The organism is Limosilactobacillus sp., from assembly GCF_022651205.1.
Taxonomy (GTDB): Bacteria; Bacillota; Bacilli; order Lactobacillales; family Lactobacillaceae; genus Limosilactobacillus.
Genome location: NZ_JALCQI010000001.1, coordinates 173,015 through 222,257, shown reverse-complemented (window position 1 = coordinate 222,257; position 49,243 = coordinate 173,015). Strand labels below are relative to the sequence as shown.

29 protein-coding genes and 1 pseudogene (1 of these 30 only partly in view) are annotated in these 49,243 nt (G+C 42.3%); 9 read left to right on the top strand and 21 right to left on the bottom strand.

The window, feature by feature from the left end; genetic code table 11:
- Positions 1-204 precede the first annotated feature (204 nt).
- The 3 genes from LKJ51_RS00870 to gtfA all read left to right on the top strand — a co-directional run bounded on the left by LKJ51_RS00870 (position 205) and on the right by gtfA (position 4,019).
- On the top strand, positions 205-1,047 hold the full coding sequence (locus LKJ51_RS00870) for an aldo/keto reductase (protein WP_291979377.1): 843 nt from the start codon (positions 205-207) through the stop codon (positions 1,045-1,047).
- A 275-nt stretch (positions 1,048-1,322) separates the two neighbouring features.
- Positions 1,323-2,534: an MFS transporter gene (locus LKJ51_RS00865; protein WP_291979378.1), complete on the top strand. Its 1,212-nt coding sequence runs from the start codon at positions 1,323-1,325 to the stop codon at positions 2,532-2,534.
- 27 nt (positions 2,535-2,561) lie between these two features.
- Positions 2,562-4,019, top strand: a complete 1,458-nt coding sequence (gtfA, locus tag LKJ51_RS00860) for a sucrose phosphorylase (protein ID WP_291979379.1) — start codon at positions 2,562-2,564, stop codon at positions 4,017-4,019.
- 363 nt (positions 4,020-4,382) lie between these two features.
- On the opposite strand, the gene LKJ51_RS00855 is transcribed toward gtfA, so the two are convergent.
- Positions 4,383-6,785: a hypothetical protein gene (locus tag LKJ51_RS00855; RefSeq protein WP_291979380.1), complete on the bottom strand. Its 2,403-nt coding sequence runs from the start codon at positions 6,783-6,785 to the stop codon at positions 4,383-4,385.
- A gap of 376 nt (positions 6,786-7,161) precedes the next feature.
- Here LKJ51_RS00855 and LKJ51_RS00850 point away from each other — a divergent pair, with 376 nt between their 5' ends.
- On the top strand, positions 7,162-8,106 hold the full coding sequence (locus LKJ51_RS00850) for a Dyp-type peroxidase (protein WP_291979381.1): 945 nt from the start codon (positions 7,162-7,164) through the stop codon (positions 8,104-8,106).
- A gap of 511 nt (positions 8,107-8,617) precedes the next feature.
- Here the strand turns inward: LKJ51_RS00850 and LKJ51_RS00845 are convergent.
- Positions 8,618-9,328, bottom strand: coding sequence for an alpha/beta hydrolase (locus tag LKJ51_RS00845; protein WP_291980038.1), 711 nt, complete (start codon positions 9,326-9,328; stop codon positions 8,618-8,620).
- A gap of 175 nt (positions 9,329-9,503) precedes the next feature.
- Here LKJ51_RS00845 and LKJ51_RS00840 point away from each other — a divergent pair, with 175 nt between their 5' ends.
- On the top strand, positions 9,504-10,532 hold the full coding sequence (locus tag LKJ51_RS00840) for a YeiH family protein (RefSeq protein WP_291979564.1): 1,029 nt from the start codon (positions 9,504-9,506) through the stop codon (positions 10,530-10,532).
- Positions 10,533-10,863: 331 nt separating this feature from the next.
- Here LKJ51_RS00840 and LKJ51_RS00835 read toward each other — a convergent pair whose 3' ends face one another.
- The 16 genes and pseudogenes from LKJ51_RS00835 to LKJ51_RS00760 all read right to left on the bottom strand — a co-directional run bounded on the left by LKJ51_RS00835 (position 10,864) and on the right by LKJ51_RS00760 (position 25,979).
- Positions 10,864-11,457 (bottom strand): class I SAM-dependent methyltransferase, encoded by a 594-nt coding sequence (locus LKJ51_RS00835; RefSeq protein ID WP_291979565.1) that lies wholly within the window; start codon positions 11,455-11,457, stop codon positions 10,864-10,866.
- 18 nt (positions 11,458-11,475) lie between these two features.
- Complete coding sequence (locus tag LKJ51_RS00830; protein ID WP_291979566.1) at positions 11,476-12,144, bottom strand: potassium channel family protein; 669 nt, start codon at positions 12,142-12,144, stop codon at positions 11,476-11,478.
- Positions 12,137-13,480, bottom strand: a complete 1,344-nt coding sequence (locus LKJ51_RS00825) for a TrkH family potassium uptake protein (protein ID WP_291979567.1) — start codon at positions 13,478-13,480, stop codon at positions 12,137-12,139. Before LKJ51_RS00825 ends, LKJ51_RS00830 begins: the two co-directional genes overlap by 8 nt.
- Positions 13,481-13,706: 226 nt before the next feature.
- Complete coding sequence (locus LKJ51_RS00820; RefSeq protein ID WP_291979568.1) at positions 13,707-14,348, bottom strand: hypothetical protein; 642 nt, start codon at positions 14,346-14,348, stop codon at positions 13,707-13,709.
- A 2-nt stretch (positions 14,349-14,350) separates the two neighbouring features.
- Entirely contained in the window at positions 14,351-15,211 is an 861-nt protein-coding gene (locus LKJ51_RS00815; protein WP_291979582.1) for a DNA adenine methylase, read from the bottom strand.
- Positions 15,204-16,394, bottom strand: coding sequence for an ATP-binding protein (locus LKJ51_RS00810; protein WP_291979570.1), 1,191 nt, complete (start codon positions 16,392-16,394; stop codon positions 15,204-15,206). Before LKJ51_RS00810 ends, LKJ51_RS00815 begins: the two co-directional genes overlap by 8 nt.
- A gap of 50 nt (positions 16,395-16,444) precedes the next feature.
- Positions 16,445-17,464 (bottom strand): hypothetical protein, encoded by a 1,020-nt coding sequence (locus tag LKJ51_RS00805; RefSeq protein WP_291979571.1) that lies wholly within the window; start codon positions 17,462-17,464, stop codon positions 16,445-16,447.
- Positions 17,465-17,710: 246 nt separating this feature from the next.
- A complete protein-coding gene (gene efp / locus LKJ51_RS00800) occupies positions 17,711-18,268 on the bottom strand; it encodes an elongation factor P (protein WP_291979572.1) in 558 nt (185 codons plus the stop codon).
- A gap of 170 nt (positions 18,269-18,438) precedes the next feature.
- On the bottom strand, positions 18,439-20,355 hold the full coding sequence (locus LKJ51_RS00795; RefSeq protein ID WP_291979573.1) for a copper-translocating P-type ATPase: 1,917 nt from the start codon (positions 20,353-20,355) through the stop codon (positions 18,439-18,441).
- A complete protein-coding gene (locus LKJ51_RS00790; RefSeq protein ID WP_434737660.1) occupies positions 20,355-20,726 on the bottom strand; it encodes a cupredoxin domain-containing protein in 372 nt (123 codons plus the stop codon). Before LKJ51_RS00790 ends, LKJ51_RS00795 begins: the two co-directional genes overlap by 1 nt.
- Positions 20,727-20,807: 81 nt before the next feature.
- The gene (locus LKJ51_RS00785; protein ID WP_291979574.1) at positions 20,808-21,485 is read right to left on the bottom strand and encodes a M57 family metalloprotease; all 678 of its coding nucleotides are present in this window, start codon (positions 21,483-21,485) and stop codon (positions 20,808-20,810) included.
- Positions 21,486-21,593: 108 nt separating this feature from the next.
- Positions 21,594-22,634, bottom strand: coding sequence for a zinc-binding dehydrogenase (locus LKJ51_RS00780; protein WP_291979575.1), 1,041 nt, complete (start codon positions 22,632-22,634; stop codon positions 21,594-21,596).
- A gap of 102 nt (positions 22,635-22,736) precedes the next feature.
- Positions 22,737-23,416 (bottom strand): annotated as a pseudogene (locus LKJ51_RS00775) (DUF554 domain-containing protein).
- Between the two features lie 25 nt (positions 23,417-23,441).
- The gene (glyA, locus tag LKJ51_RS00770) at positions 23,442-24,680 is read right to left on the bottom strand and encodes a serine hydroxymethyltransferase (RefSeq protein WP_291979577.1); all 1,239 of its coding nucleotides are present in this window, start codon (positions 24,678-24,680) and stop codon (positions 23,442-23,444) included.
- A gap of 108 nt (positions 24,681-24,788) precedes the next feature.
- Positions 24,789-25,508 (bottom strand): B3/B4 domain-containing protein, encoded by a 720-nt coding sequence (locus LKJ51_RS00765; protein ID WP_291979579.1) that lies wholly within the window; start codon positions 25,506-25,508, stop codon positions 24,789-24,791.
- An 18-nt stretch (positions 25,509-25,526) separates the two neighbouring features.
- Positions 25,527-25,979 (bottom strand): MarR family winged helix-turn-helix transcriptional regulator, encoded by a 453-nt coding sequence (locus LKJ51_RS00760; RefSeq protein WP_291979580.1) that lies wholly within the window; start codon positions 25,977-25,979, stop codon positions 25,527-25,529.
- A gap of 483 nt (positions 25,980-26,462) precedes the next feature.
- On the opposite strand from LKJ51_RS00760, the gene LKJ51_RS00755 reads away from it, so the two are divergent.
- Both LKJ51_RS00755 and LKJ51_RS00750 read left to right on the top strand, forming a co-directional pair.
- Positions 26,463-27,665 (top strand): IS110 family transposase, encoded by a 1,203-nt coding sequence (locus LKJ51_RS00755; RefSeq protein WP_291980037.1) that lies wholly within the window; start codon positions 26,463-26,465, stop codon positions 27,663-27,665.
- 324 nt (positions 27,666-27,989) lie between these two features.
- Positions 27,990-28,913, top strand: a complete 924-nt coding sequence (locus tag LKJ51_RS00750; protein ID WP_291980036.1) for a magnesium transporter CorA family protein — start codon at positions 27,990-27,992, stop codon at positions 28,911-28,913.
- A 331-nt stretch (positions 28,914-29,244) separates the two neighbouring features.
- Here LKJ51_RS00750 and LKJ51_RS00745 read toward each other — a convergent pair whose 3' ends face one another.
- Positions 29,245-29,790: a GNAT family N-acetyltransferase gene (locus LKJ51_RS00745; protein ID WP_291980035.1), complete on the bottom strand. Its 546-nt coding sequence runs from the start codon at positions 29,788-29,790 to the stop codon at positions 29,245-29,247.
- Between the two features lie 464 nt (positions 29,791-30,254).
- Here LKJ51_RS00745 and LKJ51_RS00740 point away from each other — a divergent pair, with 464 nt between their 5' ends.
- Both LKJ51_RS00740 and LKJ51_RS00735 read left to right on the top strand, forming a co-directional pair.
- Complete coding sequence (locus tag LKJ51_RS00740; protein WP_291980034.1) at positions 30,255-31,676, top strand: Na+/H+ antiporter NhaC family protein; 1,422 nt, start codon at positions 30,255-30,257, stop codon at positions 31,674-31,676.
- Positions 31,677-31,754: 78 nt separating this feature from the next.
- A complete protein-coding gene (locus LKJ51_RS00735) occupies positions 31,755-32,138 on the top strand; it encodes a hypothetical protein (RefSeq protein ID WP_291980033.1) in 384 nt (127 codons plus the stop codon).
- Between the two features lie 76 nt (positions 32,139-32,214).
- Here the strand turns inward: LKJ51_RS00735 and LKJ51_RS00730 are convergent, their stop codons facing one another.
- Both LKJ51_RS00730 and LKJ51_RS00725 read right to left on the bottom strand, forming a co-directional pair.
- Positions 32,215-42,084 carry an MBG domain-containing protein gene (locus LKJ51_RS00730; protein WP_291980032.1) on the bottom strand — a complete coding sequence of 3,290 codons (9,870 nt, stop codon included), beginning with the start codon at positions 42,082-42,084 and terminating at the stop codon, positions 32,215-32,217.
- A gap of 211 nt (positions 42,085-42,295) precedes the next feature.
- Positions 42,296-49,243: the 3' portion of an MBG domain-containing protein gene (locus LKJ51_RS00725; RefSeq protein ID WP_291980031.1), read on the bottom strand. The gene runs 6,747 nt beyond the window's last position; the window shows 6,948 of its 13,695 coding nt (coding positions 6,748-13,695); its start codon lies off the right edge, out of view; the stop codon is at positions 42,296-42,298.

Here is a 49,243-nt window from a genome sequence, read left to right as displayed (position 1 = left end):
AGCTGGCTGGCAGTTCAAACGCTGATAAATCAGCATTTGACCAACCCCTAGTAGGCTAGCTTCGCGTCGTAGCCATCCTTGCGGAGGTGGGACAACGAACTAGGCAAGCTAGTTCTGTCCCACTCTCTTTCTTAAAGGTTAACTAAACCTGAACTATAATGGTGGTAGTAAGCTTTTGCTTAGTTAAAAGTAAGGAGTAATAATATGGATATTCAATCAAACATGCTAACACTTGCTGACGGAAATCAAATACCCCAAGAAGGCTTTGGACTTTATAAGATTACTGATCAGCAAACAATGGATTCTTCAATCAAAACAGCTTATGAGACTGGCTACCGACTGTTCGATACCGCTCAACTATATAAAAACGAGACCGAAGTTGGTCAAGCATTCAAAGATCTAAATATTTCCCGGGAAAACATTTTCGTTACGACAAAGGTTTCCGAAGCAAATCAGGGCTACCAAAGCACAATTGATTCTGTAAAAGAATCTCTCCGGAAACTTCAAATGGACTATGTTGACTTATTGCTAGTTCATTGGCCGATTCAACGAGCATTCTTTGACACTTGGCGTGCCTTTGAAGAATTAAAGAAAATGGGACTTACCAAATCAATCGGTGTCAGCAATTTTCAAATTATCCATCTCCAATATTTGGCAACTAAGGCTAACGAAATGCCAGTCGTTGACCAGGTTGAACTCCATCCTCGATTGACACAAAAGCCGTTGCTCAAGTATAACCAAGAACACAAAATCATTAGTCAGGCTTGGAGTCCACTTGGTCGAGGCACTGTCCTAAACATTCCTGAACTAAAAGCAATTGCTGACAAGTATGGCAAGTCCACCGCCCAGATCATCTTGCGGTGGCATCTTCAAAACGGGGTTTCGTTTATTCCTAAATCAGTTCACCCTGAACGGATTAAGCAAAATGCTGATATTTATGATTTTGAACTATCTCCAGCTGAAATGAAGCAAATTGATAATCTCAACCAATACAAGCGAACCGGACGCGAACCCGAACTAACTTACGAATACAACCACCAATACTAAAAGTGACTAATAATGGGCTTTCAAAGATGGAATGATTTTCCGTTTTGAAAGCCTTTAATAGTTTATTAACTTCTTCACTTTCTTATATTTAAGAGAGAAGACTTATAGCTACAAGTTTTCATTATCATTTTCATAATGTGCTGTTTCCATAGCGATGAAAATGATTACATTTTATTTGCTAAACGTTTGACATTTAAAAATAATCATTGTATATTATTTACACAAACTAAATGATAAGCGTTTATCAAAAATGATTTTGGAGAGTAATTTGTACTATGAATAATAAGAATTCAATGGTTACCAAACTCGCTTTCTTGTCTGTTTCCTTTATGGTTACTAGTGCATATGCGATTCAGGGTGCACTTCCTCAGTTAAAAGCTGCTTTAGGAATTACCCAAACGCAATCCGAATACCTAGTTACCACTCCTTCGTTTGCCGTAATGATTTTCGTGGTCCTATCTCCTTTAATTCAGGAATGGTTCCACATTTCAGATAAAAAAATCATCATGGCCGGGATTACTATTGTTGGGATTGCCGGTTTAGTACCTTTATTTGTAAGTAACTACGTCGTTATCCTCGTATCACGTCTTATTTTAGGTGCAGGGTACGGTTTATATAATTCACAAGCAATTTCCTTAATCTCAGTTTGGTATCAAGGTGAGACCCGAGCACAAATGCTTGGTTGGCGTGCTGCTGCCGAACAAATCGGTCAAGCTTGTACCCTAGCAATTGCCGGATTAATCTTAGGAATTGCAGGTTGGCATGGTGCCTTCCTAATTTATGCCTTAGCATTTGCAGTCCTTGTCTTCTTCGGTCTCCGTGTTCCCGAAGATAACCAATCTGAAGACGATGCGGTTAAAGCTGATGACATGCTTGATGATGATTCTGATAATAAGAAAATTACTAAAATTCATCCCGGTGTTTACGCCTTAGTTGTTTTTGCCTTTTTAATCAACATTGACTTTATCGGAATGGAAAACCGTTTCCCTGGACTGGCCGTTACGATTAACGGTGCTCATTACACTGGTGCCTCCATGTACCTTTCACTGATGCTCATTGGTGCAACACTTGGTGGTTTGTTCTATGGTGCAATTCAAAAACGTCTTGGCTTCGGTACGGTTTACTTTGGCCTCATCCTGATGGCCATTTCTAACTTCTTAATGGGCTTCTCCCATGACAATTACGTTATGTTGGTAACTGGTTTGCTCATCATGGGCTTCCCATTACAATTAGTTGCCCCATTAATTTTTAACCTCTTACCCGATTTAGCACCTGCTAATAGACAACCATTAGTTACTTCCCTATGCCTGATTGGTTTTAACTTTGGTGCCTTTTTCTCACCAACCGTCTGTGAATGGATTAACCATATAATGGGACAACCACTTTCTGGATTTGGCTTAGCTGCCCCATTCCCGGTATATGGAGTAATGCTTCTCTTAATCGGAGTAATCATCTTCTTTGCAACTCGTCACTCACAAAAAGCTTAATCAAAATTACCTAGGAGGATCTTAATTATGCCAATTCAAAACAAAGCAATGTTAATTACCTATTCTGACTCAATGGGAAAGAACATTAAGGAAACTCATGAAGTATTGAAGAACTACATTGGTGACGCTATTGGCGGTGTTCACTTACTACCATTCTTCCCTTCAACTGGTGACCGTGGTTTTGCACCATACCGTTACGATGTTGTTGATTCAGCATTCGGTGACTGGGATGATGTTGAAGCACTTGGTGAAGACTACTACTTAATGTTTGACTTCATGATTAACCACATCTCCAAAAAGTCAGTAATGTACCAAGACTTCAAGGAAAAGCATGACGACTCCAAGTATAACGACTTCTTTATTCGTTGGGAAAAGTTCTGGGAAGCAGCTGGTAAGGGTCGTCCTACTCAAAAAGATATTGACCTTATTTACAAGCGGAAAGATAAGGCTCCTGAACAAGAAATCGACTTTGCTGATGGTTCTAAGGAACACCTTTGGAATACTTTTGGTGAAGAACAAATTGATATCAATGTTAAGAGCAAAGTAGCTCAAGAATTCTTCAAGCAAACCTTAACTGACATGGTTAAGCACGGTGCTGACTTAATCCGTCTTGATGCCTTTGCTTACGCTGTTAAGAAGGTCGACACTAATGACTTCTTCGTTGAACCTGAAATCTGGGATCTCTTAAATGAAGTTCGTGACATTCTTGCCCCTTACAAGGCCGACATCTTACCTGAAATTCACGAACACTACACTATTCCAGAAAAGATTTCCGACCACGGTTACTTTGTTTACGACTTTGCATTACCAATGACCACCCTTTACACTCTCTACTCTGGTAAAACCAACCGTCTTGCTAAGTGGCTCAAGATGTCACCAATGAAGCAATTCACTACCCTTGACACTCATGACGGAATTGGTGTTGTTGATGCTAAGGACATTTTAACCGATGACGAAATCAAATACGCATCAAACGAATTATACAAGGTTGGTGCAAACGTTAAGCGGAAGTACTCAAGTGCTGAATACCACAACCTTGATATTTACCAAATCAACTCAACTTACTACTCAGCATTAGGTGATAACGACGATGCTTACCTCCTCTCACGTGCTATTCAAGTATTTGCTCCTGGTATCCCAATGGTTTACTACGTTGGTTTGCTTGCTGGTTCTAATGACCTTGAATTGCTCGAAAAGACTAAGGAAGGTCGGAACATCAACCGTCATTACTACACTAAGGATGAAGTAGCTAAGGAAGTTCAACGTCCCGTAGTTGCAAATCTCCTGAAGTTACTCTCATGGCGAAACAAGTTTGCTGCATTTGACCTCGATGGTTCAATCGAAGTTGAAACTCCAAGTGATACTACTATTAAGATCACCCGGAAGGACAAGGATGGTAAGAACGTTGCTGTCCTCGATGCCGATGCAGCTAACAAGACCTTTACCATTACTGCAAATGGTGAAGAAGTAATGAGCCAAAAGTAACTCATTAACTTAACCGACTAATAAACCCTTTCCAATCTCCAAGTTCGGTTAAAGTACAAGGCCGCCAATATCTGGTTAACTCAGATATTGACGGTCCTTTTTTGTTTTTAAAATGGTGAAGCTGGGAATTAACTTTCTCGGAGGGACGGTTGACTAACCTAGAACGATGAATGATGATGGAATCATCAGAGTCGTTCGTAGCCGAATAGGCTTGCTTCGCTGCGTTAGGCTCGAGTCCCTCAGTTACGATACGAAGTGAGCCTATTTGGATTCCCGCGATTAGACTCTGTAAGTTCGGAGATTACTGTATATTTAGAGGGTGAGAAAAAACGTTTAGTTTTTTCTCACCCTCTATCAACCTAATTACTCATCACCCGAAAGTGCACCGAGAAGAGCTAATGCCATGATGTACCATGCATTGGTATCATCAATCATCGGCAACTCACCTGTTTCACTCCCACTAGCATCACTAACTGCTTGTCCTTGAACCGGTTGTTGCGGTTGTGGTTGCGGCTGAGCTTCTGGTTGTACTTGAGGCTGTGGCTGTGGTGTAGGCTGTGCAGGTTGTGGTTGAACTTGCTGTTGAACAGGCTGCTGTTGTGGAGAAGACTGTTGTGGTGTGGCTTCCTGAATGACAACTTCTTGTGGTTCGCTAGTCTGCGGCTGTTGTGGCTGAACTACTTGCTGCGATTGTTGTTGCGGCTGTGGTTGTTGTGGAGCAACAGATACTGGCTGCTGTTGTGGTTGTTGTGATTGTGATCCTAATTGAACAACTACCTGCTGCGACTGTGGTGTCTGTTGTTGCGGTTGCTGTTGAACCATGATTCGTTGCTGACCAGTTGCCTGTGACTGAGGCTGTTGCTGACTAACTGGTTGTTGGACTACTGTCTCACCCGCAGGAGATTCTTCAATTACACCCTGATCACCACTGTTAGCAGCTGGTGTTGGTTGAGGGGTTGCCTGACGACGAAGTACAGTAACATTATAAGTTGCAATCGCGGGGGTATTGTTATCATCAGTTACCTGAATATTAACACCCTTTGGTTTTCCAAAGTACTCAAAGTCAGGTGAGAACGTAATTAGACCAGTACTTGGCTCCAAAATATAACTACCAATTCCTGTAATCGTAATCTTTTCAGCATTACTTACTTGACCATTAATGACAAAACGTGCTGGGTGGTTAGCATCGATCCGTGCCATCACCTGATCACTACCACTGGTAATTCGAACCTTGGATGTTTGACTTTGACCCTGTTCACCGATTGTTGGTGCGATCCGTGCACTTGGCCGAACTGCATCTACCGTTGGTTGGTACTGAAGATTCGTCTGTTCACCACTTGCCGAAGTAACGCGAATTGTAACCTTGTCCGGTTGACCAATAAAGTCCTTGTCCGGAACAAACGATACCATTCCTGTATTTGAATCAATTTGGTACATTCCAACCGTTTGACCATTCTTCGTTGCATTAACTTGTTTACTTGCTTGACCCTTAATAATAAAGTCGACTGGTGAATTAGGATCAATTGGTCTTCCCGGATCATTAGGGTTAGAGACAACCGTGATCTGCGACTCCTGAGTTATCCCCTGAAGTGCATGGGTATTTTGCAATTTAATTCCAAGAACTGCTTGGCTAAACGTTCCCCGATAACTGTGTCCATCAGTACCATATGCAATAAACTCAATTGGTTGCGGACGGCCAACAAATGTTCCACTTGGTTGGTAAACAATCTCATTATTTCTCCGGTCAATGCGGTACACACCAATCTTCTCGTCATTAAGAATGGCATCAAGAGTTTGTGAACCAGTTGCACTTCCATTGACCCAGAACTTGATATCCTTAACGCCAATGTTAGATGGCTTCTTTTGTTCAATCTCAGCTTTTGGATCTGTTTGCTGGTAGAACAAGTCAGTCGATGGATTATCTTCCTGAGTAATTACCGGTAAATTATTTTTAATTGAAATCTTAGCGTGCTGTTCTTTACCTTGCCAGCCAATGGTTGACGGGTTAGTTACTTCTCCACGAATAATTTGTGGGTGGAAACGGACAAAGCCAATGTAACCAAAATTATGGTCTGACAGAATTACGTATGCAGGCGCAATCGGTCCGGTGTAGGATTCATCTGTTAATTCAAAGCTAACATCAGCACCACGGTGAGCACCCTTTGATGTCAAAGTATAGGTACCAACATTAGTGTCTGGAACCGGACTTCCATCTTCAGCCATTTTCTGGGCTACCATTTTAACCGAATTTCTCCCGGTATCAATGTAGTTACCTTCAATCCAGATTGACGGATTTTCGCCAAAAGTTTGATTAAGGTTGTTAGTTAACGTCATTGGACCAAATGTTGCTGGCCACATCTCATCCCCTGAGGTGCTAACACTATAAAAGTGGTCCAATTCAATCTCTTGAACCTGGTTAGAAAGGTTCGCGGTTGTTTGACCAACCAAACTATAATAAACAATATAATAAACGTCCGTATCCTTTGTCGGATCATCAAGTGTTGAGGGGTCAAATGTATTAACAACATTCCCATTGTTCAATACGGAAGCATAACCACCTTCTACAGGAATCCGGATCTTGTTGAATGAACCATCCTCATTCCGTGTATAAGGAATCGAACGTAATTTCTCCTGCTTCAAAGCACGATCTAAGCTATGCAAAATGACAGAGCCATATTGCTCCTGACCATCATCTTCAAAATACTCATTATTAGCAGCAGCTAGTTGACCTGTATCTATTGCTTGATTTTGCTCACTGATATTCATTATCTCACCGTCACTTCACCTTATTGACCAAACTACGATCACAAATTAAAGCTCCCCGTTCATCGATCGCAGCAATAAATTGAACTTCGCGATATAATTTACTTTTTTCACTTATCATAGGCATTGTGAATAATTGCGCTAATAGATTAATAAAAAGAAGTCATATGATAAATAAACCATAAATTACTTAATTGGGTTCTCAAAATAAATCGTATATCTATTTTAACGTAAATGCAATTATTATCATACACTTATCAGCCCTAAATTAAATTTATAATGATATAACTTTTCTTCTTTCACCCCTTTAGAAGTTTCAATGATACAATAAAAGTGAAATTGATAATTTGTTATAGATTTTATGAAGGGAGTAATTCAAATGGTAATGGACCCAAGTAAGGCTCAGGATGTCTGGAAAGATGCCGGCGAACACGTTCAATTTACAGTTCTTGAACTTAACCGTAAGGATCAGGCAAAGGAACAAGAGGCAATTCAAGAATTTGTCGATCGGTACCAAGCAATTATCAGGTCGTTACGGATTCGGGATAACAAGGGGAACCTCAAGACTTCGCTAGGTTTTAGCAGTGATGCGTGGGATTACCTATTTCCAAACGCACCAAAGCCAAAGGAACTTGAACCATACCAGACCCTTTCTGGTGAAAAATACACGATGCCTGCTACAAAGGGAGATCTCTTCCTCCATATTCGAGCAAATGACGAGGCTGTAGTCTATGAACTTCTCCGTCAATGTCGGCTATTCCTAAAAGACTTCACCACCGTAATTGATGAAACAAAGGGCTTCCGCTATTTCGAAGGTCGGGCAATCATCGGTTTTATTGACGGGACAGAAGCACCACAAGTTGAAGATGCTGCGCATTACGCTATTATCGGCGACGAAGATCCGTTCTTTGAAAATGGTTCTTACGCTTTTGCTCAAAAATGGCGTCACCACATGGACATTTGGAACCACTTAACCACTGAAGATCAAGAAAAAGCCGTTGGCCGAAAGAAATTTAGTGACTTGGAACTTGAAGATCAAGAGAAGTTTGCTAATGCCCATAACGTTGCCTCTCAGGCTAAAATCAATGGAATCGAACAAAAGATTATTCGAATGAACGTCCCTTACTCTGACCCCGTTGCCGGTAACACTGGGACCTACTTCATCGGCTATTCTCGTTACTGGAAAGTTACTAAGACAATGCTCGAAAATATGCTCAAGAAAAATGACTACCTTCTTTCATTCTCTGACATTCTCTCCGGCCAACTCTTCTTCATCCCTTCCCGTCCTCTCTTAGACAAAATCGCGGAGGGAGAATTAAATTAGAGTGCGAGCAGGTAAAGTAGGCCCGTAAGACAACAATTTCTCCCGACTGGATGCTGAAAGCATCTGGGAGGGAGTTTGTTGTCTATAGGGGCTTCCCTGCGAGCACGTTTCGACTATGTTGCAGTAGAAATTAGAGCGTGAGCCAGCAAAGGACTTGCGGTTGGCTAACGATTTCTTCTGGCGAGGACGTGACTTGTTCACGTCTAGCCAGAAGGTCGTTAGCTCTAGCAAGTCCCTGGCGAACAGATCTTGACCATGTTGCAGTAGAACGAGGAAACTCGGGCGATGCACATTTCAGCTCAGTTGAATTCGAACGGTTAGCTCGAGAAACAACCTAAGATTAGTTCAGAACGAAAAATAAATCGTTCTGAACTTTTTATTACCTTAGAACCAGATTTAAACAGAATTCTGGAGACTTCAAGTCAACAAAAATGAGGCAAGTAAATACGTCTTTAAAAGATCGTGTTTACTTGCCTCATTTCAAATGATCGTTCACGTAAAGAATAGCGCCTTATTTTAATGTCTTTAACCAATCCAAGAATAAGGGGAACCACTTACTCATATGTTCGTCCACCCGGTTATGGTTAACAATTCCCGTGTACTTGTTTGCAAGCGCTAGGCCATGTGTCCCAGTACTAAATTCATGGAGTTCTACGGGGACTTGGTGCTCACGGAGAGTTTTCACATATGGCAAGATGTGGTCATTAAATGGTGTCACTTCATCATTAAATGAACCCCAAATAAAGGTTGCCGGAGTTTCTTTATTAACTAGGCGGGAAACATCTTCCGTGACGACTCCCATCCGTTGATCAATCGTTGGTTTAATTACCGGATAACCGAGGCCAACGAACTTCGCCTTAGTGTGGGCAATATTGCTATACGCTGCGGCTAATTGACCACCGGCAGAAAAGCCAAGAATACCTAGCCGATTAACATCAACGTCTAATTCGTCAGCATGAGCAACGATATGATCGAACGCTTGAGCAACCGCTGACTTAGCCGCCTGATAATCCTTATGTTCAACAACCGGATAGCGAACCACAAATGCTTGAAAGCCGTGACTAGCGAAAGTAATCGCTACCCGTTCGGAATCTCGCTCCATAATCTTGTTATAACTACCGCCGGGGATAATTACGACCGCGGGAAGTGGCTCATCACTATTGCTGTGATAAACATCTAGTGAAGAAAAAGACTGAAACAGTGAAACATTTTGAATATCCATTAACATCATCGCTCCTTTTTTTAGTCTTATCCCTATTTTCTTGCTTTTCAAATATGACTGCAAGTGGAATGAATTAAGCAATCGCTTACAGTTGGATTTATTTTGAAATTCTCTTGTTTATCTCCTAGGATCTGCTAAAGTTATACAGGACTTAAGAGAGGGGATTTATTAAATAATGTCAATTTTTAAAACAAAGAGCTTCTGGTTAGCCGCCATCATGACGTTAATCTGTGCGGTTGCCGGGGTTCTACTAGCAAAGTTACCATACGTTAACTTAATTGGTGCCTTGGTCATCGCATTGCTGCTGGGGATTGCAATGCAATTAACCCCGGCGAAGCTTCAAGCAGACGCAAAGCCGGGGATGGGATTTATCTCAAACAAGTTTTTGCGTTTAGGAATCATCCTGTTGGGGTTCAGGCTTAATTTGGAATCACTGGCCCAAGCTGGGATCAAGACCATCCTGGTTGCAATGGTTGGTGTTACCGGAACGATTTGCCTTACCTACTGGCTCAGTCGTAAATTTGGCGCTGAAGATGAACTGGCAATTCTTTCTGCCTGTGGCTGTGGGATCTGTGGTGCTGCCGCTGTAATGGGTGTTTCACCACAGATTGAAACAGATGATGAGGAACGAAAGCGTGAAAACGAGGTCCTTGCAGTTGCCGTTGTTTGCGTAATGGGAACCGTCTTCACCTTAATCGAAATTGGACTCAAGCCTATCTTAGGGTTAACTGCCCCACAATTTGGAATCGTTGCTGGGGGCTCACTTCATGAAATTGCCCACGCGGTTGCTGCTGGTGGCGCCTTTGGTGAAGCAAGTTTAGATAACGCACTGATCATGAAGCTTTCACGGGTCCTCCTCCTTGCTCCGGTTGCCCTAATCGTTGGTTACTGGTACCAACACAGACTAATCCGGGAAAGAATGGAAGAGCATGAACAAGCTCCAAAGAAATTACCAATCCCATGGTTCCTTGGCGGCTTTATCCTTACAAGCATCCTCGGAACGTTCCTGCCACTTTCCGCTGGCCTGCTTGACGGATTTGTTCAGGCAGCGTACATCTTCTTAGGAATGGCCATGGCCGCTTTAGGGATTTCCGTTAACTTTAAAGTAATCTTTAAGCGTGGTGGAGCAGTTTTTGGTGCTGCTGCAATTAGTTCAACTTGTCTGTTGATCTTCATGATTATTATGAGTCGGTTATTCTTCTAGAAATAAGTTGAGAATTTGAAAAGTATTGGTGTATAAACGACGCAGTACACAAATGGGCTTCAGTGCTCGGAAAAATCCGAACGCTGAAGCCCTAGTTTTACTGTAGTATAGTCGAAACATGCTCGCCAGGAACTCGCTAGAGCTAGCAGTTCTACTGCAGCATAGACTAAACGTGTTCAGCCTAACCTTCCTCGAGCTAGCTTCCGACTGCAACATAGCCAAGATCTGCTCGCCAGGAACTCGCTAGAGCTAGCAACCTCCTTCCTAGGCGCAAGTCGCCTTCGTCAGGAGAAATTGCTAGCTTTCCGCGAGTTCTATGCTGGCTCGCACTCTATCTCCGTGCCACCAATATTCTTGTTTTTAACCATGGGCCGCCCCACCAGCCGGTGACACCGGTTGGGACTACTCGAACATTTTGAAAGCCCATTTGGTTAAGAAGGGGCCGGTACTGTTGGAGATCACCAAAGTCAACGATGATTAACGTTCCTTCTGGTTTCATTACCCGAACTGCTTCTTGGATTGCCCGTCCCCGGTTAATTGCCGGACTAACAGTATGAAACGTAAAGGCGGAAAAAACGTAATCATAGTGCCGACTTTCTAACGGGAGGTTTTGTAAACTCCCCTCTACCAGTTCCGCCCGGTCAGCGACGCGATTTTCCTTAATTCGTTTCTGCTCCTGCTTAGCAATATTTTCGTTACCAGTATTAACCCCGGTAACCTTTCCTGGAGCCTTTAACAACTTTGCAACGTTAATAAATAGGCCAGCATAATTCAAACCCAGAATTGCCACACGAGATTTAGTGGGTATTTTTAAATCCCCAAGAACTTGATTCCAGATCAAGTGGCGCCCACGAAATAGCGTGTTGCAATAAATTAAAATAGCTAGTAGGACTAAAACAATAATAATGGTTAATAATACTTTCATGATCTTCCTCTTCCTAAACTAAGCCACGATGCTGTTAAGTCTCTTAATATCTTTCAAGTCACCAACTACCGTAATTTTATCATGTGGTCTGATCTTATCATTGGCTTGGGGCATCTGGTTAACATTATCCTCAGCATCGACAATAATAATGACGTTAACGTTGAACCGGTTCCGGAAGTCCAGCTCGTCCAGCGTCTTACCGAAGAACTTTGGGTTATTGATATTAACTTCAGCAAGGGTTACTTCTTTGCTTAGTTGAACATAATCGACCACACCCGGATTTAGTTGTTGAAAGACCAAGCGCTTCGCTAAGTCATGTTCTGGACGGACAACCTGATCAGCACCGATCTTTTCTAGTACTCGGGCATGATTAGCGTTCTCGGCCCGGCAAATAACGTCCTTTGCTCCTAGCTCCTTTGCGATCAGGGTCACCATGATACTTGCTTCCACATTCTTACCAATTGAAACGTAAATATGGTCAAAACTACCAATGTCGAGATCCCGAAGTGCATCTTCATCTTGTGCATCTGCAATTACAGCCCGCATCACGGAATCAGCGTACTCGTTAATTACTTCTTCATTACTATCAATTGCTAAGACTTCTTGCCCCGCTTGTACTAACGATTTACAAATTGAAGAGCCAAACTGCCCTAGCCCGATTACGGCATAACTCTCACGTTTAGCCAATTAAGACACCTTCCTTTGGATAACGGTATTCTCGCTGCTTTGGTTGTGCATTTAAAATCGAATACATGACGGTATAAATTCCGACCCGACCAATAAACATTAAAAACATAATAATTAATTTACCAACAAAATTCAGGCTCGGCGTAATTCCAAGAGAAATCCCGGTTGTCCCAAAAGCGGCTGTTGCTTCAAACGTGACGTAGGTTAATGAATCGTGACGCGGCAGTGCCTGGGTTTCCACAAGGATCAAAATTGAAATCATCAAAATCGCAAAGGCGACAAATAGTAACGTCAATGCCCGGAAAACATTCTTATCGGTAAACCGACGATGAGCAAATGTTGTATCTCGTCGACCACGCAAAGTTGCAATGCTTTGAAGCGTCAATAAACCAATCGTTGTTGTCTTAATCCCACCAGCAGTCGATCCTGGTGCACCACCAATGAACATTAAAATAATCGTGGTACTAATTCCAGCCGCACTTAATTTGGTATAGGGAACTGTAATTAAGCCAGCCGTCCGTGGTGTAATCGCCATAAAGATCGTGTTAATCACCCGCTGCGGATAGGACAATTCGCCACTAAACTGGTGTAAATTATGTTCGGTTAGGAAGTAAACAAGCAGCGAAATAACAAAAATAACTGCCCCGGTCCGTAAGACAAGGTGCGTATGCAACGATAAGTGATGATGTTTAGGGAAGTTAAGCAGATCCTGCCAAACTAAGAAACCGAATGATCCCGCAATAATTAAAATTGCCATTACCGTTAGAACATATGGATCATTAGCAAAATTCTCTAAACTATTTCCCGTTAAATCAAAGCCAGCATTACAAAACGCTGAGATCGAATGGAAGATACTAAACCAAAGGCCTCTTTTTAGACCATAGCGTGGATAGAAATCAATAAATAGCAGACCCATCCCCGCAATCTGAATAATAATTGATAAGCGGATAATGAGGTTAACAACATTTAATTGGGAAAGGTGATCAAGATTGAGTGCTTCCTGAGTTAAAAGCCTGGTCGACATTCGCATCCGCTGGTGAATCAGTAATGACATCATAACCGCAAATGTCATGAAGCCAAGGCCACCAACTTCCATTAACACGGCAATCACAAGCTGACCAAAGAATGACCAATAGGTTGCCGTTGGAACAAGTGTTAAGCCGGTAACACAGGTTGCACTAGTTGAAGTGAAAAATGCGGTCATAAAATCATCACTATGCCCCGAACGAGTCGCTATCGGTAATGATAGTAAAACCGTTCCGATCAAAATGATCGTTAAAAAGCCCCACGTAAGAATCTTGGGGAACGAATACTTATGGTTAAAAATCTCGATCATTAACTTTCCACCACCACTCTATAATTCAACCTATTTCCTATATTATCATTAACTCCCCTTTACTACCCATAACATTACCAAATTTAAGACAAAAAAGGCAACGATGTAATCCACCGTCGCCCTTTTTGTGATTCAAAGTAATTTATTGGATAAAACAATCCATAATTAGTTATATCATAAAATGATAATTTTGTCCCGTTTTCTTTACAAATACGGATCACTCTCATTAACCATCTAGTCCAAGATACCAGTCTTCGTAATGATCAAACATAATTCGGACTCCATTATTCCGGAGACTGTCAAAATAATCGTGATAATCAACTGATTGAGTCTTTTTTGTTTCACCTGTGATCTTATCTAATGTTTGACCGTCCAACCACCACGAACGATTAAACATCGCAATAAATTCTACCGGAATAACTGGCTCCTCCATCTGTCGATTAAACAATTCCTGATAGAGAACTCGCTTAGCGTTAAACCCGAATAATTTTTCATCAACAGATCCTGAACCATTTTGATACTTCTTTTCAACAATGAAAACTGTCCGTCGCTTAAAGTTAAAAAAGGCTTCATCAGGTTTCCAGAACTTATGATGGATATTCTTAATTCCATAAACCTGTTTTAAGACATTATAAAACTGAAACTGCTTGGTCACGACACCAATATCTTCATTTTTAATCCGATCATGGACAAGATAATGGCGATCTTTTGCCCCTTTCTTTACTAAGTTTTCTTTTTTAATCGGATATTCTGTTAACACATATCTTCCGTTAAAATCAGTTTCTAAGTGGTGAGCCAAATCAGTTTGTCGTTCAAAAGCAAGTCCATTTAAATTAGTATTTGCTCCACCCGTACCATTATCTATCATGCTTAATCTCCATAACTCGTGATAATTACTTCGCCAACTTTGCCACGCTTATTACCCTTTGAATTAACGCTCCGTCGAGCTTGCACGTGATGAATGTGAAAGTGCCGATCTGCATAAAGTTGCTCAATCAGCGGTACATCAGAATTGGACAACATTACCTTAACCCCACGCTCGGCCAACTGAAGTGCTAAATCACGTAATTCTTCTTGCTGGGTTAAACCAAAGCCATTTTTAGTGTAACTCGTAAATGCAGCCGTCTGGTTTACCGGAATATATGGCGGATCAAAATAGACAAAATCATCTTGTCCTGCACTTGTTACTGCGTCCCGGTAATCACCCTGAAGGATCTCAATATCATGGGTAGCTAAATAGTGATGATCATTACGGATTGCGTCAACAGGAACATTAACCTTTTTGTGGGCTCCATAGGGAACGTTATTTTGCCCCTTTGAATTAACCCGCCAAAGACCATTGAAACCGGCCTTATTCAAATAAATAAATCGGGCTGCACGTTCAACAGCGGACATCTTCGCTAAACGACCATCCCGATCAGCCAAGCGGATATTTAAGTAGTATTCTTTACTATCATTATTTGCGTGTTCACTAACCAATCTAATTAATTTCTCAGGCTGCTCTTTGACGACTTGCCAAGCATTAATTAATTCCTCATTAAAGTCGTTAATCGTTGCTTTCTCTGGGAGAAGATTAAGTAAGTTAGCCCCGCCACCAATAAACGGTTCAAAGTAGCGATTAAATTTTTGGGGATAATAGGACGTTAATTCAGTTAGTAATTGTCGTTTACCACCGACCCATTTTACAAATGGCATGGCGGTTGGTTGTTCTTCAGCTTTCACTCTATTCATTCCCATCATGATTATTTTTCCACCATTTTGGCAAATTAACGTTAATTTTTCGTCCTGGTTCATTAGCCAGTAGTAAAATAGCCTCCCCAGTCACCAATCGACTAATTTCATGTCGGTTAATTTTATCTGCATTTGTTAAACTAGCTAATTCTTCCGGACTCGTCAAGTGGTGCAATAATAGGTTAGCAAATTGTGACCGCAAGCGAGCCGGTAAATCCAGTGGCGATTGGGTCGTCAATGTCATTGATAAGCCAACCTTCCGTCCTTCACGCAGGACCTGAAAAATCCCGTTATCAGCAAGCTGATACTCATCTTTTGGTAGGTAGCGATGAGCTTCATCAAGCACAATATTAACCGGAAAATTATTAGGCTCTTGCAAGCGAACAGCTAGCAAGTTCTTTAATAGCAATGAAATCACTACCCTCTGCCTTGCTTCATACTGCTTCAAAACAGACAAATCGATCACTAACGTCCGGTGACTGCTTCGGTGCTCAAGAAACATTTTAATAATAAAGTTTAGTTCTGTCTTGAACACACCCGGGTGCGGCTCAGGATCAAAAAGCAAGCGGAAGGCATCACTAGCAAGATGTTGGCGAATCGTCGACAACATATTCCATTCCTGGTTAATGGTTTGCCGATCATACTGTTGTCCAAGCAATGAATAGTCTGCACGCTCATCTGGGTACGGGATCACAAACTCTTCAATGAGTTGATTAGCCAAGTTTTGGGGTGCAAATGACCTTGACCAGTCACTTAACTGGCTTAATTCTTTTTGATAATGAATAATTGGAACGTTAATTTTAACATATGGCTTATTCGATTGAACAATATTTTGTTGGATCCGCAGTGCATCGACTGCTTGTGATAGTTTATCGTTAAGAATCTGGTTACCATTAATTTGCAGTGCTTCGCGTAACTGATGAGCACTTAGTTGACCAGCTTCAAGATAAGCATTCTCCCCCAGCTTGTAGGTTACCGAATTAGGGAGTTTTGAGTATTCACCAGTTGGATCAAAGATAATTGTGGTGTAGCTCTCACGTTGTAAAGAATTAATCAAAGAAAGGGTGCTCGTGGTCTTGCCACTCCCGGTCTGACCAACAACTAGTAAGTGATGAGCAACTAATGAACGGGCATCCCCGATTGATTGTCCACTAGTCGTCGTTGCAAATGAAGTTTGATCCATAATAAGCCCTCCAAATTCTTTACTGAGTAGATTAATCTTTATTCTACTCTTTACTGCTCATTTGCGACAGTCTCAACAAGCTGTTTGGCTTCACGAACCCCAAACGAATGAGAGGACTTAAGCCGATACTGATGAGCTGTTAAGATTTGGTAGGCCTGGTTTCGGTTAATTTGCAATTGTTTAGCAAGTGGTTCGGTTATTAAGGTATAAAAAGCGAGTTCCCGTAGCTTAATTGCTAACTGCGCTCGAGCCTTAGTAAGGGTTAATGAACGAATTTCCTTCCAATTTTGGACTAAGAAACGACTCTTTCGTCTTTGCAGAGAATAGTTTATTCCGTTACTCTTAATCCGATGTAACTCTTGCAAACTCAACCCCTGCTCACTTAACCGATAATTGAGCAACGTAATCTGTTGGCTAATCTGCCGCCAGTCATCCGCAATCGAACTGAGTAACTGCTCGATCTGCTTCTTCGTTAATCGCGGCTTATTTCCCGCCTTCAACTGTTCAACTAAAGTTCGTAGTTCATGTTCATCGGTTTCGTACAATGGTAAATTAACCCTACTCAAAAGCTGACATCTTTGGAATAACACCGTGCTCTCACGATTTTTGAATCCGCCATGCTGACAGGCAAAGTCAAATAGTTCTTGAGGAAATCGCCGACCAGAAGAATATTCTAAGAGGATACTGTCCATATATAGGTGAACCTCGTTAACTCCCCGCTGAATCTCCTTCGCAACCGCGGTAGGAATACTGGCATGTTGTTGAAAATGGGTAATTCCTAAATAAAGCCGCCGCCCAGTCGAGCGCGAACGAAGGATAAACTGATTCTTTAACCGCCGTCCACAATCACAATAGAGGTTCTCACCTTTGTGATCATGGGATTGTTGGTACCATGGATCAATTGCAATCCCGATAAGCTGCCAATCAGTGTTCCTTAGATAATGACGAGTATGAAATTTAGAAAGCATCGTAAAGCGAGTAAACTCACTCAGGGCTTCAATCTGTTCAGCTGTTAATTCCCGTAGTATTTCATGACGACGCTGGGCCGTTAATGTTACAAGCTTTTCCATACTGTCTCTCCCAATTTAAAAGTACCTATCAAGGATAGGCGAACATTTGTTCAAAATCAACTATTTAAAGCAAAAAGATCAGCTCAGTCAATTAACTAAGCTGATCTAATATTGTGTTTCACTGCAACACAGTCGAGATCTGCTCGCCAGGAACTTGCTAGAGCTAACAAACTCCCTCCCAGATGCTTTCAGCATCCAGTCGGGAGAAATTGTTAGCTTTCCGCAAGTTCTTTGCTGGCTCGCACTCTATGCTCGTGACTTGTACGATCCATCAGTCGTGTTGATGATAAGCTTGTCACCGTTCTTGATAAAGGCAGGAACGTTAACAACTAAACCAGTAGTCATAGTAGCTGGCTTACCACCACCATCAATAGTGGCACCCTTGATCATTGGTTGGGTATCAGCAACTTCAAGTTCAACAGTGGTTGGTAATTCGATACCAACGATTTCACCGTCAACAAAGTTAACAGTAACCTTCATGTTTTCAACCAAGTACTTCTTATCATCGCCTAATTGGCTAGCAGAAACTTCGTATTGGTCGTAGTTTTCCATATCCATGAATACAGAAGCATCGCCTTGGTCATAAAGGTATTGTGCTTGACGCTTGTCAACAGTAACTTGTTCAACCTTTTCGGATGGACGCATAGTAGTGTGAACAATGGAACCAGTCCGTACGTCTTGGATGTCCATTTGCATCAAAGTGTTACCCTTACCTGGCTTGTGGTGGTTGATTTGGAGAACCCGGAGCAACTTGCCACCGCGTTCAAAAACCATCCCTTTTTTCAGATCGATTGTTTGAATCATAACTAAAAACTCCTTCATGTATTTTTGAACTACGCTCCCGCAATGGGAGTATGATCAGGGATCGCGTTGATCCCGTCCTCATGGCTTCGTTCGTAAATTTGCTCATAAAGCATTCACAACTTATTGTATCACACCTCTTGAGCCAATTTAGCGAAAATCACGAAATAGTCTTAAGCGTCCGCAACTTTTGTCCAATTCAACAATAGTGATGAAGTAACAACTGAAACCGAGCTAAATGCCATTGCCAAGGCGGCAAATTCTGGACTCAGGCTTAAACCAACCGCAACAAATACCCCGGCTGCAATTGGAATCCCGATAACGTTATAGATTAATGCCCAGAAAAGATTGAGCTTAATCCGACTAAATGTCTTCTGGCTGATTGATAATGCCCGGACAACACCACGCAAATCGTTTTGAATAAGCACAATGTCACCCGATTCGATTGCAATATCGGTCCCGGATCCCATGGCAATTCCAACATCAGCCATCGTTAACGCTGGTGCATCATTAATTCCGTCACCGACAAAGGCAACTTTTTGGCCGTCCTTTTGCAATGACTCAATAGCAGCTGATTTCTGGTTTGGCATCACTCCAGCAATCACGTCATCAATCCCAACCTGCTTGGCGATTGCTTGGGCAACTTCTTCGTTGTCACCAGTGATCATCACTGTCCGTAATCCACGAGCTTTCAGTTGATCAATTGCTTCGGCCGAACTTTCCTTCGGGGTATCCTGAATGGCAATTAAACCGATCACCTGATCACCGAGGCCAACATAAATCACCGTCTTCGCTTGACTCTGTAGCTGACTTGCCTGGTCTTCCAATTTCTGGTCAATCTTCTTGGCTAGTTTAGGACTACCAACAAATCCCAATTGTCCGTTGATTGTTGCGGTAACTCCTCGACCTTGGATTGCCTTAAAATCAGCAACCTCTTCAGGCTTAATCTTCAGTTTCTGACTACGATCAACAATTGCCTTTGCTAACGGGTGTTCTGAGGCAGCTTCAAGGCTAGCAGCAACTTTAAGTACTTGCTGTTCATCCCCCACAACATCAGTCACCGTTGGCTTACCAACCGTGATTGTTCCGGTCTTATCAAACGCAATCGTCCGAACATCATTAATCTCTTCAAGTGCTTCACCGTTCTTAATCAATACCCCCATCTTAGCTGCACGGCCGGTTCCGACCATTAAAGCAGTTGGGGTTGCAAGTCCCAGCGCACACGGGCAGGCAATCACGATTACCGCCACGGCAAAGAGCATCGCGTTGACCATCGTTGCACCAAGGAAGACATACCAGATTAGGAAAGTCAGAATTGCAATAATCAATACAGCAGGAACAAAGATCCCCGAAATCTTATCGGTTAAATTTTGGATCGGTGCATGACTTGTTTGGGCTTTCTTAACCATTTCCACAATCTGGGCAAGGACGGTTTCATTACCAACCTTCGTGGCCCGAAATTCGATTGATCCGTCACCGTTAATCGTTGAACCAATAACGTTATCACCAGTCTGTTTACTTACTGGCATACTTTCACCAGTCACCATTGATTCATCAACCGTAGTAGTACCTTTAACCACTACCCCGTCAACCGCGATCTTCTCTCCAGGCTTAACCTGAATAACATCGCCCTTTTTGACTTGATCTAATGGTACCTGAACGAACTTACCATCACGAAGGACACTCGCTTCTTTAACCTGTAAATCTAACAGTTTCTTCAGAGCGTTTGAAGCGTTATTGTGCATCCGCTCTTCCATCGTGTCCCCAAGCAACACGAATACGGCAATAAAAGCCGCACTTTCAAAGTAAACCGGTCGATTAGTAACCATCGCGAAAATACTATAAAAGTAGGCAATTCCGGTCCCAATGGCTACCAATGTATTCATGTTAGCATGGTGATTCTTAAAAGCAGCCCACGCGCTCGTCCAGTATGGCACAGCAGCAATCAACATTACCAGAGTAGTTGTAATTAAAGCGATCCAATTATATCCGGGCATCATCCAATGAAATGGCATTGCCAACATCTGGATGATCATTGGAATGATTAAGACAAATGAAATCCAAAAACGCTGGATACTAGAAAGCTTCATTACTTAACGACCACCTTTCCGTGGAACATGTCCATCCCACAGGCAAAGTTGTATTCACCGGCCTTGTCCGTTGGAATGTTAATTGAGGTTACCTTCTGCTTAGTTAGGTCCTTATCAACACCCAACTTGTCAAACACAACATGGGATAAGCATGCTGTTCCATCCTTCATTTCAAAGTTAACGGTTGCTGGAACACCCTTCTTCAAAACAACCCGTTCAGGAGAATAGCCACCATGAACTACGATATTAGCGGTTTGTTGCTGGTTATTAACTTGAGCCTTTGCACTACTCTCAGTGTGCTTACCAAAGAACCACCAAATAATTCCCACGATCAAAGCAATTGCAACAATTAAAGCAATAATTTTTACCATAATAATTTCCTCCAATTTATCGTTTACGAATGTAATCTATAATTCTATTATAGGATTAGATTTACATTTGTCAACAGTAAACTATTGGTACAGTAGCCGAATGGTTTTTCGGTCATTCTTGGTGATTCCGGTACGAATGTTTCGGGGAACCATCACGCTATGTTCGTACTCAGGAGCGTGGGCTAACCCTAAAGCATGGCCTAGCTCATGTTGAGCAACTTCACTCCGGAAATTTTCATTAGTGTAGTCTAACTGGTACGGATCAAGAATCGAGGTTGCCTTATATAATTCATGGGTGTCAGGATCGTACTCTGTCTTGGTTTCACCTAATTGGGACGTTTGGTAGCCAACCCCAGTATTCGTATTGTGGGCTGAAAGGTCACTGTCGGTCGCGATGATATTGGCCTTCTCCTCATCTTTTGTCCACTTAATCTTAATTACCTTAACCCGATTCCACTTCTTTACCGCGCTCCGGAAAGCCGCCTTTAGCTGCGGATCAGTGGTTCGCATGTAGATCAAGATTTTCTTTTTCCGCCAACGAATTCCTTCGAGAGGTGTCGGTGTATCTCGTGGAATTGCTAATTTTTGCCTACTTGGCGTCTGTGATGAATCGTTAAAACTAAAGTCAGTTGAACTGCTATCTTCAGCATCCTGACCAAAATAATTTGTCGGTAGGGACGAACTATCATCAGCTTGAACTGAGTGATCAACCACTCCAACAGCAATAATCGCTAATAGGATTAATAAATATCGACGCATCGGCTCCCCCTCCTTTCTCTGCCCGATTTTAAAAATCGTCCTTCAATTCGTCAAGAATAAGGTCCTGATAAATTGAAAGACGGTTCCAATTATTTAATGATATTTTTGTTAATCAATGACAACGTATGACTTAATTACTTGACGATCAGCCATTGCTTTGTAAGCATCTTGAATTTGATCAAGGGTAAAACTCTTCGTAAAGACCTTTCCCGGATTGATTTCGCCATCAAGAACGGCCTTGAGAAGGACAGCCTTGTCGTAAGTAGTAACAGAGGCTGGGCCACCGGCAACGATCGTGTTTTTGTAGAATGGGGTAGTCATATCTTGTTTTGGAGTGTGTGGCAAGCCAACACGACCAACGATGGCACCTGGACGACCAACCTTCATTGCGGTATCAGTTGATTGTTCAGTCCCAACACATTCAAGAACGGCATCTGCACCATCACCATGGGTCAATTTCATAATCTTCTTAACGGCTTCGTCACCACGATCAGCAACGTTATCGGTAGCTCCGAATTCCTTAGCCAGTGCCTCACGGTCAGCGTGACGACTTGTTGAGATAATCTTCTTTGCCCCACGCATCTTAGCAGCGGTAATTGCACAAAGGCCAACAGCACCGTCACCCATAACAACAACGGTATCGCCAGCCTTAACGTTAGCAACCCGGGCAGCATGATAACCAGTAGCCATTACATCAGCAAGGGTTAACAATGACTTCAGTATCCCTTCACTGTAGTCACTTGGTTGGCCTGGCACTTTAACGAGTGACCATTGACCATGAACGAACCGGTAGTATTCGCCTTGAACACCGTTACTGAAGTTATCGTCATGGTCCTCACAAGAGCCATCAAATCCAGCACGACAAGCAGCACAGTGACCACAACCATGAGTAAATGGTGCAATTACGAAATCACCAGGCTTGACGGTGGTAATATCATCCCCAACTTCTTCAACAATTGCCAATGCTTCATGACCAGAGTTCTCTTCGCCACCCTTTAGTGGGTTAATCCCCCGAAAGTACCAGAGGTCAGAACCACAAACACAGGTCCGCACAATCTTCAAAATCACGTCATCTGAAGCTTGAATGGTTGGCTTATCAACGTCCTTCAATTCCATTTGACCTGCTTTGGCAAAAAACGCTTTTTTCATTTTAACTACTCCTTCCAATTACCAATCTACCCTAATTATAGGACTTCTTGCCGCTAAGCAGAAATGCTTAGTTACTATCGACTAATATTCACTAAACGAATACTAAATGCCGATTAAGTCCTTAAACATAAAGAAGATGATCGGAATTAACAATGCCGGCAAGAGGTTCAACGTTTTGAGATCACGAATCTTTAGCAAATCAATTCCCGTTGTTGCAATCAGAAATCCCCCAACGATTGAAATTTCCGTAATCAACGGACCAGAGAAAAACGTCGCCGAAAGAAACTTTGCTACTAGGTAGATACTCCCCTGCCAACACAACAGGACTGGTGCACAAAGGAGCATTCCCCAGCCAAAACTTGCACCGAAAACCATCGCGGTCACTAAATCTAACATTGCATTGGTCATCAACATGGTCTGATCGCCCTTAACTGCCGCCATTACTGGTCCCACAATCGACAGGGCACCAATGCAGTACAGCAAAAGGCCAGTCGCCAGTCCCTTTCCTAACTGTGACTTACCACCACAACGCTTAACTAACCGATCGAAGTGTTGCACCACGTTCCAAGACAAGCACCGATTGCTAAACTCACGATGAACATCACGGGGTATTGACTCTTGGATAAGCCATTAACAACGTACTCCATTCCGATCCCCAGTGCCGCCAATCCCATAGCGGTAAACAATGCTTCTTCATATTTCTTTTGTAATCCGCCCTTTATTAGGCAGCCAATCGTTGTTCCAACTAAAATTGCACAAACATTTGTCAGTGTTCCAATCATTATCTCTCAACCATATTCTTCAATCTTATTCTGTAATCGGGTACTTAGCTGTTAACTCACTTACACCTTGAGCGACCTCTTTGCGAACATTCTCATCATCCGCGTTGTTTAATAACTTAATGATCAAGTCAGCCACTTGGCGAACGTCTTCTTCCTTGAAGCCACGACTTGTGACCGCTGGTGTTCCAATTCGCAAACCACTGGTAACAAATGGGCTTCGCTGGTCGTTCGGAATTGACTCCTTATTAGTTGTAATATGAACGCTATCTAGCAGATCCTGCGCATCCTTACCGGTAATTCCGGTCTTGGTGATATCAATAACCATTAAGTGGTTGTCGGTACCACCAGATACAACCCTGATCGTGTCAGACTGATTAAATTCATCTGCCATCGCCGCAGCATTCTTAACCACTTGGTTGATGTAATCCTTAAATTGTGGCTGAAGATCTTCATAGAATGCCTGAGCTTTCCCGGCAATCACGTGTTCTAGCGGACCACCCTGAGTTCCTGGGAAGAGGGCTGAATTAATCTTCTTACCAATTTCTGGTGACTTAGAAAGAATCATCCCACCACGAGGGCCACGGAGAGTCTTGTGAGTAGTCGTTGTCACAACGTCTGCAATTGGCACCGGACTCGGGTGAGCACCCGTAGCTACCAATCCAGCAATGTGGGCCATATCAACCATTAAGTAGGCCCCAACTTCATCCGCAATTTCACGGAACTTTTGCCAATCAATAATCCGACTGTATGCTGAAGCACCGGCAATAATCAGACTTGGGTTGATCTCAAGTGCTAACTGTTCGATCTGATCGAAGTCTAGTTCTTCGGTCTTAGGATTCAAACTATAACTATATGATTCATAAACCTTACCGGAGAAGTTTACCTTAGATCCATGAGTCAAATGTCCACCAGCATCCATTCCCATTCCGAGGATCTTGTCCCCTGGTTTAAGGAGTGCCTGATAAACCGCCATGTTAGCTTGTGAGCCTGAGTGGGGTTGAACATTTGCATATTCGGCATTAAAGAGCTTCTTTGCGTAGTCAATTGCCAGTTGTTCGACTTGGTCAATGTACTGACAACCACCATAGTACCGTTTGCCAGGGTAACCTTCAGCATACTTGTTGGTTAATACAGAACCCTGTGCTTCACGGACTTCCTTAGATACGATATTCTCAGAAGCAATCAGCTCAATTGTATCCTGCTGTCGTTGCTCCTCATTTTTAATTGCTGCCCATAATTCTGGTGACTTTCCTGCATAATCCATCAAGATCACTCCTTAACAAACCCAGTGTAACTATAACTAGATTAATTATAGCAAAAAGGACTAATAGCTGTAGAGGATAACTATTAGTCACTTAAATTAGATTCAGTTTTACTTTGGTACCACCGCGGTTGGGTTATCCTTAGTTAGGTGGAATACTTGACTTGGTTCAACGCCAAAGTAGTGGTTGATTAACTTGCTTAATTCATCCATTGCCTCGTTCGCCCGCTTGATTTGTTCTGGGTTAATCGCCTCAATTACGGCAACAATATTTTGCGAGTCTTGGGTTAACATCGTCCGTTGAGCATCACGCCAGTTCAAGCAACGGCAGACAGCACCATCGTTATCATAGTACATTACTTCGCCTTCGAGAGCTGGTTCATCCTTATCGGCACCAACAGGTTGGAATGCTTCACCACCCTTAGCAATCCCCAGGTGCATGTCACCAGCGATCTTATCCCGGTCTTCAATTCCTACTGGAACACCATAGGTCATTGAAACACTGTTGTAAACGTCAACCATTGGATCAATTGGATCGAATGTCCGTCCCTGATTAACTCGCTTCAATAATGCTTCAACAGATGCTCGTGCACCCTTCTTTTTCTTAAATTGTTGGTATGCTTTACGCCATTGATCAATTACTGGGTTCAAACGGAATGTTTCGTTTGTCAGGAACTTCTGTGCTTCCTCAGTAGCATTGTGAAGTAACTTTCGCCGTTCGGCAATGTTCTCATCATTATCGTGGTTATCAATTCCGCTTGCGTACAAAATATTTACTTGAGCATCTGGAAAAAGATCCCAGAAGCCTTGATCGACTGTTACTTGCTCCATCGTCATTTGCTCCTTTGATTAATACTTTCTCTTACCACCGTGCTTAACGAACTTCCAATCAGCATCAATGTTTTGCCGGATTCGCACCAAGTAGTCATGAACCTGTTGAGCCTCTTCTGGAGTAAATCCTTCTAAAGCCACGTCATTTGAATGCGAATTTTCCCGGATAATGAATGAATATATCTCTTTACCCTTTTCGGTAACGTAAAGATGCTTAATTTTCTTATTATCCGGGTCGTTTTCCCGGTAAACATAATCCTGCTTTTCCAGTCGTCGCACGGCTCGGGCTAGTGTTGTCCGATCGACCTTTATCAGATTAGCAAGCTGCTCTGCAATAATCCCTGGATGTTCGTAGATTCGTACTACATAGAGGAACTGAAGGTTAGATAAATTAATATCCTTAAATTCAATGTTGGAAATTGAATCAAGCGCTCGCTCAATCATTCCAACTTCACGCAAAATGTCAATCATGATAAATATCTCCTTACTTCATTTATTATATCCCCTTTTGTTGCAGATGCAACAAAAAACTGAAATGAGGTGAAAAATCGGCTCGCCAGGAACTTACTAGAGGTTCTACTGCGACCAAGTCAAAATATGTTCACAGGAAAGCCCCTATAGACAACAACCTCCCTCCCAGATACTTCCAGCATCCAGTCGGGAGAAATTGTTGTCTTACGGGCCTTCTTTACCTGCTCACACTCTTTTAAAAAAACAGACTAAGATTAGTAGTGAAGTTTTTAATCGACGGATTAAGAATTTCACTGCTTTTGTTTTAAAAGTAGTTATTCGAAGTTGACATGTCGCAAAGTACTTTGACACTTGATGTCGGAATAAAAAGTGGCAACTTCATTTTCTTTTCATAATCTGTTTTGAGTCTGTTGACTTCAAAGTCGCGTAAAGAAAATTAGAAACGGAAAGAACGATTGAACTTCATGAGGAGATGGAAATAGGATGCGGTGTGTATTTGGAATTGATGTTAGTAAGGATTCAATTAGTGTAGCGATTATTATTGACCGGACAATGTTCCGTGAAACGAAGCTACCCTTAAACCGTGATGGCTTCGTTAAACTAGAAGAGGCTTTGTCGTCATTTAATAATCCAGAGGTTGTCTTTGAGGCAACTGGCGTTTATTCACGGCGCCTTCAACGATTTCTTGATGACATGGGACAAGACTATACTTGTCTTAACCCGTTAGTGGCCAAGAAACAATTAGATGGACTCAGGCCTTACAAAACTGACCGTAATGATGCCCGACATCTTGCCGAAACCCAATTTATTATGAACCGTGCAGTAACGTACAAAATTAATTCCACATACCGTAAGTTAATGGACTTTAGTCGGTTCTATCAAGAGGTTAGTAAGGATGTTGCGACGCATAAGAACCGTCTTCACCGGTCATTACAACTGGTCTTCCCCGAACTTGAGCACGTCTTAAGTAATACTAACAACGAACTTTATTGGACCATTGTGAAGTATTTTTCTCGACCAACCAAGGTCACCCAAGAATATTCATTCAGTGAGCTAGTAGACACGATCCTAAGCGGAACGAACAAGAAGATTTCCCGGGCAAGAGCGGAACAAGTCGCTCACAGCCTTTATACGGCGGCTAACCTTTCTTATTCAGCCGTTGATGACGATTCACCGGTCTACCAACAGGTCGCCCACCTCGTTAAACAAATTCAGGAAGAAACTCAGCTCAAGGCTGAAATCACGGAAAAGATGATCGCAATTGCCAAGGAGCTGCCCGAATATAATGAATTACTCAGTATTCCTGGACTAGGTGCCCGAACCGTCGTCTCTCTAATCGGGGAACTTGGTGATATTCGACGGTTCAAGAGCAGTAACGCCTTAAACGCCTTTATTGGGATCGATCTGAGGCACTATGAATCTGGTGAGTACGTCGCCAACGATCACATTAGTAAGCGAGGTAATCCGGTCGCTAGGAAAATTCTGTTCAAATCAATCCAGAACATTGCCTCGGCAGCCCATTATCACCCGAATCACATTAATGATTACTACCAACGACGAAAGGCAGAAAGCGACCAACGAGGGACAAAGAAGGTCGCAATCGCAGCTATTCACCGACTACTTCGCACCATTTACCATCTCGTCATAAACAACCAATTTTACGACTATTCATTAGCTAAGAAATAATCCGCGAATTGATTCATATCTTTGGTTCAGTCCACTGTTTAAGTTTCAGTCAACAATGGGCTTTTTTGTCGTGGGCTCATTTTAGTAATTTTATTGATAATTAATCCATTTAAACCAAAGAAAAGTGGAACTACCAACATAAAAACGAGGAATGTCGGTAATTCCACTTGACTAAGCGTAGAAATAAGTAGATCTCGCGGAAAGTTAAAGAGATTCTTAATCTGATAAGGGGTTCATTAATTTTTCTGAGATTTACCGAAATAAGTACCGAAACATGTTAAGATTTGGCTACCATGAACCCGTTTTATATTGTGAGGTGAAATTATGCTGACAAAATATCAATTCTCGGCTCATGGGCCGAAAAAATGTAACACAGAACTTCAGGAATGCAGCCTAATTTTTCTATCAAAGGCTAGCCAAGAAGAATTAAACCAGGTAGCTCAAACATTCGATATTGATCCACTGACGTTTGATTACTGCTCATCCCCCGAAGAAGTTTCCCGCTACCACCTGATCGCAAGCAATATCCTGCACGATGCTCATATTCTAGTGATCTATGACTTCAACGCCGAAAAAGAAAAGATTGAAGGCCAATTAACACCAGTCATCCTAATCTTTAACCAAGATCACTTAATCGTATGTACGGATAAAGCTGATACCTGCCAAGCTCAACTGGAGGAAGGCAACTCGCAGATCACTGACTTTATCGTTAGCTACATTCTTAAATGCCAGCAAAACCTAATGAATGCCCTATTGAAATATAAGCCGGAGATTGATCGACTTGATGCCGCAGCTCAAAAATCCTTCGGTAATGATGAATTACGCCACCTGACTAATCTGACCAGAAAGTTAGTCTTCTTTGAGCACACAATGAATGACCAGGCAGAAACGGTCAAGGCACTTCTTCAAGAACCTTGGCTTAAAGAGCTTAAGGAGGCGGATCTTCCTTTCAGACTGGACATTCAGCAACGGCGGCTCACTAAAGCAATCCATGTTTTCCGTGATCTTCTCGAATCCATCAGTGGTTTATTTACGGAAATGATGAATTCAAGTTTAAACAAACTGATGAAATTCCTTGATTCGGCCGGACTTGTGATCGCCACAGCCGCCCTCGTCTCCGGCTTTATGGGCATGAACGTCGGTGGTCTCCCCTGGAAAAGCACCCAAGCCGGCTTCTGGCTCACCCTTGCTATTTCCGCATTACTTGCAATTATCATTGCAATCTATTTAAGGAGAAAAGAATATTAGAGTGTGAGCAGGTAAAGAAGGCCCGTAAGACAACAATTTCTCCCGACTGGATGCTGAAAGGGGAGTTTGTTGTCTATAGGGGCTTCCCTGCGAACGCGTTTTGGCTATGTCGCATTAGAGCAAGTCCCTGGTGAGCAGATCTCAGCTGCAAAAGAGACCGGAACACTCTCCGGCCTCTTTTGTGTCTTAATTATCTACTTTTCCGTACTGTCTTTTTGTTAAACAAGCGATATACCGCCTTGGCCGCTACGGTTTGAACAATCAATACTGCAGCCGACCGAATTAAGTTTTGTTGCCACTTTCTCATTCTGATTCAACCTCCTTCATATTGTTAGTTGCTTACTACTGTGCAATCACCATCGAGACGCAGCTCATATCCAAGGTGTTCCGGATCCGTATCATCTTTGATATAAACAGTTCCTCGCTTGACAAATCCCATCCCTTCGCCAAGTTTCTGCATTGGGATGTTTTTAGCATGGGTGTCATAGCGGAAATTCCGAACACCCTGAAGGTAACCAACAGTAAGGAGGTTCGACAAGAAAAGGCTCCCTAAATGTTGATCGCCAGCATTTTGGTCAATCGTCAACCGATGAATAATCGCGTAAGGCTCATCCGGTGCCGCCCATTGACCATCCGTAATTTCGTCATAATTCTTTTCCGCTAAGAGTTGGAGAACTGCTGTCCCGACAATTTGGTTGCCATTAACCAAAACCCAGCTATAGCCACGGTCGATGTCATTCCGCATCGTCTTTACTTCCGGGTGACCATCCTGCCATTGTGGATTATCCTGATCTCGTAAAACCTGCTTTGCGTCTTCAATTAACATTGCGATTTGCGGTAAATCAGCTGTCTGTGCTCTTCGAATATAAATTGCCATTATTCATCCCCTCTTTCTAAAAAGGGCGGCCTGCTTTTGCTAGGATGTAAAACAAGTCGCCAGTTATTTGATAAGAGGATCATAGCATGAGTACCATGAAGATTATGTGAAGTTAGTCCTAACTCTTTTTTAATAAAATTAAAATTAGAACTTGATTAATTAAAATGAGAGTGGTTTAATAAAAGCATCATCAAACGAAAGGAACTTCCATAATGATTCAATCTTCATTAACCACAACCTCATATTATCGCAACTATGCTTATTATGCGTAATGTCCGTCCATTAGGTGCGGACAATGACGTTCGTACCTAAGCAGGGTTGTTTTTAATGAAGCCTTTGCTAGGTGCATCAATCTGGCAAAGTGGTTTTTCCTAATTTAATATTTCTTTGGAAAGCACTAACTAGATTGACTATCTGAGCGTTATTTGGTTAGTGCTTTTTTGTATTAAATAAGGAGAAATATCATGAAACTTTTTACAAAATCTACCGATAAGCCCGAACCCGTCTTTAGCTTTGGTGAAAGTTTAGCCGTCCTTTGTGCCATTCTTTGCATCCTTGGCTACTTAATTATTTTCAAGCGTCAGGAACCCCAAGCGCCACTATTTATTTCGTTTGTCCTCCTCACAATCTACGGTCACCTTCGTGGATTCCGCTGGAAGACGGTTATGGACGGAATGCGGAGCGGCTTGCGTGCCGGCGTTGATCCGTTAATTATCTTCCTCTCAATTGGGGTCCTGATTGCTACCTGGATCTTCTCCGGAACCATTCCGACAATCATGTACTTTGGTTTTGAAATCATTTCGGTTAAGTTCTTCCTCCCAACTGTTTTCATCGTTTGTACTCTTGTCGGGATTGCTTGCGGAAGCTCATTCACGACCGTTTCAACAATGGGAATCGCCTTTGTTGGGATTGGGGCAACCCTTCACATCAATCCAGGACTAACAGCTGGGGTAATTGTTTCTGGTGCCTTTTGTGGTTCAAACGTTTCTCCACTTTCAGGAACGACTAACCTAGCAGCCAGTGTTGGTAATATCAGTATCTACAAGCACATCAAGTCATTGCTGATTACCGATATTCCTGCATGGGCAATCTGCCTTGTTCTCTACACCTTCCTTGGTCTCAACTCCAAGAACGTCAGTCTAGCAGCTGTTCACCAAATGATGCATGGTCTAGCAAATGGTTTCTGGATTTCCGGCTGGGCATTGCTACCAGTTCTTCTGTTAATCATCCTTGCTGTCTTCCAAGTTCCAGCAATTCCTTCACTCGGTCTCGGCTCCCTCTTTGCGGTTCTCCTTGGTTGGATTCACGCTCCGCAAACAAGTATTTCAACAATTACCCACACAATTATGAATGGTTTCGTTTCCCATACCGGTAATAAGACGATTGATACCCTTCTTTCCAAAGGTGGGATCTCTAGCATGCTTACTTCACTAGCACTAATCCTCTTCGCCCTTGCCCTCGGTGGCCTATTAATTAAGCTTAATATCATTAGCACAATCATTAACCACTTGGCAGGGATCGTGAAGACACCCGGTCGCTTAACGTTTGCAACCGTCCTAACTTGTATCGGGGTCAACTTAATGGTCGGTGAACACTACCTTGCAATCATTCTTCCCGGACAGTCATTCCTCCATGCTGCTGATAAGTTGGGGATGGCTCGGGAACAACTAACAAGGGTCCTTAACGATGCCGGTGCCGCAGTCAATGCAATTGTTCCGTGGAGTGTTTCCGGAGTCTTCATCGCTACAACCTTGCAAATTAACCCATTTGCCTTCATTCCATGGGCCTTCTTCCCATTCCTCGTTACAATCTTAAGCATTATTGCGGGAATTCTCGTTAAGGTTCCTGCTAAAGATGGCCAAGCCAGTAAGTTAGTGACGGATTAACATCTTGTAATTTAAAGCACCTTATAATTACTCTAATAATTGTAAGATGCTTTTTCATACTTACTACCATAAATCATAATGTTGCCAACTAATTCCACGAAAATTATCATTAATGCAAAAGGTCGTTTGAAGGGTAACAGTCGTAATCTACAGAATTTAGTTCGGTTAATGCGCGGTGACCCGATTACGGGAAACAAGCATTTTGATTATGCACAAAAGAAGATCAAAGAAATCAATGATGACCCAAAAAGGAGGGCGCTGATTATGGATTATGAGGCGAAACTGCTTGAACGTGAACAATTAGGAGAACAACAAAAAGCGATCAAAATAACTAAAAGCACTATTGAGCAGCTAAAGGCCACTGGTTACGATGGCAAAATGACATTCGCATTCATTAAGAAATTAGATACCGGGTTAAGCGATGATGCGCTTCTTCGGTTGGTGGACAAATATTACAAGTAAAACAAAAGACGACTCTCAATGTTCAAATTGAACATCGAAAGTCGCCTTTTTATTTGGATTAAATTCTAAAATTTAATCACTGCTTTTTCTTCTTCCGTAATCCCGTAAAGCCAAAGATACTTGCAAGACCTGCGAAGAGGAACCCAAGAGTGACTGCCTTTTCGTTAGCGGTGTTACCGGTTTGTGGTAATTGCTTAGTTTTGTCATGGGTACCGTTAGTGTGGTGGGCAATTTGAGAAGAAATTGAATTGTCATTTGCAATATGACCAGGAGTGACGTTGCTATGTCCTGGAACATTGCCACCTTCACCTGGTTTACCAGTATTGTCACCATTATTTTCTGGGTGATCTGGTGTTACCGGTTGGTTAGGATTATCTGGATGATCGGGATTTACCGGTTGATCTGGATTATCTGGGTGGTCCGGATGATCAGAACCTTCAGACACAACCTTAATGGTAATGGCACCATTTTCAATCTTAATCTCTGTTGGTAATTCTTGACCAGCAGCTAGCTTGTAACCAGCTGGAACAGTAAGTTCTACCGGAATGATCTGACCAAGGTTGCCACTGTAATCTTGGCTAGCAACTACCTTACCAGATTCATCAACGAATTGAACCTTTTCGGTAGCTGTTTCAGGCACCGGTGGAATTACGGGATTACGCTTATAGTAAATATTAATCGTAACGGGAACAGTCCGAATATTTACCACTTCAGCAGCTACACTAGCTGGTTCGGCAGTATAATCAGAAACCGTCTTCGGAATAAAGACATTCCATTTACCGGTTGTCCAATCATTATTCCATTTAATCTCATTAGTAACTAGATCTTTTGTTCCGGTCTGCTCCAAGGTTACGATTTGTTTCGTAGTCTTGGTTGCTCCGGATGGAAGGTACTCGATGATTGTCCGGGTAATATCCTTAGTTTGACTAGCCGACGTTGTCTTGTGCTTCAAGTAAACATAGTAGTTGCCAACATAGTAATTACCATCACTTGAAAGTGTGCCTGAAGTTGGGAATTCTCCTAATTCAATTTGTCCAGCTAGAACGTAATGAGCGCCAGCGTAGTTCCACTTATCTGATACATTATTAAAGCTAAATGAATTACCAGGAATACCGTTAACCGTTTGATCATGATTAAGAGGCGTGCCACTAGTAGGTGTCCATTCACTAGCAGGAGCAGTTACATCGTTTACATCGCGATAGTGAATTACTACTTGTGAAGCTGGTGTAATGGTGTAGGTACCAATTTGATTTGGTCTCTGCGTACCATTTGGCGTAATTGTCCAATTGTAATTCTTATCGCTAGTCAAAGAATTATCAGTTAAGACAACGTAGTAAGTACCAGCATTCTTTACTGTGGCCTTATGACCGTCAGCATCAACAATCTCATATTGTCCTGCTGCTAGATCATATTTGACACCATTGATGGTAATTGAGTACTTGCTACCATCGAGACTAGTAGTCTCTTGATTATCAAAGACTCTACTATCAGAACCAGCCAGTACAATCGTACCGTCAGCCTTATTGATCGTGTACTTATAAGCATCAGCAACTGCATCAAAGCTATAATTGCTGTTAGCATCTTGCAATGTCTTCAAACCGTCCGCATTAAGCTTAATCGTGTAGTCACCAGCATCAGTTGGAGCTACATGAGCATCACTTAACTTACCAAGGTCATCATTACCCTTGTACCAATCGAAGTCAGTGGCAGTTAGGCTATCAGTCTTGAAGTTCTGATCGCCAATTAATCCGCTAGCACTTAAAGCGGCTTTAACAGTATCAACACTGACAGCAGCAGGTTGACTGTTATAAGTCTTATCACCTGAACCGCCTTGGGTAACAGTAATTGCAACCGGAGTGATTGTCAGGTATGCGTTGCCAGATACAGCAGTTGGAATATTAACGTTGCTTACGTCATTAAGACCTTTACCTGCGATGCCATCAATGAATGCTTTCAAGTGAGCTTTACCAGTGTCACTTAAGTTGAATGACAACTTGTAAGCATTCTTACCAACATTCACTGGTGTGGATCCGGCATCCCAAGTGTAATCGCCAGCTTGCAAAGTATAATCATGCTCGCCAGTCTTGCCTGGAATCGTAACCGTAACCTTGATCGTGCTGCCATTGCCGTTAAGATCGGAGGGCTCGGCAGGTTGGCCATCATACTGCATCGTTGCATTACCGCCTAATTCAGCGGTAGCCGTTGCAGCGTTGATGACATACTTAGCACTATCTGTGATTTCACTATACGTTGCTGGCCAAACAACATTGCCGTTCTCACCGTTGGCATCCTTAATATGATCAAAACCAGCTTGACTCAAGGAAACATGATACTCACCGACACCAGTTGGCACAGAAGTTGACCAGTTACTGCCATCAGTTGAGAATTGCAAATCACCAGCTTGCAAAGTATAGCTTGGAGTAAATCCATCAACTTTAGTAGTTGTCCCTAGAGTTAATTGATAGTTCTGGTAGTAATCTGGGTCACTATCACCAAAAGTAATCGTATGCGTATTAGCTAATTTAATCGTACCCTTGGCAGTATTAATTACATAACCATACTCATTTTGCTGATCATTAATTGATAGCTTGTAGTTCTTATTTTTATTTTGAAGAGCAGTTAAGCCATCAGCCTTCAGCTTGATCGTGTAATTACCATGATCAGTTGGCGCCTCATCAAGCTTAGTTGTGCCTTTGTACCAATCAAAGTCACTAGCAGTTAAGCCAGATAGATCTAAGTGAGCATCATGACCAACTAAATTAGTAGCTGAAATCTTGTCCTTCAATTGACCAAGCGGCGTCTCAGCTTGCTTGCCATTGTAAGTTACAGATTCTGAGCCATCTAATGAAACGCTAGATGTTCTTTGATTAATGTCAAATTGAGCACTACCAGTTAAATTATCAGCACTAAGAGTAACATTGCCCTTCCAAGTTGAATCACCAGCGATTGCAGCTTGTAAGCCTGCTAAAACCTTATCCTTATTAAGTTGGAACGTGTAAGTACCGTGATCAGTTGGAGCTACATGACCTGCAGTGTCCCAAGTGTAATCGCCATTCTTTAAAGTGTAGCTAATGGTCTTGTCACTATTCGGAATAGCAATCGTAACTGTGATGTTGCCATTCGTGCCAGCATACAAGTCATCCCGTGAAACAGCTGAGCCATTGTAGTTACGATTATTTTGACCAGTTAAGGTTGCTGTAGCAGTAGCCTTGTTAATTTGCAGCGTACCAAAGGTGTTAGCTTGGGTTATAGCGTAGTTGCTGCCTAATTTATCCTTGATCTTGCCTAAACCAAGATCAGTTAAAACAATGTGGTAAGTGCCGTTAGCATTAATTGCTTGGGTTCCTTTACCAGCTGCATTAACAATCTTAAAGTCGCCCGAATCTAAGGTGACACCAGTCAGGCTAGCAAGGGCTCCATTTTGGTTATCCGCAGCTCTAGAAATTGAAACCGTGACACTGTTATTGCCGTCAGCATTGTAGGCAACATTCTGAGCAGAATCATTGTAAGTTTCGGTTTGTGTACCACTTACACTAACAACATTCTTAGAAGCTGTAATCTTGTATTCAACATAGGAAGCCTTTGGATCGTAATTCCACGTGAAGTTAGAATCAAGAGCCTTGAACTTCGCTAAACCATGACCATTCAGAACAATGCGGTAGTTCCCAACATTCACTGGTGACTGTCTCAGAATATTGCTATTTTTGTCAGCAAATAAGAAATCATCTGTACTTAACCGCACATTGTTGCTGCCAGCTGGCAAGGTAATCAACGGGTCACCAGCCGCTACAGAATTGGTGATTCCAGCTGGAATCTCAACTTTTTCCCCATAAGTGACCGTGACTTGCGCGTGATTAATCGTAATATTGGCAACGTTCTTGATGTAGCTGACATTCACCGTCTGATCCTTGCTGTCGGGGCTAACAGTCTCACTTACTACCTTCGTGACAGCCTGACCGTTAATGACTGCCGTATAACCCCGCTTAGTAAGATCATATTCGTCCCATGTCCCGGTCGGAATACCGTCTGGGTCACTTGAATTGTGGTTCCAAACGTTGTCGCCAATGACATTTTTGTAAGCATCACCACCAATAATTGCACCGAAAACGATGCCGGTATCATCAAGGTTAATATAAGCCATTCTGTTAAAAGTAACCGTCTGGGTAACCGGGTCTTCACCAGCAATCTTGATGGTTCTAGTGATGGTCCGCTGTAAATCAGCGTTCGGTACATAGTAAGTCGTCAAATTATTCTTGTAGTACCAATCATCAGCGGAATCAGTAAAGGCAGTCGCGGTGGTTTCACCATCCAATGTAACCTTTGGTGCACCAGAAGTAACGGAATGGCGACCTATATCTTGCCGAAGGCTTACAACCGTATATCCCGAAAGGTCTGGTGCAGTAATACCCCAACTGCCACCATTTTCAATATTGTGCCAGAGACCTTGACCTGAAATGACCGTAAAGCCAGGGGTGGACTGGTCGCCACCATCCTTGTTCCAAGTCCAATCATAAGTTACTTGCCAATTTTTCGGATCACTACTCTTATTCGTGACCACTTCAGTTGGTGTTCCTTGGTACCACACCTTAATCTGGGCGTATGATTGTTTAGTGCCGTTTGGCAGAGTAATAACATCCGCATCCGTATAAGTGCCGTTATCGTACTTCTTAAAGGACTTCGTTACTAATCTACCTTCATCCTTAACTTCAGCATAGTAAACCGTGTGAACCGGCCGGGCTTCGTAAACCGGTGCCTCATCCGTATAAGCAACAGAATTATCGCCCTCTGTCGAAGTTCCGCGACCTGCATAAGTTGGGAAAACAAACTGGTTAGCAGGAACATTAGATTGCGTTCCATCTTTGTTGATTTCCCAGTCGCCCTTTGTAATTGCTGTATATCCAGTAACATCAGGGTTCTTAACCGAAACATTGGCCCAATTCTGTGGCAGTGTCCAGTCACCATGAACAGCCTTGTAGCCGTGGGTAAAGCCATCATCGTTCTTACTCTGATCCCAGAGCCAGTTACCATCTGTGACCTGTCCTGTAACTTCATCCTTCTTGTTAGTCCGTTTGTATGCCACTTCCAGAACGGCATCAGCGGCGGCCTTTTGACCAGCCTTGTCACCGTTAGCATAGATATAATGGACCGTTGCCGTTCTGGTAGCCGTTTCTTGAACATCGTCAATCTTGTGGGCCAGTTGAATTTTCACAATAGGAGCATTACTTGTTGGCTTATACGACGTCGGCAACGTTTGTCCCGTCGCCAACACATATTTATCGGGAATGGTTAATGCTCGAGTAATTGTATTCTCCTCATTGATCGTCATTCCCTGCGTGACAGGCCTGCCAATCACCGTGTCGTTGTTATCGTGATCGACAAATTCAAAGGTCACCTTCGACTTAATCGTGTAGTTGAGCTGCCCGCCAATACTCTTCAGGTAAGCCACACCATACTTAGGATTATCTTTTTGCAGCGTTTGAATCAATTTGGCCTGATCCTTTGGTGTCAGAGTGTAAGAGCCGGCATTAGTATGACTAGCGTCGTTCCACTTAAAGTCGGCGGTGGTGATGTCGGCAATATCCAAAGTTTTCTGGCTGTTATCTACCATATCAGTACCAGTAATGGTAATTGGCTTGTCATTGCCAAATGTCCCTGGCTGACCATCGTAAGTCTTGCCATCTGAGCCAGAAATCGTAACATCTTTTAGCTTGTGAACCACATGAATAACGAAAGTCTGACCTGCTAGTGCTGCTGGGTCTTTTGCCACGTTAGGGAACCACCACTGTGTATTTGGATCAGTAAATGACTGACCCCTATTAGAGGTAACAACATTAGGATTGCTTTTGGGTTCACCGGTAATTTTTACTGATTGATAATCCCCATGATTCTTAATCTCGGCACTAAAATTATCCCAGAAGTCGCCATCTGATTTAGAGTAGTCTTTACTATAAAGTTCGTTTCCGGTCGTGTCATCTTGCACCTTAATGGTAAAACGTACTTCTTGATACGAAATCGTAATCGTAACTGGCTTACTGTTAAAAGTTACTGTTTCTTTATTAATTGACTTAATTTGAGAACTCTGCCCATCAATTTCTTGGGTAATTTTAAGCAGATAACCCGCTTGCGTTGGAACATTAAATGCATCCCAGGTGCCGTTCTTCCATTCACCATAACTTACCTTGCCCGTTGTCTTATCAACAGAATGAGTTCTTGAAACTAGGCCTTTTTGAGTAGTAGTTACGGTTCCAGAGGGCAATTTATTAATAATTGTTCTGGTAATTGTCTTTGATATAGGCTGAGCAGCCTTTAGATAGACATTATAATTACCAACATAATAATTGCCATCAGGCGTAGTAGTACCACTTGTTGGGTACTTGGTAACACTATTTTGACCAACAAATTTCCAACCAACTTGATCATAATTCCATTTGTTAGAAAGAGAATCTAAGCTAAATGGATCTCCACCTTTACCGACAAAATTTTCAATTTGACTAGCAATTTCAGTACCATCAGTTGGCTGCCACTCAGTACCTGTCTTTTCTTTACCTGTAACATCATAGTAACGAACTACAACTTTAGAAGCAGGGGTAATATGATAATCTAATTCAGTATGAATATTCCCCAAATTATTTGGATAAATATAACTAATACCATACTCCGAATTATTCTTCTGAAGAATATCAATAATAGCTTTCTTGGTTGCATTGTCCTTAAAGTCAAGCTTATAGTTACCAGCTTCAGATGGTGCATCATGTGCAGCGTCAGTATTCCAAACAAAATCATTAATTGAAATATCTTTTGATACTAATTTGATATCTTTTTTACCAGTAGCCGCATCAGTACCAGTAATAGTAATTGGCTTGTCACTACCAAATGTCCCTGGCTGACCATCGTAAGTCTTGCCATCTGAGCCCTTGATGGTAACATCCTTCAGCTTGTGAACCACATGAATCATAATCGTTGAACCAGCCAAGTCATACTTATTCGCATCTGAGTCACAGTAATAGTTTGGAATCCACCAGCGGGTATCTGGTTGATTTAAATCCTTCTTTTGATCACCAGTAATCTTGACGCCGTAAGGAACTCCAGTGACACCAATACTTTGATAATTATCAGCATGATAGTTGCTCGGCACAATAGTTACATACCCAATTGTGTTACTGAACTCCCATTCATACCCATCAGGGAATAATAATTGATTAGTCGTGTTATCCCAGACATTAATCTTAAACTGGGCTTTTTTATAGTTTACTGTTACTGCTTCAGGTTGAGAATCTGCCGTCACAGTGATTTGTGAAACCTGGTTACCGTTAGTGCCCACTACCCGAGAGACATAGCCAGCAAAATTCTTTGGCGTAAAGCCGTTAATTTGCGCTGGGTCCCAAGTAATATCGCTAACCAGCTTTTTCGTTACTAGATCATAAGTGGCTTTCCCGGTCAGGTGAACAGTTTGTGTTCTTTGAGCTGCTGGAATCTGGTTGACTTGCTCGGAAGTTAAGCCAGTGTAATTAATCGTCCGGCTAATATCTTTATTTAAAGACTTCTTCACATCCTCTGGAAGGCCTGCTGTGTTGCCGTCAACCTGTTTGGTTTGGTGAACCAGGTGAATCTGAACCGTCACTTGACCACCTGTTGGGTCATGCGTCAGCGTAGCCTGATTACCTGTTTGCGTGATAGTTAGACCTGGATTTTGAGCTAATTGATAGTTCGCTGGAATAGTGAACTTAACTTGATCGCTTTTATCAAGAATCCCTCCCTGAGTTGAACCAACTTGGCTCCCATGATCATCATCGTCAATAAGCTGAACGGTAACCGCAGTTTTAGCATATGTCGCTTGTGCATAGTTAACTAAATGATTATTGTGACCAGTTAAATCATTAACTGGATCCTTAGAGATTAGCTTCAAAGCACAATTATTGTCATCAACATACTGTTGAACCTTATGCTCAACCATGTCTTGGTAGCTCTTCATAGCAGCAGTCGCGTCACTTGCCGTACCTGCATTATAAACTACCGGCACAGAAATAGTCCCTATTTGGGTTCCTGGAGTACCATATGCATTGTTTGCATTATTAATTTTAATTTTATGATTATTTTTGTTGCTAGATAGGAGTGTGTAAAGAGCGCCACTCGCGAAAATAATTGGCTGATTTGCTTGAGTAAGTCCCCAAGCACTTAACTTATCAGCGGTCATTGTCGAATTATTACCAAGATAGACCACCGTCTTTATATTCTTGATGACGTCTGAAGCTTTATTCACCTTACTAAAGTCCCACTTAGAAAAATCAAGATATTGAGGACTCGAACCAGTAAATAAAGCATTCATATTGGTAACGCTACCGGTGTTCCAATTAGCGATCCCACTGGCATCAACTAATGCACCCTCATTAGCAAACATTGCTTCAAAATTAGTCACTTTACTGGTATCCCAGTTCTCTAAGCCATGATAATTAATAAGGCCTGTACCATTAAACGCACGATCGATATCCGTCGCACTGCTAGTATTCCAATTAGCTAATGCGCCAAGATCAGTTAATTTGTAGGCACTAGCAAAAAGCGAGCCAAAATTTTGCACATTGCCAGTCTTCCAGTTAGCCAATGCACTGATATCAGTCAATTTATCATCGTTCTCAAAAAGAGAGTTCATATTGGTAACATGACTGACATCCCAGCTTTCCAGCCCATGAAGATTGGTAAATTTAATATTTGCAAAGGCGGTTGATAGGTTTTGCAGACTACTTGTTTTCCAATTGCTCAGCGCTGAAATATCGACATTATTGCTAGTATTCTCTTCATTAAAGATATTGTTCATGTCGGTAACTTTTCGAACATCCCAATTTTCCAAGCCGGCTAAAGTATGCAAACTATTCATACCTCGGAATGTTTCTGTCATACTTGTGACATTAGAAACATCCCAACCACTGATGCCAGTCAAGGATGATAGCTTAGGAGCCGCATGAAAAGTCTTTTTCATCGAGGTTACGCTACTGGTATCCAAGTTATTGGCGTCTAACTTTTCCAAATTACTATTATTTTCAAAAGTCGAATCTAAGTTATCACTTACCAGCTTAACTTTCTTGTCACCGGTCTTGCTAAAGGCAATCGTCGTGGCATTCTTTGCCAAGCCTTTCAGTAAATCATTAGAAATCGCCACTTGAGGGTTATTAGTTGATTGATTAGCTGCCTCAAAGTCGGCTTCATTAGGGACAATAATATGAGCTTGGTCACCGGTGTATTTAGTTAATTGATAGTAACTAGTTCCATTGAATGTCGCAGTCTGCCCAGTCCATTTAGATGTATCCAGTGTACCCCACGTAGCAGAATTATAGCCGCCATTGGTAGTGCCTGAAGAATCAACAGCATGATGGGTTACGGGCACTGGAATATTTGATTTAGCAGATTGCTTGTCACTTGATTGTTTTTTAGTAACGGATCCTGCGCTAGAAGTGGTCTGGGTCGTTGCACTAGCTGGTATTTCTGATGCGGGCTTGGCTGAATTTACCGCAGAATTATCCTGTTCACTTGCCGATGCTGGTTGAGTTGACTCCGGTTTACTAGTAACAGCACTGATAGCATCACTGTCTGTCTGACCTGATGCAGCCTTGGTAACAGTTGATGTTGCTGACTTGTCAGCTGGTTGTTGAGTTTGTGAAGTTGGCTGTGCTGAAGTATTAGCGTTATCAGTACTCTTAGTGGTACTTTTAGTTAATGACACACTAGAATTAGCTACTAGTGATTTTCCCGTTGTGGAGCTTCCTTCGACTTCTTCAACATGAGGCTTGATCTCATCTGGCTGCTTATCAGCTTGGGCAACATTCATTACAGCGGATGCACCAAAAGCAAACATAAAGGTGGCACAAGCAGTAAGCCACTGTTTCTTGGCCTTATACAGTTTGAAATTCTTTCTTTCTGGAACCATTCTCCGTTGTTGATTGTTCTTACCCATTATTAATCCTCCCCACTCTTCAATTAATTATTTTTCATTATATCGCTTTCATTTATACACATTAAATTGTATCATCATTTTCGTTATTGAAATAGCAATATTAGCAAACGAATCATTGATGGACAAATATTACCAATAAGGCAAAGACGACTCTCAATATTCAAATTGAACATCGAAAGTCGCCTTTTTTATTTGGGTTAAATTCTAATCACTACTTTTTCTTCTTCCGTAATCCCGTAAGGCCAAAGATACTTGCAAGACCCGCGAAGAGGAAGCCAAGAGTTGCTGCCTTTTCGTTGTTAGTGTTACCAGTCTGTGGTAATTGGTTTGTCTTGTTATGGTTTCCGTTGGCGTGATGGTTAATTTGAGAAGAAATTGAATTGTCATTTGCAATATGACCAGGATTTGCATTGCCGTGTCCCGGAACATTGCCACCTTCACCTGGTTTACCAGCATTATCACCATTATTTTCTGGGTGATCTGGTGTTACCGGTTGGTTAGGATTATCTGGATGATCGGGATTTACCGGTTGGTCTGGGTTTACTGGATGATCCGGATTTACTGGTTGGTCTGGGTGGTCCGGATGATCAGAACCTTCAGTCACAACCTTAATGGTAATGACACCATTTTCAATCTTAATCTCTGTTGGTAATTCTTGACCAGCAGCTAGCTTGTAACCAGCTGGAACAGTAAGTTCTACTGGAATAGTCTGACCAAGGTCACCACTGTAATCTTGGCTAGCAACCACATTCCCAGATTCATCAACGAATTGAACCTTTTCGGTAGCCGTTTCAGGTACCGGTGGAATTACTATACGTTGAACCTTTACGATAACAGTTGGAATTCCATTAGCAGTTGCGATAACTGTCTTTGGAATGTCCTGACCTGGGATGATTTCCCAACCTGCTGGTGCGACTGGATCAACATTGATTTGCTCATCAGTCTTGCCAGAAAGTGGCGTCGAAGTAATTTCTTTGCCATCTTTATCTTGGTAGGAGATCTTACCTGTTTGCTCATTTGGAGCGTAAGTAATCTTGACTGTCTTATCCTTGGTTTCACCAGTTACCTTTTCAGCAGCTACACTAGTTGGATCAGCATTATAACCAGGAACCTCATCTGGAGTAAATGCACTCCATTCACCTGTCTTCCAATCATTATTCCACTTGGTCTTGCCAGTTACTAAGTCTTTAATTCCGGTTTCCGTTAAGGTAACTGTTTGCGTCTTAGTCTTGCTTGTGCCAAATGGGAATTTTTCAATGATTGTTCGAGTAACATCCCTTGTTTGACTGGTACGAGTGGTCTTGTGCTTCAAGTGAATCTTAGTAATACCAGCCGCAATGGTTACTTTCTTTGGTACATCACCAACAGGCTCATAGTTTGCCGGAATTTCTGGAGTAAATGTAACTTCACTACCTTCCGTTCCTTCAACTACTTGCGTACTAATAAGTCGACCATTTTCGTCATCATCAACATACTGAATTACTTGTTGATTTTCTTGAGGCTGTGAGATTGCCTTGTAAGTGATCTTTACCGTAGAATTCTGCGTCTTATCAGTTACAGTTTCTTCAGGTACATCACTAATACTTGCAGTATAACCATCAGGTACTTCTGGAACATATTCAGCGAGCGTAGCAGTTGTCCAAGGATCCCAAGTTTCCACATTAGTTACTAGATCAAGTACACCCTTATGAGTAATTGTTACCTTTTGTGTTATCGTCTTGGTACCACTTGGCAACTCATCAATAATCGTCCGGGTGACTGTCTTAGAATCACTAATATCTTGAGTCTTATGCTTTAGAGCAATGGTAGTAATACCGCCCTTAATCATAATCGTTGACGGTAACTTGCCAACTGGCTCGTAGTTTGCTGGAACCTCTGGAGTAAAGTCAATTTGACTGTCCTCAGTTCCCGTAACTGTTTGAGCACTAATTAACCGGTCACCTTCATCAGCATCAACATAGTGAATTACCTGTTGACCCTGCTCTGGTTCTGGCACTGCCTTGTAAGTAATAGTAATTGAACTATTCTTACTATCTGGCGTTACAACTTCATTAGCTACAACTTTATCTGCTACTAAACCATTAAACTGTTTTGGTGTAAAGCCAACAAATGTAAATTGACCATCACCCGGTGTCCAACTACCAGGAACCGTCTTTCCAGTTACCAGATCAGTCTTAACCGTCCGACTGAATTCAACGGTTTGCTTCTTTTGACTATCTGGAATTTGTGATAATTGATCAGGAATTAAACCTTCATAGTTAATTGTCCGAGTAACATCTTTTGTTTGAGTATCTTGCTTAGTCTTGTGAACTAACTTGATGTACAAATGTTGCTCTAGCGAAGTACCGAATGTGTAATCTCCAGGTAAAGTTTGGCCTTGAGCTAATTCGTACTTATTCGGAATCGTTAAGCCAAGATTGTTAATTGTTGAATCAGCGACACCGGTCTTGGTAATCGTCTTACCGACCTGCTTGTTGTTCTCATCAGCGTCTTGGAACTCAATCGTTAAGGTAGCATCTAATTCAAACTCGGCAGTTGAAGAAATCTTCAAGTCATAGTTTGGATTTGCCTTGATCAACTTCTGCATCGAGGCTGGCGTTAATGAAATCAAGTAAGTACCAGATTGGTTTGGCGTGCTTGCAAATTCGTACTCTAAGCCATCCGGAACAGTTACGCCCGCTGGCACATCAAGGTGGTAATTACCAGCATTGATCTTAGCAGTAGTTTCTTGTTCAAAGCCAGCGATCTTAACCTTAGCTTCTGCTGGACTAATTACATAGGTAATCCGACCACTTTCACTAAGCTGGTAGTTTGGATTATCCGCCTGAAGCTGATCTAACCCGGCCTTAGTCAAACGAATATAGTAAGTGCCTGCATCAGTTGGGGCATCAATCTTATTACCTTGAGCGTCAACCCATTCGTAGTCGCCAGCAGTTAAACCAGTGGTGTTCAGGCCTTGACCATTGATAAGGCCTTCAGCAGTCAAACTACCCTTATCAGGATTAATTACTGCCGGTTGACCATCGTAAGTCTTGTCATCGTTACCACTAAGCGTGACGTTAGCTACCTTTGGATTAATCTTGAAACTTGCAGAGCCTTGCAGCGAATCAGCATCTAACGTTACGTTGCCATTACCAGCATACTTATCAAGTGCTGCTTGTAAGTTAGCCAAACCTTGGTCACTTAACTTAATGGTGTAATTACCAACCTTCGCCGCATTATGCCCTATCGTGTAGTCACCGGATTGAAGTTGGTAAGTATCGCTGTCAGTGCTACCTGGGAAGGCAAACTTAACCTCGATGTTTCCATCGGTGCTATTCAGATCAGCCAATGAAATGTCTTGACCATCATAAGTCTTGGAATTCTGACCACTCAACGTTGCCGTACCAGCGACTGCGTTAATCGTGTAAGTGAATTCACCAGTAAATGCATCGTTTGCAAAGCTGTAATTTGGATTATCACGCTTGATTTGTGCAATTGCACCATCATTAAGCTTCAAGTAGTAAGTACCAGCATTCGTTGGCTCACCGGTCATGATGGTGTAAGTGCCATTGGCATTCTTAGTATACCAAGTGTAGTCACTAGCGGTTACACCAGTGTGGTTCAGGTTCTCACCAGTAACAAAACCAGTTGAGTTCCAGCTTACCTGAACATCGGCAGCTGATGTGGACTTACCATCGTAATCACGACTTGCAGAATTGCCAATCGTAACTGTTGCCGGAGCTGGCTTAATGTCGTAATTAATGACACCCTGAGCGGCATCGAAGCTGTAGTTTGGATTCTTCTGCTTCAATGTATCAAGGAAGCTATCCTTTAGCCGTGCTTGGTAGGAGCCAACATTCACTGAAGCATTCTCCAGCTTCTTGCCAGCTGCACTGTACCAGTCAAAGTCATCGGCAGTTAAACCGGTATCAACTAATGGCGTTCCTTCAAGCGTGCCATCAGCCTTAATTGTCAAGCCATTCACATCAAGATTTGCCCCTTGACCGTTGTAAACCTTGCTTTGATCATCACCAGAAATTGTAACATTGCTAATTTCCTTTGGCGTAATCGTAAAGCTTGCTTGGCCAGTCAGATCATTAGTTGAAATCGTAACGTTAGCAACGCCATCTTGACCAGTCCCTGCTAACTCTTTCAGACGATCTTGCAAGTGTTGCAGAATCTGATCTTGATCCAAGTTAATGGTGTACGTCCCGACATTCGTTGGCGCACTGCCATTCACCCATGTATAGTCGCCTTCTTGCAACGTGTAAGTACTTTGCTCAGTACTACCTGGGTAAGTAAAGTGAACTAAGATTTGACCATTACTATTAAGCTCTGGCGTCGTTACCGCAAGACCATTAAAGATCTTTTCGTTTGAACCGCTTAAGTCAGCCTGAGCAGTCGCTGCAGTAATCATGTAATGCGCTTTTGGCGTAAAGGTCCACTTGTAATTGTCACCATTATTGCCGGTTAAGTTCTTTAGCTTGCTTTGCCCATTTGCTGACAACTCAACTTGATAAGTACCAACATTAGTAGCATCCCCGACAATTTGTAAATCATCAGCTGCTAAAGTCAAAGTTTGCGATTGCCCATCTGGGGAGTAAACAACAACTGAATACCCAAGATTGTATTTAGTTGGATTCAGTTCACTAGCTACTGTTTCTTTAGCGTCATAAGTCTTGCCATCATTACCGGTCAAAGTTACAGTAACTTCACCTTGCTTAACCGTTAACGTACCGTGAGTAGTTACATCAACAGCATCTTGTGGATAAGCGTAATTAGTCCCTAACTTGGTCTTAATGTGAGCTAACCCTTGAGCAGATAATGCTACCTGGTAAGGCCCAACATTTCCTGGCGTTTGGTTGAAGACTAAGTCACCAGGTTGAGCTTGATAAGTCAAGGTTGAACCATTTTCGGTCTTCACGGTTAACGTATAATCATTTACTTGTGGATCTTCCTTAATCGTGGTTAACCAGTCTGTTGAGCCATAGTCAACGGACTTTTCACCGCCAACAGTAATCGTCACTGGCATCTGGTCAACGATGAAGTTAGCACGTGCGTCACTAGCTTGCGTCCAATCATAGTTCGTTGATCCAGTAAGCTTTTGCAGCTTCTGCAATCCCTTAGCGGATAACTTAACTTGGTAAGTACCAACATCCCCTGGTGTAGTGACAAATTCAAGATCATCATTACTTAACTGAACATCAGTATAAATCTGCTTAGTCGTTGTTTCCGTTGCGCCTTCCGGTTTAACCGGTGCCGTGATAGAAAGGGTGTAGCCATTGTCTCCATACTTAATTTCTGGAGTTTCACCATCAACGTACTTCACATGTTCAGCACCATTAATCATTACCGTAGTGGTTGCTGGTGTAATAACATAGCTGGCTGGCTCATGACTAGCCTCGACATCGCTATCGCTAACACTACTATTGCTGCTCCTAAGCAGTGCCATTACAGCCCTACCAATATTGCCAGAGAAGTCATAGTCTGGGAATAATTGACGCAGTTCATCAGTTAAGTGCTTCGAAATCTTAACCTGGTAAGAACCGACATTAGTTGGAAGACTACCATCTGGATAGCCATCAACGTAAAGGTCACCAGCTTGCCAAGTAACGTTCTTCGTATTAGGTTGACCATTAACATAAAGGACACCGTTTTGCCAAGTAATCTTTGGCTTGGCGCTGCTCTCGAGCCAATTACTAAAGTCTAACGTATAAGCACTCGGATCAAATGGTAAGTAGGTTCCATAAACAGTCGTCTGGTTACCAGTTAAAGTTAACTCAGCCCTGTGTTCATAGATGTAGTAATCTCCATGATTCTTTGACTGACTAATTGTGTAATTACTTGCACCAGAGAGTGCTTTAATCTTTTCAAGTGCAGCAACGGTTAAACGAACTTGATATGGTGTACCTGTTACTGATGTACCGTCTACATTTTTACCAACATTCGCATGAACTGCAGGTTGACCATCAGCATCGACAATCTCAAAGTCAGCTGGAGTTAAGTTAAATTGACCTAAACCAGTCGGTTCTTTATCTGAATTGCCCCAAACTAGTTTGATATCGCCAGCATCAATTTGAGCTTGGGTAAGCTTTGCCGGTTGATTATCAAAGACCTTTGAAGCACTACCAGCAACCGTAATTACTAATTCAGCTGGATCAACAATATAGTTAATCTGACCAGTGATCGTGCTCTTGCCATCCTTAACAAAAGTGTAGTTCGTGTTGGCATCAGCAAATTTCTTTTCACCTTGAGCATTCAACTTCAAGATATAGTGACCAGCGTTCGTTGGCGCAGAAATCGGATTACCATCCTTATCAAACCAATCAAAGTCTGCACTCGTAAATTCTGGAATTGTTAAGCCCGCAACATTGTGGAAACCAAAGTTGTTCTTTACATCTGCCTTTGTTGGATCAAATTTAACCTGATTACCATCGTAAGTCGACTTTTCGTCACCATACAGTTGAACGTTCTCAGCGACTGCTTGCTTAATTTCAAAGTCAGCAGTACCAGCCTTGTCAGCGGTCGTGATCAAAGCAACATTGCCTTCACCAACAGCTTGGTTAATCTGCTTTTGAATATTATTAATTCCAGCAGCAGTTAACTTAATCGTGTAAGTACCAACGTTCTTTGGTGCTTGACCATCAATGGTTTGCCATACATAGTCGCCAGCTTTTAATTCAAAAGTCTGTGGCAAGTTAGAAATGCCAGTACCACTAATGACAACCTTAATTGTCGAACCATCAGCATACAAGTCAGCTGTCGTTACTGCCGAGCCAGTATAGGTCATGGAGTTGCTACCGCTAAGTTCAGTTGTAACTTTGGCCTGAGTAATAGTGTAAGTACCAGTACCAGCTGAAGCATCGGTTGGCCATTCTACATTAGCACTATTAATAGCCTTAATGTGATTCCAACCAGCTTGTGATAAGCGAACATCGTATTTACCAGCATTAACTGGAGCTTCAGTTACCCAATGACCGTTGACATTAAATTCAAGGTCACCAGCAACTAGTGAGTAGCTTGAAGCATTTGGTTCATCTAATGCTACATGGTACTTGCTCAAGTAATCTGCAATCGGATTACCAGTATAGGCTTGACTAGGATCACCCGTTAACTTAGCACTAGCCTGGTATTTATTAATCTTTAAAGTACCAAAAGCAGTTTGATCAACGGATAT

Bases quoted from the DNA above. Each gene is read 5' to 3' on its own strand.
- LKJ51_RS00735 (WP_291980033.1), top strand. From the start codon at position 31,755: ATGTTGCCAACTAATTCCACGAAAATTATCATTAATGCAAAAGGTCGT.
- LKJ51_RS00820 (WP_291979568.1), bottom strand. From the start codon at position 14,348: ATGATAGATAATGGTACGGGTGGAGCAAATACTAATTTAAATGGACTT.
- LKJ51_RS00750 (WP_291980036.1), top strand. From the start codon at position 27,990: ATGCTGACAAAATATCAATTCTCGGCTCATGGGCCGAAAAAATGTAAC.
- LKJ51_RS00850 (WP_291979381.1), top strand. From the start codon at position 7,162: ATGGTAATGGACCCAAGTAAGGCTCAGGATGTCTGGAAAGATGCCGGC.
- LKJ51_RS00760 (WP_291979580.1), bottom strand. From the start codon at position 25,979: ATGATTGACATTTTGCGTGAAGTTGGAATGATTGAGCGAGCGCTTGAT.
- LKJ51_RS00780 (WP_291979575.1), bottom strand. From the start codon at position 22,634: ATGAAAAAAGCGTTTTTTGCCAAAGCAGGTCAAATGGAATTGAAGGAC.
- LKJ51_RS00765 (WP_291979579.1), bottom strand. From the start codon at position 25,508: ATGGAGCAAGTAACAGTCGATCAAGGCTTCTGGGATCTTTTTCCAGAT.
- LKJ51_RS00785 (WP_291979574.1), bottom strand. From the start codon at position 21,485: ATGCGTCGATATTTATTAATCCTATTAGCGATTATTGCTGTTGGAGTG.
- LKJ51_RS00835 (WP_291979565.1), bottom strand. From the start codon at position 11,457: ATGAAAGTATTATTAACCATTATTATTGTTTTAGTCCTACTAGCTATT.
- LKJ51_RS00815 (WP_291979582.1), bottom strand. From the start codon at position 15,211: ATGAATAGAGTGAAAGCTGAAGAACAACCAACCGCCATGCCATTTGTA.
- LKJ51_RS00855 (WP_291979380.1), bottom strand. From the start codon at position 6,785: ATGAATATCAGTGAGCAAAATCAAGCAATAGATACAGGTCAACTAGCT.
- gtfA (WP_291979379.1), top strand. From the start codon at position 2,562: ATGCCAATTCAAAACAAAGCAATGTTAATTACCTATTCTGACTCAATG.
- LKJ51_RS00870 (WP_291979377.1), top strand. From the start codon at position 205: ATGGATATTCAATCAAACATGCTAACACTTGCTGACGGAAATCAAATA.
- LKJ51_RS00730 (WP_291980032.1), bottom strand. From the start codon at position 42,084: ATGGGTAAGAACAATCAACAACGGAGAATGGTTCCAGAAAGAAAGAAT.
- LKJ51_RS00825 (WP_291979567.1), bottom strand. From the start codon at position 13,480: ATGATCGAGATTTTTAACCATAAGTATTCGTTCCCCAAGATTCTTACG.
- LKJ51_RS00795 (WP_291979573.1), bottom strand. From the start codon at position 20,355: ATGAAGCTTTCTAGTATCCAGCGTTTTTGGATTTCATTTGTCTTAATC.
- LKJ51_RS00865 (WP_291979378.1), top strand. From the start codon at position 1,323: ATGAATAATAAGAATTCAATGGTTACCAAACTCGCTTTCTTGTCTGTT.
- LKJ51_RS00845 (WP_291980038.1), bottom strand. From the start codon at position 9,328: ATGGATATTCAAAATGTTTCACTGTTTCAGTCTTTTTCTTCACTAGAT.
- LKJ51_RS00840 (WP_291979564.1), top strand. From the start codon at position 9,504: ATGTCAATTTTTAAAACAAAGAGCTTCTGGTTAGCCGCCATCATGACG.
- LKJ51_RS00805 (WP_291979571.1), bottom strand. From the start codon at position 17,464: ATGGAAAAGCTTGTAACATTAACGGCCCAGCGTCGTCATGAAATACTA.
- glyA (WP_291979577.1), bottom strand. From the start codon at position 24,680: ATGGATTATGCAGGAAAGTCACCAGAATTATGGGCAGCAATTAAAAAT.
- LKJ51_RS00810 (WP_291979570.1), bottom strand. From the start codon at position 16,394: ATGGATCAAACTTCATTTGCAACGACGACTAGTGGACAATCAATCGGG.
- efp (WP_291979572.1), bottom strand. From the start codon at position 18,268: ATGATTCAAACAATCGATCTGAAAAAAGGGATGGTTTTTGAACGCGGT.
- LKJ51_RS00790 (WP_434737660.1), bottom strand. From the start codon at position 20,726: ATGGTAAAAATTATTGCTTTAATTGTTGCAATTGCTTTGATCGTGGGA.
- LKJ51_RS00755 (WP_291980037.1), top strand. From the start codon at position 26,463: ATGCGGTGTGTATTTGGAATTGATGTTAGTAAGGATTCAATTAGTGTA.
- LKJ51_RS00745 (WP_291980035.1), bottom strand. From the start codon at position 29,790: ATGGCAATTTATATTCGAAGAGCACAGACAGCTGATTTACCGCAAATC.
- LKJ51_RS00740 (WP_291980034.1), top strand. From the start codon at position 30,255: ATGAAACTTTTTACAAAATCTACCGATAAGCCCGAACCCGTCTTTAGC.